47 protein-coding genes (1 of these 47 cut by a window edge) are annotated in these 46,610 nt (G+C 69.5%); 35 read left to right on the forward strand and 12 right to left on the reverse strand.

Going from position 1 to position 46,610, the window contains the following annotated elements:
* From ACIPC1_RS36270 to ACIPC1_RS36285, 4 genes are all read right to left on the reverse strand, one after another.
* Positions 1-751 carry the 5' portion of an ABC transporter permease gene (locus tag ACIPC1_RS36270; RefSeq protein WP_402525072.1) on the reverse strand. It extends 827 nt beyond the left edge of the window, so 751 of the gene's 1,578 nt are visible here — the first part of the coding sequence; it begins with the start codon at positions 749-751; its stop codon lies off the left edge, out of view.
* Complete coding sequence (locus ACIPC1_RS36275) at positions 748-1,626, reverse strand: ABC transporter ATP-binding protein (RefSeq protein ID WP_402525184.1); 879 nt, start codon at positions 1,624-1,626, stop codon at positions 748-750. Before ACIPC1_RS36275 ends, ACIPC1_RS36270 begins: the two co-directional genes overlap by 4 nt.
* Before the next feature lie 97 nt (positions 1,627-1,723).
* Positions 1,724-2,593 (reverse strand): zf-HC2 domain-containing protein, encoded by an 870-nt coding sequence (locus ACIPC1_RS36280; protein ID WP_402525074.1) that lies wholly within the window; start codon positions 2,591-2,593, stop codon positions 1,724-1,726.
* Positions 2,590-3,141: an RNA polymerase sigma factor gene (locus ACIPC1_RS36285; protein ID WP_402525077.1), complete on the reverse strand. Its 552-nt coding sequence runs from the start codon at positions 3,139-3,141 to the stop codon at positions 2,590-2,592. The genes ACIPC1_RS36280 and ACIPC1_RS36285 overlap by 4 nt, the downstream gene beginning before the upstream one ends.
* A 122-nt stretch (positions 3,142-3,263) precedes the next feature.
* Here ACIPC1_RS36285 and ACIPC1_RS36290 point away from each other — a divergent pair, with 122 nt between their 5' ends.
* The 11 genes from ACIPC1_RS36290 (at position 3,264) to pstB (ending at position 15,012) form a co-directional block, all read left to right on the forward strand.
* Entirely contained in the window at positions 3,264-3,653 is a 390-nt protein-coding gene (locus ACIPC1_RS36290; RefSeq protein ID WP_402525187.1) for a GntR family transcriptional regulator, read from the forward strand.
* Complete coding sequence (locus ACIPC1_RS36295; RefSeq protein ID WP_402525080.1) at positions 3,650-4,546, forward strand: ABC transporter ATP-binding protein; 897 nt, start codon at positions 3,650-3,652, stop codon at positions 4,544-4,546. Before ACIPC1_RS36290 ends, ACIPC1_RS36295 begins: the two co-directional genes overlap by 4 nt.
* Positions 4,543-5,541 (forward strand): ABC transporter permease, encoded by a 999-nt coding sequence (locus tag ACIPC1_RS36300; protein ID WP_402525082.1) that lies wholly within the window; start codon positions 4,543-4,545, stop codon positions 5,539-5,541. Before ACIPC1_RS36295 ends, ACIPC1_RS36300 begins: the two co-directional genes overlap by 4 nt.
* A complete protein-coding gene (locus tag ACIPC1_RS36305) occupies positions 5,538-6,545 on the forward strand; it encodes a hypothetical protein (protein WP_402525084.1) in 1,008 nt (335 codons plus the stop codon). Before ACIPC1_RS36300 ends, ACIPC1_RS36305 begins: the two co-directional genes overlap by 4 nt.
* A 303-nt stretch (positions 6,546-6,848) precedes the next feature.
* Positions 6,849-9,080: an RNA degradosome polyphosphate kinase gene (locus ACIPC1_RS36310; RefSeq protein ID WP_384380926.1), complete on the forward strand. Its 2,232-nt coding sequence runs from the start codon at positions 6,849-6,851 to the stop codon at positions 9,078-9,080.
* On the forward strand, positions 9,061-10,125 hold the full coding sequence (locus ACIPC1_RS36315; protein ID WP_402525087.1) for a CHAD domain-containing protein: 1,065 nt from the start codon (positions 9,061-9,063) through the stop codon (positions 10,123-10,125). The genes ACIPC1_RS36310 and ACIPC1_RS36315 overlap by 20 nt, the downstream gene beginning before the upstream one ends.
* 31 nt (positions 10,126-10,156) lie before the next feature.
* Positions 10,157-10,573 carry an NUDIX hydrolase gene (locus tag ACIPC1_RS36320; protein WP_402525089.1) on the forward strand — a complete coding sequence of 139 codons (417 nt, stop codon included), beginning with the start codon at positions 10,157-10,159 and terminating at the stop codon, positions 10,571-10,573.
* A gap of 316 nt (positions 10,574-10,889) precedes the next feature.
* The gene (pstS, locus tag ACIPC1_RS36325; RefSeq protein WP_402525091.1) at positions 10,890-12,011 is read left to right on the forward strand and encodes a phosphate ABC transporter substrate-binding protein PstS; all 1,122 of its coding nucleotides are present in this window, start codon (positions 10,890-10,892) and stop codon (positions 12,009-12,011) included.
* A gap of 109 nt (positions 12,012-12,120) precedes the next feature.
* A complete protein-coding gene (gene pstC, locus ACIPC1_RS36330) occupies positions 12,121-13,128 on the forward strand; it encodes a phosphate ABC transporter permease subunit PstC (protein ID WP_402525093.1) in 1,008 nt (335 codons plus the stop codon).
* The gene (gene pstA, locus ACIPC1_RS36335; RefSeq protein WP_384380941.1) at positions 13,125-14,183 is read left to right on the forward strand and encodes a phosphate ABC transporter permease PstA; all 1,059 of its coding nucleotides are present in this window, start codon (positions 13,125-13,127) and stop codon (positions 14,181-14,183) included. The genes pstC and pstA overlap by 4 nt, the downstream gene beginning before the upstream one ends.
* Positions 14,184-14,235: 52 nt before the next feature.
* Positions 14,236-15,012, forward strand: coding sequence for a phosphate ABC transporter ATP-binding protein PstB (gene pstB / locus ACIPC1_RS36340; protein WP_402525097.1), 777 nt, complete (start codon positions 14,236-14,238; stop codon positions 15,010-15,012).
* A gap of 111 nt (positions 15,013-15,123) precedes the next feature.
* Here pstB and ACIPC1_RS36345 read toward each other — a convergent pair whose 3' ends face one another.
* Entirely contained in the window at positions 15,124-15,303 is a 180-nt protein-coding gene (locus ACIPC1_RS36345) for a hypothetical protein (RefSeq protein WP_402525100.1), read from the reverse strand.
* Positions 15,304-15,438: 135 nt separating this feature from the next.
* On the opposite strand from ACIPC1_RS36345, the gene ACIPC1_RS36350 reads away from it, so the two are divergent.
* Together ACIPC1_RS36350 and ACIPC1_RS36355 are read left to right on the forward strand one after the other, a co-directional pair.
* On the forward strand, positions 15,439-16,284 hold the full coding sequence (locus ACIPC1_RS36350; RefSeq protein WP_402525102.1) for a hypothetical protein: 846 nt from the start codon (positions 15,439-15,441) through the stop codon (positions 16,282-16,284).
* Between the two features lie 124 nt (positions 16,285-16,408).
* Positions 16,409-16,612 (forward strand): hypothetical protein, encoded by a 204-nt coding sequence (locus ACIPC1_RS36355; protein ID WP_402525104.1) that lies wholly within the window; start codon positions 16,409-16,411, stop codon positions 16,610-16,612.
* Between the two features lie 79 nt (positions 16,613-16,691).
* Here ACIPC1_RS36355 and ACIPC1_RS36360 read toward each other — a convergent pair whose 3' ends face one another.
* A complete protein-coding gene (locus tag ACIPC1_RS36360; RefSeq protein ID WP_402525106.1) occupies positions 16,692-17,075 on the reverse strand; it encodes a metal-sensitive transcriptional regulator in 384 nt (127 codons plus the stop codon).
* Positions 17,076-17,365: 290 nt separating this feature from the next.
* Here ACIPC1_RS36360 and ACIPC1_RS36365 point away from each other — a divergent pair, with 290 nt between their 5' ends.
* The 3 genes from ACIPC1_RS36365 (at position 17,366) to ACIPC1_RS36375 (ending at position 21,047) form a co-directional block, all read left to right on the forward strand.
* Positions 17,366-17,986, forward strand: a complete 621-nt coding sequence (locus tag ACIPC1_RS36365) for a DUF47 domain-containing protein (protein ID WP_384380959.1) — start codon at positions 17,366-17,368, stop codon at positions 17,984-17,986.
* A 7-nt stretch (positions 17,987-17,993) separates the two neighbouring features.
* A complete protein-coding gene (locus ACIPC1_RS36370) occupies positions 17,994-18,992 on the forward strand; it encodes an anion permease (RefSeq protein ID WP_402525108.1) in 999 nt (332 codons plus the stop codon).
* A gap of 483 nt (positions 18,993-19,475) precedes the next feature.
* Positions 19,476-21,047, forward strand: a complete 1,572-nt coding sequence (locus ACIPC1_RS36375) for an FAD-binding oxidoreductase (protein ID WP_402525111.1) — start codon at positions 19,476-19,478, stop codon at positions 21,045-21,047.
* A gap of 74 nt (positions 21,048-21,121) precedes the next feature.
* Here the strand turns inward: ACIPC1_RS36375 and ACIPC1_RS36380 are convergent, their stop codons facing one another.
* Both ACIPC1_RS36380 and ACIPC1_RS36385 read right to left on the reverse strand, forming a co-directional pair.
* Positions 21,122-21,823 (reverse strand): phosphatase PAP2 family protein, encoded by a 702-nt coding sequence (locus ACIPC1_RS36380; RefSeq protein ID WP_402525113.1) that lies wholly within the window; start codon positions 21,821-21,823, stop codon positions 21,122-21,124.
* Positions 21,824-22,016: 193 nt separating this feature from the next.
* The gene (locus ACIPC1_RS36385) at positions 22,017-23,024 is read right to left on the reverse strand and encodes an NlpC/P60 family protein (protein ID WP_402525190.1); all 1,008 of its coding nucleotides are present in this window, start codon (positions 23,022-23,024) and stop codon (positions 22,017-22,019) included.
* Positions 23,025-23,422: 398 nt separating this feature from the next.
* Between ACIPC1_RS36385 and ACIPC1_RS36390 the strand changes: the two genes are divergently transcribed.
* From ACIPC1_RS36390 to ACIPC1_RS36415, 6 genes are all read left to right on the forward strand, one after another.
* Entirely contained in the window at positions 23,423-24,421 is a 999-nt protein-coding gene (locus tag ACIPC1_RS36390) for a hypothetical protein (RefSeq protein WP_402525116.1), read from the forward strand.
* Positions 24,418-25,773, forward strand: coding sequence for a cytochrome P450 (locus ACIPC1_RS36395; protein ID WP_402525119.1), 1,356 nt, complete (start codon positions 24,418-24,420; stop codon positions 25,771-25,773). The genes ACIPC1_RS36390 and ACIPC1_RS36395 overlap by 4 nt, the downstream gene beginning before the upstream one ends.
* Before the next feature lie 279 nt (positions 25,774-26,052).
* Positions 26,053-26,799 (forward strand): SAM-dependent methyltransferase, encoded by a 747-nt coding sequence (locus ACIPC1_RS36400; RefSeq protein WP_402525122.1) that lies wholly within the window; start codon positions 26,053-26,055, stop codon positions 26,797-26,799.
* 71 nt (positions 26,800-26,870) lie between these two features.
* On the forward strand, positions 26,871-27,371 hold the full coding sequence (locus ACIPC1_RS36405; RefSeq protein WP_402525125.1) for a hypothetical protein: 501 nt from the start codon (positions 26,871-26,873) through the stop codon (positions 27,369-27,371).
* Positions 27,372-27,403: 32 nt separating this feature from the next.
* Positions 27,404-28,081 (forward strand): ABC transporter ATP-binding protein, encoded by a 678-nt coding sequence (locus ACIPC1_RS36410; protein WP_402525128.1) that lies wholly within the window; start codon positions 27,404-27,406, stop codon positions 28,079-28,081.
* Positions 28,078-29,307, forward strand: a complete 1,230-nt coding sequence (locus tag ACIPC1_RS36415) for an ABC transporter permease (protein ID WP_402525130.1) — start codon at positions 28,078-28,080, stop codon at positions 29,305-29,307. The genes ACIPC1_RS36410 and ACIPC1_RS36415 overlap by 4 nt, the downstream gene beginning before the upstream one ends.
* On the opposite strand, the gene ACIPC1_RS36420 is transcribed toward ACIPC1_RS36415, so the two are convergent.
* On the reverse strand, positions 29,304-29,747 hold the full coding sequence (locus ACIPC1_RS36420) for an ATP-binding protein (RefSeq protein ID WP_402525133.1): 444 nt from the start codon (positions 29,745-29,747) through the stop codon (positions 29,304-29,306). The genes ACIPC1_RS36415 and ACIPC1_RS36420 overlap by 4 nt on opposite strands.
* Before the next feature lie 209 nt (positions 29,748-29,956).
* Between ACIPC1_RS36420 and ACIPC1_RS36425 the strand changes: the two genes are divergently transcribed.
* From ACIPC1_RS36425 to ACIPC1_RS36445, 5 genes are all read left to right on the forward strand, one after another.
* Positions 29,957-30,802, forward strand: coding sequence for a helix-turn-helix domain-containing protein (locus ACIPC1_RS36425; protein WP_402525136.1), 846 nt, complete (start codon positions 29,957-29,959; stop codon positions 30,800-30,802).
* An 11-nt stretch (positions 30,803-30,813) separates the two neighbouring features.
* Positions 30,814-31,008: a DUF397 domain-containing protein gene (locus ACIPC1_RS36430; RefSeq protein ID WP_402525138.1), complete on the forward strand. Its 195-nt coding sequence runs from the start codon at positions 30,814-30,816 to the stop codon at positions 31,006-31,008.
* A complete protein-coding gene (locus ACIPC1_RS36435) occupies positions 31,001-31,246 on the forward strand; it encodes a DUF397 domain-containing protein (protein WP_384380980.1) in 246 nt (81 codons plus the stop codon). The genes ACIPC1_RS36430 and ACIPC1_RS36435 overlap by 8 nt, the downstream gene beginning before the upstream one ends.
* Positions 31,240-32,145, forward strand: coding sequence for a class A beta-lactamase (bla, locus tag ACIPC1_RS36440; RefSeq protein ID WP_402525192.1), 906 nt, complete (start codon positions 31,240-31,242; stop codon positions 32,143-32,145). Before ACIPC1_RS36435 ends, bla begins: the two co-directional genes overlap by 7 nt.
* A 61-nt stretch (positions 32,146-32,206) precedes the next feature.
* Positions 32,207-34,447 (forward strand): MMPL family transporter, encoded by a 2,241-nt coding sequence (locus ACIPC1_RS36445; protein WP_402525142.1) that lies wholly within the window; start codon positions 32,207-32,209, stop codon positions 34,445-34,447.
* A 1-nt stretch (position 34,448) separates the two neighbouring features.
* Here the strand turns inward: ACIPC1_RS36445 and ACIPC1_RS36450 are convergent, their stop codons facing one another.
* Both ACIPC1_RS36450 and ACIPC1_RS36455 read right to left on the reverse strand, forming a co-directional pair.
* A complete protein-coding gene (locus tag ACIPC1_RS36450) occupies positions 34,449-35,093 on the reverse strand; it encodes an SRPBCC family protein (RefSeq protein WP_402525144.1) in 645 nt (214 codons plus the stop codon).
* A 28-nt stretch (positions 35,094-35,121) separates the two neighbouring features.
* Complete coding sequence (locus ACIPC1_RS36455) at positions 35,122-35,499, reverse strand: ArsR/SmtB family transcription factor (RefSeq protein WP_402525146.1); 378 nt, start codon at positions 35,497-35,499, stop codon at positions 35,122-35,124.
* Between the two features lie 330 nt (positions 35,500-35,829).
* Here ACIPC1_RS36455 and ACIPC1_RS36460 point away from each other — a divergent pair, with 330 nt between their 5' ends.
* From ACIPC1_RS36460 to ACIPC1_RS36490, 7 genes are all read left to right on the forward strand, one after another.
* The gene (locus ACIPC1_RS36460; protein WP_402525148.1) at positions 35,830-37,155 is read left to right on the forward strand and encodes a peptidase S8; all 1,326 of its coding nucleotides are present in this window, start codon (positions 35,830-35,832) and stop codon (positions 37,153-37,155) included.
* 467 nt (positions 37,156-37,622) lie between these two features.
* Positions 37,623-37,931, forward strand: coding sequence for a hypothetical protein (locus ACIPC1_RS36465; RefSeq protein WP_266459173.1), 309 nt, complete (start codon positions 37,623-37,625; stop codon positions 37,929-37,931).
* A gap of 176 nt (positions 37,932-38,107) precedes the next feature.
* Positions 38,108-38,962: a hypothetical protein gene (locus tag ACIPC1_RS36470; RefSeq protein ID WP_402525151.1), complete on the forward strand. Its 855-nt coding sequence runs from the start codon at positions 38,108-38,110 to the stop codon at positions 38,960-38,962.
* Positions 38,952-40,262: a hypothetical protein gene (locus tag ACIPC1_RS36475; protein WP_402525153.1), complete on the forward strand. Its 1,311-nt coding sequence runs from the start codon at positions 38,952-38,954 to the stop codon at positions 40,260-40,262. Before ACIPC1_RS36470 ends, ACIPC1_RS36475 begins: the two co-directional genes overlap by 11 nt.
* Positions 40,259-41,818, forward strand: a complete 1,560-nt coding sequence (locus ACIPC1_RS36480; RefSeq protein WP_402525155.1) for an SCO6880 family protein — start codon at positions 40,259-40,261, stop codon at positions 41,816-41,818. The genes ACIPC1_RS36475 and ACIPC1_RS36480 overlap by 4 nt, the downstream gene beginning before the upstream one ends.
* A gap of 31 nt (positions 41,819-41,849) precedes the next feature.
* Complete coding sequence (locus ACIPC1_RS36485) at positions 41,850-43,274, forward strand: ATP-binding protein (RefSeq protein ID WP_384381001.1); 1,425 nt, start codon at positions 41,850-41,852, stop codon at positions 43,272-43,274.
* Between the two features lie 29 nt (positions 43,275-43,303).
* Complete coding sequence (locus ACIPC1_RS36490; protein ID WP_402525158.1) at positions 43,304-44,881, forward strand: type VI secretion protein; 1,578 nt, start codon at positions 43,304-43,306, stop codon at positions 44,879-44,881.
* A 56-nt stretch (positions 44,882-44,937) separates the two neighbouring features.
* Here ACIPC1_RS36490 and ACIPC1_RS36495 read toward each other — a convergent pair whose 3' ends face one another.
* On the reverse strand, positions 44,938-45,516 hold the full coding sequence (locus tag ACIPC1_RS36495) for a GNAT family N-acetyltransferase (protein WP_402525160.1): 579 nt from the start codon (positions 45,514-45,516) through the stop codon (positions 44,938-44,940).
* Between the two features lie 158 nt (positions 45,517-45,674).
* Here ACIPC1_RS36495 and ACIPC1_RS36500 point away from each other — a divergent pair, with 158 nt between their 5' ends.
* On the forward strand, positions 45,675-46,436 hold the full coding sequence (locus ACIPC1_RS36500) for a CDP-alcohol phosphatidyltransferase family protein (RefSeq protein ID WP_402525163.1): 762 nt from the start codon (positions 45,675-45,677) through the stop codon (positions 46,434-46,436).
* Positions 46,437-46,610 lie beyond the last annotated feature (174 nt).

The raw sequence follows: 46,610 nt of genomic DNA on the forward strand, positions 1-46,610 counted from the left end.
CGACGAGCCCCACCAGATACAGCGCGTGCCAGGCGGCCGGGCGGCCGATGAGCTCGGAGGGGAACGGATCGGCGCCCGTCTCGGTGACGACCGGCGACAGCCACTGCTGCCAGCGCGGGCTCTCCGTGCCGGAGGACAGCAGGGCGGGAAGGATGGCCACGCCGACGACGAAGAGCGGGGCGGCGAACGAGGACCGGAACAGGCGCGCGAGCAGCACGCCGAGGACGCCGGACAGGAGCACCGCCAGTGGCCCCACGGCCAGTTCGGCGGGCGAGGGGTGACCGACGGCGCCCGGCTTGTGCCCGGCCCAGACGATCTGGAAGGCCACGACCCCCGCGGTGATCACCGCGTACGGCACGACGGACAGCGCGTGTGCCACCGTACGCCGCCACGGTTCCATCACCAGGACGTCGAAGTGCCGGTCGGTGCCGCGCCGGTGGGAGCGCAGGACGGTCCGGTTGACGACGATGAGCAGCGCGAGGCCGAGGAGCTGCGGGGCGGACTGGGTGGACCGGTCGACGTCCTGGAGGACCGGGAACTCGTCCATGCCCTCTCGGCCGTTGAACAACTCCCAGCCGGTGAAGCCGAGATAGAGCATCAGGAAGGCGAACACCGGTATGTGCAGGAAGAGTTGGTGTGCCTCGAAGCGGGCGAGGGCGATGACGGCCGCCGCCCTGTGCTGCACGGTCCGCGGGGCCGGCTCCACCCCCGTGGGCGCCGCCTCCTTGACCAGTCCGGTCGTGCTGCTCATGCGGCCACCTCCGCGGTCTCGTCGCGATCGCCCGTGTCGCCGTCCAAGGTCAGCAAGTAGCCGTCTTCCAGGGTCGGTTCGAGGAGTTCGGCGTCCTTGGGAGGGTCGCCGACGTTGCGGAAGGAGCCGGTGCCGGTACGCCAGCCGGCTCGCGCGGCCGGGTCGCGTACCGTGCTGCTCCACACCCGGCCCGCCGCACGCGCGGTCAGTTCGGCCGGGGTGCCCTCGAAGCGGACGCGTCCGCGGGCCATGACGATCACGCGGTGGCAGAGCATCGCGACGTCCTCGGTCTGGTGGGTGGACAGCAGAACCGTCCGCCCCTCTCCCGCCTGGGCGATCAACTCCCGGAAGCGCATGCGCTGTTCGGGGTCGAGTCCGACGGTCGGCTCGTCGAGGACGAGGAAACCGGGGTCGCCGACGAGCGCGGCGGCCAGTGCGACCCGCTGCCGCATCCCGCCGGACAGCTTCTTGATGCGCTTGCTCCGTACGTCGGACAGGTCGACGGCGTCGAGCACGCGGCGCACCTCCCGGTGCCGGGCGGTGCGGTCGGTCATCTCCTTCAGGATCGCCACGTAGTCGACGAACTCGAAGGACGAGAAGTCCGCGTGGAACCCGGGGGTCTGCGGCAGGTAACCCAGCTCGCGCCGCAGGTCCAGGCGCCCGGCCGCGGTACCCGGGTCGTGCCCGAGCACCGTGAAGGCACCCCGGTCGGCGGGCACGGCGGTGGCGAGCACCCTCAACAGGGTGGTCTTTCCGGCCCCGTTGGGCCCGAGGAGCCCGGTGACCCCCTCGCCCAGGCGCAGCGAGACGTCGTCGAGGGCGAAGGTTCCGCCGTAGCGGAGGGTCAGCCCGGAGGCGGAGACGGTGGGCGTCATACGTACGGCGCTCCTGTCGGAGAGGCGGTCGGAGAAGTGATGTGCGGAGGGGGCGGTCACGTCGCGCCCCCGCCGGTGAAGTCCGTGAAGGAGCCGGTCATACGGGGCCCCCTCCGGAGAAGGGCACCTGCGCGGGCGCCGAGTCGAACCGGTCCCGTACGAGATAGAGCAGCGCGACCGCGAGTGCGGCGACCGCCCCGGCGACCCCCTGCCCCGCCGCCGTGAACGGCGCGAGCGTGGCGTGCTCGGCGCTCGTCGCCTGGGCCACGAGCAGCAGCGCGACCCACGCGCCGCCGACCAGCGAGGGCGCGAGGACGGGACCGAGGCGGGGTGTCAGGGCGAGCCCCGTGCCGGTGAGGGCGAGCGCGGGCAGCAGCCAGGCCAGCGCGCGCAGCCCGTAGGTGGGCAGGGCGAGGGTGGCGAGCCCGTTCAGACCGAGGCCGACGGTGAGCACGGCGACCGTACGGATGAGGAGCAGCCGGAATCCGTGCGTCGGGGAGACGATGGCCATCTCGTACGTCGGGTCCAGCGTGGGCCCGTACGACAGGGCGACCCCGGCGAGCGGGAGCAGCGGGGCGAGGGCCAGGAACAGCTTGGGGGTGGCCCCGGCCTCCACCGAGTAGCTGGCCGCCACGGTCATCAGGAGCACGGCGGTGACCGCAAGGAGCCAGGAGCGGCGCAGTACGGGCGTGGCCGCAAGGAGCCGTGCCGTGTGGTCGGCGACGCCGAACCGCACGAGCAGGGACTCGACCAACCCCGGGCGCGGCGCGTCCAGTTCGGCGTCGAGCCGCTCCCAGCCCGCGTCCAGCGCAACCGGATCGCCGACGGCCGCCAGCGCCTCGCGGCACCGCGCGCACGAGGCGAGATGCGTGTCGGCGGACCAGAGCCGGGGAGGGGTCAACTCGCCCTGTGTGTAGGCCCGGAGGTCCTCCTCCGGCACATGCCAGGTGATGTCGCTACGGCTCATGCCAGTGCCTCCCGCAACTGCTTGCGCGCACGCAGTGCCCGCGTCTTGACCGTGCCCGGCGGGATGCCGAGCAGGACGGCCGCTTCCCGGGTGGTGAGCCCGTCGATCACCGTGGCCTGGAGCACCGCGCGCAGTTCGGGCGAGAGCCGGGTCAGGGCGCCCGCGAGGTCGCCGTGCTCGACACCGGCCAGGACACGTTCCTCGGCGGAGACCTCGTCCCGGTGCCGGAGGCGGGCCAGCGCCTGCCGCAGCCGCCCGCGCGCACCGTCACCGCGCAGGGTGTCGATGAGCCGCCGCGAGCCGATGCGCCACAGCCAGCCGGCCGCATCTGCGGGGGAACCCTCCTCGCGGTAGCGGGCGGTGCCGCGCCACACCGCGAGGAACGTCTCCTGTACGACGTCGTCGACGACCCCGGCGTCGGCGCACCGGCCGCGCAACCGCGCGGTCAGCCACGGCGCGTACCGCCGGTACAACTCCTCGAAGGCGCGCCGGTCACCGTCCGCCGCGATGGCCCGCAGCAGCTCCCCGTCGCTTCTCGTTTCCCTCACGCCCCCTCATCGGACGAGCCCCCTCGATCGGTTCACGCCCGCCGAAAGATCTCGCACTTGACTTCGTACACCCTCATGCACCACCCTTTCACTACTCAACTAGTGAAAGGGTGGTTGCCGTAGTGGTGGAGTACCGCATCGACCGGCGCAGCGGTGTCGCCACGTACGTCCAGATCGTCCAGCAGACCAAGCAGGCGCTGCGCCTTGGCCTGCTCGTGCCGGGGGACAAACTCCCCACGGCCCGCGAGGTCGTGGAAGCCACCGCGATCAACCCGAACACCGTCCTCAAGGCCTATCGCGAGCTGGAGCGCGAGGGCCTGGTAGAGGCCCGACGCGGCCTCGGCACCTTCGTCACGCGTTCGCTGGGCAGCGCCCCGGCCGACTCACCCCTGAGCGCCGAACTGGACGCGTGGGCAGTTCGCGCCCGCGAGGCCGGGCTCCAGCGCGACGACGTGGCAGCACTCTTCACCGCCGTACTCGATGAACAGTTCACCAAGGGAGACCAGGAATGACGGACACCGCCTTGGAGGCGGCCGGACTCGGCAAGCGGTTCGGGCGACGCGGCGGCTGGGCACTGCGCGAGTGCACGTTCCGGCTCCCCGCCGGACGCGTCTGCGCGGTCGTCGGACCGAACGGCGCGGGCAAGTCGACGCTGCTGGCCCACGCGGCCGGACTGCTCGCCCCCACCGAGGGCTCCCTGACCGTGCTCGGCACGCACCCGGCCGCCGCCCGCGAACGCATCGCGTACGTCGCGCAGGCCAAGCCGCTGTACCCGCAGCTCACCGTCGCCGACACGCTCCGCGTGGGACACGAGCTCAACCCGGCGCGCTGGGACGCCTCGGTCGCCGAGCGGATCGTGGCGAAGGGCGACCTCGACCCGAAGAGCAGGATCCGCGCGCTCTCCGGCGGCCAGCGCACCCGCGTGGCGCTCGCCCTCGCCCTCGGCAAGCGGCCCGAACTGCTGCTCCTGGACGAGCCGATGGCCGACCTGGACCCGCTCGCCCGGCACGAGCTGATGGGCACGCTGATGGCCGAGGCCGCCGAGCACGGCACCACGGTCGTGATGTCCTCGCACGTCGTCTCCGACCTGGAGGGCTCCTGCGACCACCTGCTCCTGATAGGCGGCGGCCGGGTCCGCCTCGCGGGCGACCTGGACGACCTGCTGGCCGCGCACACCCTGCTCACCGGTCCGGTCGGTGACCTCGCCCCGCACACCGTCGTCGAGTCCCGCACCACCGGACGCCAGCTCACCGCGCTCGTCCGACCGAACGGCCCCCTCGCCGACGGCTGGCAGAGCACCCGGCCGTCCCTGGAGGAGCTGGTCCTCGCGCATCTGCGCAGCCCCGAAGCGCCCACGCTCACCCTCGACGCCACCCCCACCGCCACCCAGGAGCCCGTCGCATGAGCGCCCTCACCCCCTTCGCCACGACCCGGGTGATGCTGCGGCTGCACCGCCCCGCCCTGTACGTGTGGGCCGGCGTGCTCGTCGTCGCCGGAGCCCTGCTGCTGTGGCTCTACGGCCCGCTCACGGACGCGGCGGCCTCGGCGTGGCTGGTGTGGAACGGCTGTGGCATGTCCGCCTGCACCTACGACCAGGACGCGATCCTCACCTACAAGTCGCTCGCGCTGTACATGAGCATCGCGGTGAACCTCGTCCCGTTCCTCGTCGCCGCCTGGGCCGGTGCCTCGCTGACCGGCCGGGAGATGGAGAGCGGCACCGCGCAGCTCGCCTGGACCCAGTCGATCTCCCCGGCCCGCTGGCTGACCGCCAAGCTCGCTCTCCCGGCCGCGCTCGTCACCGCCGGCACCAGCGTGCTGGTGCTGCTGCACAACCTGGTGTGGTCCAAGGGCGACGGAAAGATCGACACCGCCAAGCCCTGGACCGACGACCTCACCTTCCACGCCAACGGCCCGACCACGGTCGCCTTCGCCCTGTTCGGCCTGGTCGCGGGCGCCCTCGCCGGGCTGGCGCTGCGCCGTTCCCTGGCCGCGCTCGTCCTGGCCCTGGTGGGGGTGGGGGGCGTCCGCGCCGTCGTCTCCCTGGCGCTGCCCCACCTGTGGCCGTCGGTGACGACCGTCACCGACCTCACGGGCGAGGGCCCCAAGAGCCTGGGCCTCACCGTCGACGAGGGACTCCTCACCTCCACCGGCGCCCATATCGCCAACCCGTACTGCGGCAGCAGCCAGTTCAGCGCGTGCCGCGACCTGTACGAGCACCTCGGCGCCGTCAGTTACTACACCGACTCCCACCCCTTCTCCCACTACTGGCCCCTCCAGCTCGTGGCGACCGCCCTCGTCCTCGCCCTGACCGCACTCGCGGCCCTGGTCGCGTTCCGCCTGCTGAAGCGCCACACGGGCGCCGCCACCGTCACCGCCGTCACCATCAAGGAGCACGCATGACCGCGGCCACCACCGCCACGCGTCCCCTCTCCCGGCGCTCCTCCCCGCTCACCCCGCGCGGCACGGTCTGGACCGCGCTGCGGCTGCACGGCGCCGCGCTGTGGATCTGGGTGGCACTGGTCACGGTGACCGCGGGCGGCCTGTTGTGGGCGTACGGCCCCGGTGCGGACGCCGCGCGCAAAGAGCCGTATCTGCTGGCGCCCTCGTGCGGCACGGACACGCTCTGCGGGGACACGACCGGCAACGCGACGCTCTTCTACGAAGCGGTCGTCCAGCTCGCCGCCTACTCCATCGCCTACCTGCCCTACCTCGTTGCCGCCTGGGCGGGCGCCACCCTCGTCGCCCGCGAGCTGGAGAGCGGCACGGCCGCCCTCGCCTGGACGCAGTCCGTCTCACCCGCGCGCTGGCTGACGGCGCAGCTCGCGGTCCCGGCCGCGCTGATCACCGCCGGCACGACCGTGCTGGTGCTGCTGCACCGCCTGATGTGGACCGACGGCCGGGACATCCACTACCAGGACTGGTACGAGGCGGACGCCTACCGCTCCAACGGCACGGTCGCCGTCGCCGCCGCCCTGTGCGCCCTCGCCGTGGGCGCCCTGGCAGGCATGCTGGTCCGCCGTACGCTGCCCGCGCTGGGCCTGGCAGTCGTCGTCACCGTGGCCGTACAGACCCTCGGCGACCTCTACCGGGTGAGCCTGTGGCCCGCGGTGACCGCCACCGGAACGGCCGCCTCCAACCTGTCGAACAGCCCACAGCAGCTGGAGCACGGCGTGGTCCTCACCTCCGGCGAGCGGATCGGCAACAACCTGGCCTGCGTCGAATACCCGATGGGCCCCGACCTCAAGAAGTGCATGAGCGAGCACGGCATCTCCGACATCTGGGTCACCTACCACCCCTCCTCCCACTTCTGGCCCCTCCAGCTCACGGAAACCGCACTCCTCCTCACCCTCACCGTTCTCGCCGTCTTCCTGACCTTCCGGGTCCTGAAGCGACGTACCGCCTGACAAGCGGCGTACGGGCCGACAAGCCCCGAATGGGTGTGTCTCCCGGCCCCGCGGACTTCCGGGAGACGCCCCTCCATATCCCGCACGTCATGTCGCCGTAACCATTGATTCAGACGACCTTGCGACCCTCGACCAATGAACCCCGCCGTGCCAGAGCCGCCGCCTTCCGAGGAGAGCGAGCCCCTGCCGTCGACGGTGAAAGAGCCCGCGCCCGCACTGCGGAACGGGAACATCCGCCTCGCCGCGCTGCCGCCCGCCCTCTCCGACGCGCCGGTAGTGCCCCCGGCGCGGAAGAATGGGTCCATGAACCAGCCCAGCGCTCAGGCCCCGGTCCAGCACGCACAGCCGTCCGTCGGCTCGATAGCCGCGCACCGCCCGCACACCGTGGCGGCGAACGTCTCCGACCTGGAGCCCGACCTCGACGCCGACCTCGACGAGTACGAGGACCTGGTGGAGGACGGCGTCCAGTTGCCGCAGGGCCGGTTCCTGGACCGTGAGCGCAGCTGGCTCGCGTTCAACGAGCGGGTTCTGGAGCTCGCCGAGGACCCGAACACGCCCCTCCTGGAGCGCGCCAACTTCCTGGCGATCTTCGCCAGCAACCTGGACGAGTTCTTCATGGTCCGGGTGGCCGGCCTGAAGCGCCGTATCGCCACCGGTGTGGCCACCAAGTCCGCCTCGGGTCTCCAGCCCCGCGAGGTCCTGGAGATGATCTGGGCCCGCTCGCGCGAGCTGATGGCCCGGCACGCCGCCTGCTACCAGGAGGACGTGGCTCCCGCGCTCGCGGAGGAGGGCGTCCACCTGGTCCGCTGGAGCGAGCTGACGGAGAAGGAACAGGCCCGCCTGTTCACCCTGTTCCGGCATCAGATCTTCCCGGTCCTCACCCCTCTCGCGGTCGACCCCGCGCACCCCTTCCCGTACATCTCGGGCCTGTCCCTGAACCTGGCCGTCGTCGTACGGAACCCGGTCAGCGGCCACCGCCACTTCGCGCGCGTCAAGGTCCCGCCGCTGCTCTCCCGCTTCCTGGAGGCCGCCCCGAACCGCTTCGTCCCCATCGAGGACGTCATCGCGGCCCACCTGGAGGAACTCTTCCCGGGCATGGAGGTGTTGGAGCACCACACCTTCCGCCTCACCCGGAACGAGGACCTGGAGGTCGAGGAGGACGACGCCGAGAACCTGCTCCAGGCCCTGGAGAAGGAGCTCATGCGGCGCCGCTTCGGACCGCCGGTGCGCCTGGAGGTCGAGGAGTCCATCGACCGGTACGTACTGGACCTGCTGGTGCGGGAGTTGAAGATCTCCGAGGCCGAGGTGTACCCGCTGCCGGGTCCCCTCGACCTCACCGGCCTCTTCGGCATCGGTGGCCTTGACCGGCCCGAGTTGAAGTACCCGAAGTTCATCGCCGGCACCCACCGCGACCTCGCCGAGGTCGAGTCGGCGTCCGCGGCGGACATCTTCGCGGCGCTCCGGGAACGGGACGTCCTGCTGCACCACCCGTACGACTCCTTCTCCACCTCGGTCCAGGCCTTCCTGGAGCAGGCGGCGAGCGACCCGGACGTGCTGGCCATCAAGCAGACCCTGTACCGGACCTCGGGCGACTCGCCGATCGTCGACGCGCTGATAGACGCCGCCGAGTCCGGCAAGCAGGTCCTCGTCCTGGTCGAGATCAAGGCCCGCTTCGACGAGCAGGCCAACATCAAGTGGGCCAGGAAGCTCGAAGAGGCCGGCTGCCATGTCGTGTACGGGCTCGTCGGCCTGAAGACCCACTGCAAGCTGTCGCTGGTGGTCCGCCAGGAAGGCGACTCCCTGCGCCGCTACTGCCACGTGGGCACGGGCAACTACCACCCCAAGACCGCCCGCCTGTACGAGGACCTGGGGCTACTCACCGCCGATCCGCAGGTCGGCGCGGACCTCTCCGACCTCTTCAACCGGCTCTCCGGCTACTCGCGCCGCGAGACCTACCGCCGGCTGCTCGTCGCGCCCAAGTCCCTGCGCGACGGCCTGATCGCGCGGATCAACAAGGAAGTCCAGCACCACGAGGCCGGACGCCCCGCGTTCGTCCGTATCAAGGTCAACTCGATGGTGGACGAGGCGATCATCGACGCGCTGTACCGCGCCTCCCAGGCCGGGGTACCCGTCGACATCTGGGTACGCGGCATCTGTGCGGTCCGCCCCGGCGTCACGGGCCTGTCCGAAAACATACGGGTGCGCTCGATCCTCGGCCGCTTCCTGGAACACTCCCGGGTCTTCGCCTTCGGCAACGGCGGCGAACCCGAGATCTGGCTCGGCAGCGCCGACATGATGCACCGCAATCTCGACCGCCGCATCGAGGCCCTGGTGAGGATCACCGACCCGGCCCACCGGGCAGCCCTCAACCGGCTGTTCGAGACCGGAATGTCCGACACCACCGCTTCCTGGCACCTGGGCCCGGACGGCGAATGGACCCGGCACGCGACCGATGCCGAGGGCCAGCCCCTGCGGAACGTCCAGGAGATGCTCATAGACGCCCGGAGGCGCCGGCGTGGCACAGCAACACCTTGACCCCACCGACCCCACGACCCGCGCCGTGCCCGTATCGGGGGACGCCCTCGCGGGCTATCTGCGGGCCCAGGCGACGGAGTTCCTCCGTTCGCTGCGCCAGCACCGGGAGACCGGCGGCGGGGGTGCCCCCACACGAGCGAGTTCGAGCCTGGCGGAGAACGGCTCGGCCGGGTCCGTCGACGCGGCACGCGCCCTGCGCCGCTCGGCCCGCCGGATCAGCGGCTCGCTGCACACCTTCCGGCCGCTGCTCGACCCGGACTGGTCGGAGCGCATGCGCCCCGAACTGGCCTGGCTGTCGGGCACGTTGGCCCGCGAGCACGCCTACTCGGCGCGCCTGGAGCGGCTGATCGGCGCACTGAACCGGCTGTCCGGCACGGGCTTCCCCACGCAGGCCGGACCGGAGCCGAGCACCACGTCCAAGGGCAGTCTGACCATCGGCGCGGCGAAGGCGGGCGCCCTGCTCGACCGCCAGCTGACCCTGGCCCGCACCCGCGCCCACTCGGCCGCCCTCCAGGCGCTGGGCTCCTCCCGCTTCCACGCCGTCGCGGACAGCGTCGCCGTCCTCGCCAGCGAGGTCCCCCTGACCCCGGCGGCCGCCACCGCCGACCTGCGCCCCTCCGCCGCCGCCGCGGAGAGCCGGCTGCTCGACGCCGTCGGGCCGCTGCCGCTGCTCACCGCGGGCCACCCGTACAACGCGGAAGCTCTCGTGCACGGCCTCTCCGCCGACACCGCGCCCCAGCCGCAGGACGCCCCCTGGCACCAGGTCCGCCTGCTGCTGCGCCTGCACCGCTACGCACGCGAGGTCCTGTACGGCGAGGAGTGCCCCGTCGACGTACGCCTGCTCGGCGCCGGCCAGGCCCTGAACCGGCACCGGGACGCGGCGGAGGCCGCCTCGGCCGCGGCGTCCGCGGCCCGCACCCCGCGCATCGCCCCGGCGACGGCGTACGCGCTCGGCGTGCTCCATGCCGACCAGCGGCACGAGGTGGAGGCGGCGCGGTTCGCGTTCCAGCAGAGCTGGCAGAAGGAAGCGGTACCCACCCCGTAGGGGGAACCCTCATGAAGGGACTGGAGGTCCGATGACCGACGACGACACCGTCCGGGCGGCCGGCTGCGTCCTGTGGCGCCCTTCTCCTGACGCCGGCGAGCTGGAGATCTGCCTGGTCCACCGGCCGAAGTACGACGACTGGTCGCATCCCAAGGGCAAGCTCAAGCACGCCGAGGAACCCCTCGCGGCCGCCCTGCGCGAGGTCGAGGAGGAGACCGGGTTCCGCTGCGTGCCCGGCGCCCGCCTCCCCTCCACCCGCTACTCCGTGGACGGACACCCCAAGCAGGTCAGCTACTGGGCCGCCGAGGCGACGGACGGCGGCTTCACCCCCAACAGCGAGGTCGACCGCATCGCCTGGCTTGCCCCGGACGCGGCCCGCACCCGCCTCACCCAGCCCCGCGACCGCGACCTGCTGGACGCGCTGCTGAGCGCGCTGCACCTTGCCTGACGCCGAAAACGCCCCCACAGATCCGGCTGATTCCCGTCCGGCGTCGCAACAGGTGCGCACCTGATCGGTTACGTAGAGTTTCCTTTCGGGCCCCATAACCCGGGATCTCTCTGTGTCCTCGACGTAAGCGTTCCGTGACCTCACCGCACCGTCCGCAGGGGTTCACCCTCCGTTCACTTTTGGCCTTCGGCGCCTTCACCTGATCTGCCTAATTTCGGCCTTACAAGGTGCGAAGGGCATTCAGGAGCCTTCTCCGCATCACACAGACTTCGCACGCCGCCACCAGACGGCGGCTCCCGGAAGGAACTCCCGAAAAGTGAAGCTTCAGCGCATGAACCGGCAGGCCATCACCCTCGGTGCTCTCGCCGTCTCCGGCGCCCTGGCCCTCACGGCGTGCGGCTCGGACGACACCGGCACCAGCACCGGCGCAAGCGCGTCGTCGGGCTCGACCAGCTCGATCAAGTGTGACGACGCCAAGGGCCAGCTCCTGGCCGACGGCTCCTCCGCGCAGAAGAACGCGATCGACGCCTGGGTCAAGGAGTTCAGCACCGCCTGTGGCGTGCAGATCAACTACAAGGGCGGCGGCTCGGGCGCCGGCGTCACCGCGTTCACGCAGGGCACGGTCGCCTTCGCCGGCTCCGACTCCGCGCTGAAGCCCGAAGAGGTCACGGCCTCCAAGGCGGTCTGCACCGGCGGCCAGGCCATCGACCTCCCGATGGTCGGCGGCCCGATCGCGGTCGGTTACAACGTCCCGGGTGTCGACAAGCTGGTCCTGGACGCGGCCACCATCGCGAAGATCTTCGACAGCAAGATCACCAACTGGAACGACGCCGCGATCAAGGCGCTGAACCCCGACGCCACGCTGCCCGACCTCAAGATCCAGGCGTTCCACCGCTCGGACGAGTCCGGCACCACGGACAACTTCACCAAGTACCTGATCGCCGCGACGCCCGGCAACTGGAAGTACGACGGCGGCAAGGCCTGGCAGGCCAAGGGCGGCCAGTCCGCGAGCGGCTCCAGCGGTGTCGCCGCGCAGGTCAAGCAGACCTCCGGCGCCATCAGCTACATGGAGCTCTCGTACGCCAAGGACGGCATCAACGCCGCCTCCCTGGACACGGGTGCCGCCGCTCCCGTCGAGGCCACCGTCGACAACGCCACCAAGGCGATCGCCGACGCCAAGATCGTCGGCACGGGCTCGGACCTCGCGCTTCAGCTGAACTACACGACCAAGGCCGAGGGCGCGTACCCGATCACCCTGGTCACCTACGAGATCGTCTGCGACAAGGGCAACAAGGCCGACACGCTGCCCGCCACGAAGGCGTTCCTGACGTACATCGCCGGTGAGGACGGCCAGGCGCTCCTCCCCGCCGCCGGCTACGCGCCGATCCCGGCCGACATCATCTCCAAGGTCCGCACCACCATCGCGGGCCTGAGCTAGATCCCGACGGTGCGGTCCGGCCCCGCCACGGGGCCGGACCGCACCGCGTCCGGTGCACCGCCGCCAGGAGCCTCACATCTCGTGCGACTCCGCAGACCGGAGAATCCTGATGGGTATATCGACCAAGAACACCGAAGCTCCTCCCCCGATCCCCGAGCCGTCCGAGACCGAGCAGAAGCGCGCGAGTCGCGGCGCCACCCGACCCGGTGACCGAGTCTTCCTCGGTCTCTCCCGCGGCTCGGGCATTTTCCTGTTGGTGATCATGGCCGCCATCGCGGTCTTCCTCACCTATCGCGCCTCCCTCGCGATCAGCAAGGACGAGGGCAACTTCCTCACCACGTTCGAGTGGAACCCCACCGCCATCCCGCCGGACTTCGGCATCGCCGTCCTGGCCTTCGGCACGGTGGTCTCCTCGATCGTCGCCATGGTCATCGCGGTCCCGATCGCGGTCGCCATCGCGCTGTTCCTCACGCACTACGCCCCGCGCAGGCTCAGCGGCCCCATCTCGTACGTCATCGACCTGCTCGCCGCCGTGCCGTCCATCGTGTACGGCCTGTGGGGCGCCCTCATCCTCGTCCCGCACATGAACGGCCTCTTCGGCTGGCTCAACGACTACCTCGGCTGGACCGGCATCTTCGAGTGGCAGGGCGGCGCCCCGCGCTCGATGCTCACCGTCGGCATCCTGCTCGCGATCATGATCCTGCCGGTCGTCACGAACGTGAGCCGCGAGGTCTTCCGGCAGTCCCCGCAGATGATCGAAGAAGCGGCACTCGCCCTCGGCGCCACCCGCTGGGAGGTCATCCGCATGTCGGTGCTGCCCTTCGGCCGCTCCGGCGTGATCTCCGCCTCGATGCTGGGCCTGGGCCGTGCGCTCGGCGAGACGATGGCCGTCGCCACGGTCCTCTCGCCGACCTTCACCATCCAGGCCAGCCTGCTCGACCCGGGCGGCGGCACCTTCGCCCAGAACATCGCCAGCAAGTTCGGCGAGGCGACGGAACAGGGCCGTGACGCGCTCATCGCCTCCGGTCTGGTCCTCTTCGTCATCACCCTGCTGGTCAACGGCGCGGCCCGCGCGATCATCGCCCGCCGCAAGGAGTACTCGGGGGCCAACGCATGAGCCAGACCCTGAATGTGAAGCGCCCCAGCACCCTTCAGGGCGCACGGCTGCCCAAGTGGAGCCCGTGGGCGATCGCCGCGGGGTCGGTCGCCCTGGGTATCGGTATCAGCGCCGCGGCCGGACTGGACAGCAGTATCCAGTGGGGCCTGATGGCCGCGATCCTCTTCGTCCTCGGGACGTACGGCATCGCCGCGCGCGTCGAGGGCCGGCGGCAGGCCAAGGACCGGGTGGCGACCAGCCTGGTCTGGGTCGCGTTCCTCCTCGCCGTGGTGCCGCTGGTCTCCCTGGTCTGGACGACCCTCTCGCGCGGTGTGAAGGTCCTCGACGTCTACTTCCTGACCCACTCGATGGGAGTCGTCGCCGACACCGAGCCGGGCGGCGGCATCTACGCCGCGATCCTCGGCAGCCTGGAGCAGGTCGGCCTGGCCGCGCTGATGGCCGTGCCGATCGGTGTCCTGACCGCGATCTACCTCGTGGAGTACGGGCGCGGCAACCTCTCCCGGGCCATCACGTTCTTCGTCGACGTCATGACCGGCATCCCGTCGATCGTCGCCGGTCTGTTCATCCTGAGCCTGATGGTGCAGTTCAAGATGCAGCCCTTCGGCTTCGCCGGCTCGCTCGCCCTGGCGATCCTGATGATGCCGATCGTCGTCCGCTCCACCGAGGAGATGCTCAAGCTCGTACCGAACGAGCTGCGTGAGGCCTCCCTCGCGCTGGGTATCCCGAAGTGGCGCACCATCCTGAAGGTGGTTCTGCCCACTTCACTCGGCGGCATCACCACCGGCATCATGTTGTCGATCGCCCGTATCGCGGGCGAGACCGCACCGGTGCTGCTGCTGGTGTTCGGCAACCCCTTCATCAACTCGAACCCGTTCGAGGGGGCGCAGTCCTCGTTGCCGCTGTACATCTACCAGCAGTACGCGAACAGCGCGGGCTCGGGCGCGGCCTACGACCGTGCCTGGGCGGCGTCGCTCACCCTGATCGCCTTCATCATGATCCTCAACCTGGCGGCTCGCGGCATCGCCCGCTGGAAGGCGCCGAAGACAGGTCGCTGACGCGGCCACATCAGCGACTGACGTCTCCCCCTCGAAAGAAGAGTTGAGTGAAATGGCCAAGCGAATCGACGTAAGCGGACTCACCGCTTACTACAGCGCCCACAAGGCGATCGAAGACATCTCCATGACGGTCGAGCCGCGCTCCGTGACGGCCTTCATCGGCCCCTCCGGCTGCGGCAAGTCGACCTTCCTGCGCACCCTCAACCGCATGCACGAGGTCACCGCCGGGGGGCGCGTCGAGGGCAAGGTGCTCCTTGACGACGAGGACCTGTACGGGCACGGCGTCGACCCCGTCGCCGTGCGCCGCACGATCGGCATGGTCTTCCAGCGCCCCAACCCCTTCCCCACCATGTCGATCTTCGACAACGTGGCGGCGGGCCTGAGGCTCAACGGCTCCTACAAGAAGTCCGAGCTCAGCGACATCGTGGAGAAGTCCCTCAAGGGCGCGAACCTCTGGAACGAGGTCAAGGACCGCCTGAACAAGCCCGGCTCGGGCCTGTCCGGCGGTCAGCAGCAGCGTCTGTGCATCGCACGGGCGATCGCGGTGGAGCCGCAGGTGCTCCTCATGGACGAGCCGTGCTCGGCCCTGGACCCGATCTCCACCCTCGCGATCGAGGACCTGATCGGCGAGCTGAAGGAGCGCTTCACGATCGTCATCGTGACGCACAACATGCAGCAGGCCGCCCGCGTCTCCGACCGCACCGCCTTCTTCAACCTGTCGGCGGTCGGCCAGCCCGGCCGGCTCATCGAGATAGACGACACGGAGCGCATCTTCTCCAACCCGTCGGTCCAGGCCACCGAGGACTACATCTCGGGCCGTTTCGGCTGAGCCGACGCCTCCCCTACCCCTCGCGGTGCTGCATGGCGGTGCCACCGCGAGGACGAGAAGGGCCCGCCCCTGGCTTCCAGGGGCGGGCCCGCTCACTTTCTCACCGTGTTCCTACCGCGGGGGATGCCCCGCCGCGTCCGTGCGGGCCAGGCTGCGGGCTCTTCGCGCCGGGCCGCGCCAGCCGCAGGAGCAGCGGGCGAAGCAGAAACGGCCCTGTTCGACCGTCGTCGTGTGGTGTTCCTGGGCCTGTGCGGTCTCTTCCTGCGGTGCCACATTGACAACGTTACCCATCGCGATCAAACGGCACGCAGACGCGTGACAAGCACCCCCACACGTCGTTAAGCGGAACGACGGGGAGTCCGACAGCCCCGGGACGGACCGGCTGGGGGTCAGCAGGCGATGGTTGCGCATGTGGTGGCGCATGTGATGGCGCGAGTGGCGGAGGACGGGCGGTCCGGCCGGTTGGCGGCCGCGGCCGCGGCGACCGGACTCCTGGTCGGTGTCTGTGTCACCGGATGCACCGGCGGCGCCGGAGTCACCGAGGACGCCCGCACCGGTGCCGACCCCGTCGAGGTGGTCCACCGGGCCGCCGCCACCCTGCGGCGGGCGGGCAGCGCGCAGACCCGTACGTCCATGGAGATGGCCACCGGCGGAACGCGGGTCACCATCCGGGGCGAGGGCGTGTACGACTTCGAGCAGCAGCGGGGCCGGCTGAAGGTGCTGCTGCCGCAGGATCCCGCGGGTACCGACGAACACCGGCCCATCACCGAACTCCTCGCCCCGGGCGCCCTGTTCATGAAGAACCGCGGCGCCGGCGTGCCCGCCGACAAGTGGGTCCGCGTCGACACGGCCGGCCTCTCCGACGGGAACCTGGTGACCGGCGGCGCCACCGATCCGTACGCGGCGGCCGAGTTGCTGCGCGGGGCGCGGACGGCGGCGTACGTCGGGAGGACCGAGATCGCCGGGACCCCGGTGCGGCACTACCGCGGTACGGCCGACCTCAATGCCGCCGCCATGAGCGCGTCGGAGGGCAACCGGGACGCACTGAAGGCCGCGGCAAAAGGGTTCGCCACCGCGCAGGTGCCGTTCGACGCCTACCTCGACGACCAGGGACGCCTGCGCAAGGTCCGCCACCGCTTCAGCTTCGTCAACGGCTCACAGAAGGGCACCGTCGCCGTCGCCTCGACGACCTTGCTGTACGACTTCGGGGTCGCCGCCGACGTACAGCTCCCGGAGCCCGCGGACATCTTCGCCGGGAAGATTGCGGAGTAGGCGGCTGCGTCCTGGGCAGGGGCGGGCGTAGCAGGAGTTGAGGGCCGGAAATGGCCCTTCCGTGCCATGCGCGGTGTGTAGGCCGCTACCTACTCTAGGAAGTCGGTGACGGCAGGAAGAGGTGATGTACGTGGCTCCGGTCGGCGGTACTGCAGTTCAGGACCACGTGGCCCTCGCCGAGATCGAGCTGTGCGGAGACCTGATCATCGCGGCCTCGGCCGCTCACGAGGACCGGCTCAGTCTTGAGAGCATCGACGAGGTACTGAAAGTGGCCGAAGCGCGCGCCCATGAGCGTGAGCACCCACAGGCTCGGGCCATGAACCTGTAGCCCGTTCCGGCCAGTCGGACGTGGCCCGGTCCCCGCCACACGGTTCCCTTCCCCACCACCCCGCGTACGGGGATGTACGTCACGTACGCAGCAGTCGCCCGATCGCCTTCGTCGCTTCCTCGACCTTCGCGTCGATCTCGTCGCCGCCCTTGACGGCCGCGTCCGCGACGCAGTGGCGCAGGTGTTCCTCCAGGAGCTGGAGGGCGAAGGACTGGAGGGCCTTCGTGGAGGCGGAGACCTGGGTGAGTATGTCGATGCAGTAGACGTCCTCGTCGACCATCCGCTGCAGACCGCGGATCTGGCCCTCGATCCGGCGCAGGCGCTTGAGGTGCTCGTCCTTCTGATGGTGGTAGCCGTGGATACCCCGGTCGTGGTCGGTCACGAGCTGCTGCGGGGGTTCGCCGGAGAGCGTCGCCCGGGGTTCGCCGGAGGGCGCCGTCGCGCCGGCCTCGGTGGTCGTCATCGCGTCCTCCTGATGATCCTGTCGGCGGTCCCGGAGGGCCCGTGGGACACCTCGGGGGATATTCCGGAGGTCCCTGTCGAGATCCCGTCCGGTTCGCCGCATACATATACCCCTAGTAGGTATATGGTATCGAACTTTGCTGGGTATAGGGCCCTTGCCCGATCCCGGGACCGGACCCTGTGCTGATCACTGTGCCCGATGGGCGACACTGGGAGACGGCCCATTAGCCGTGGCCGGATGATGCGCCTAGCATCACCCTGACCGAAACCGAAGCATCCCGAGGACCCCACGTGCGCTTTCGTCTGACCCCCAGGGAGACGAGCTTCTACGACATGTTCTCCGCATCCGCGGACAACATCGTCACGGGCTCGAAACTCCTCATGGAACTGCTCGGGGCCGACGCCTCCGGCCGGACCGAGATCGCAGAGCGTATGCGGGCCGCGGAACACGCCGGTGACGACGCCACGCACGCGATCTTCCACCAGTTGAACTCCTCGTTCATCACGCCGTTCGACCGTGAGGACATCTACAACCTGGCCTCGTCCCTCGACGACATCATGGACTTCATGGAGGAGGCCGTCGACCTGGTCGTGCTGTATCAGGTCGAGGAGCTCCCCAAGGGTGTGGAGCAGCAGATCGAGGTGCTGGCCAGGGCGGCCGAGCTGACGGCGGAGGCCATGCCGAACCTCCGCACCATGGACAACCTCACCGAGTACTGGATCGAGGTCAACCGCCTGGAGAACCAGGCCGACCAGATCCACCGCAAGCTGCTCGCCCAGCTCTTCAACGGCAAGTACGAGGCCATGGACGTGCTCAAGCTCAAGCAGATCGTGGACGTGCTGGAGGAAGCGGCCGACGCGTTCGAGCACGTGGCGAACACGGTGGAGACCATCGCCGTCAAGGAGTCCTGACCTCTTCATGGACACCTTCGCCCTGATCGTGACCATTGGCGTCGCGCTCGGATTCACGTACACGAACGGCTTCCACGACTCGGCGAACGCGATCGCGACCTCCGTGTCGACGCGGGCACTCACGCCGCGGGCGGCGCTCGCGATGGCCGCGGTGATGAACCTCGCGGGAGCGTTCCTCGGCAGCGGTGTCGCCAAGACGGTCAGCGAGGGCCTGATCCAGACCCCCGAGGGCTCGAAGGGCATGGGGATCCTCTTCGCCGCCCTCATCGGCGCGATCACCTGGAACCTGGTCACCTGGTACTTCGGGCTGCCGTCCTCCTCCTCTCACGCCCTGTTCGGCGGCATGGTGGGCGCGGCGCTCGCCGGCGGAACGACGGTCTACTGGCACGGCGTGCTGGAGAAGGTCGTGATCCCGATGTTCGTCTCCCCGGTCGTCGGCCTGATCGTCGGCTACCTGGTGATGACCGCGATCATGTGGCTGTTCCGCCGCTCCAACCCCCACAAGACCAAGCGTGGATTCCGCATCGCACAGACCGTCTCCGCCGCCGGCATGGCCCTGGGCCACGGCCTCCAGGACGCCCAGAAGACCATGGGCATCGTGGTGATGGCCCTGGTCATCGCCGACGTCCAGGACGCGGGGGATCCGATCCCGGTCTGGGTGAAGATCGTCTGTGCCGTGATGCTGTCCCTCGGCACGTACGCCGGCGGCTGGCGCATCATGCGCACGCTGGGCCGCAAAATCATCGAACTCGACCCTCCCCAGGGCTTCGCCGCGGAGACAACCGGCGCGTCGATCATGTTCGCCTCGGCCTACCTCTTCAAGGCCCCCATCTCCACGACCCACGTCATCACCTCCGCCATCATGGGCGTCGGCGCCACCAAGCGCCTCAAGGCCGTCCGCTGGGGAATCGCCAAGAACATCATCCTGGGCTGGTTCATCACCATGCCGGCAGCGGCCCTGGTAGCGGCCGTGAGCTTCTGGGTTGTGAACCTGGCGTTCCTGTAGGGGCGTTCCCGTTCCTGTAGGGCATTCTTTCGCCCCCTCCGCCCCTACCCGTCCCTTGTTCCCGGGGCTCCGCCCCAGACCCCGCTCCTCAAACGCCGGAGGGGCTGAAAATCTCACCCGAGCCGGAGATTCTCAGCCCATGGGGACGGCACTCTTCAACCCCGGCCGGGCAGGATCTTCCAGCCCGTCCGCCGTTCGAAGACCAGGCACCACCATCCCCATCCCCCACCCACCCATGAGGACGGCACTCTCCAGCCCCGGCCGGGGAGGGCCTTCCAGCCCGTCCGGCGTTTGAGGACGAGGCCGTTCAGGCCGACAGCGGGGGCCTGGGGGCGGCAGCCCCCAGATACGGGACGGGACGGGAAGGGGCGGAGGGGGCGAAAAAACCCACCCCCAGCCCCACCCAACCCGCAGACGCCCCGCAATTGGAACCCCCAACCCTGGGGACTCGTCTCCTCCCACGGAACCAACGGAGAGGCGCACATGCAACGGCGTACGTTCATAGGCGGGGCTGCCGCCACACTCGCGGCGGCAGCCACAACGGCGTGCAAGGGCAACGGCATGGGCAGCGACAGCACCGGCACCGGCACTCCCAGCGCCCCCCTCCGCACAACCGCAACCACCAGCACCAGCACCAGCACCAAGTCCGCCGCAAACTGGACCGCCCTCGCCACCGACCTGGACGGCACCCTGCTCCGCCCGGGCGACGCCACGTGGCCAGCAGCCCACCAGCTCTACAACACCCGCTTCGACACCCTGAAGCCCACCGCGGTCGCGTACGTCGCCACCGCGGACGACATCCGCACCACCATGGCCTACGCCCGCACCCACGCCATCAAGATCTCGATCCGCAACGGCGGCCACTCCTACGGAGGCTGGTCCTCCGGAAACGACCGCCTGGTCATCGACGTATCGAAGCTGAACCAGATCCGCGCGAGCGCCAACGAGGCGGTGGTGGGCGCCGGTTCCAAACTGATCGACGTCTACCGCGCCCTCGCCGCGAAGGGCGTCACGATCCCCGCCGGCTCCTGCCCCACCGTCGGCATCTCCGGCCTGACCCTGGGCGGCGGCCACGGCGTGGTCTCCCGCGCGTACGGCCTGACCTGCGACAGCCTCACGCAGGCAACACTGATCATGGCCGACGGCAAGCAGCTCACCACGAACGCCACCGACCACAAGGACCTCTTCTGGGCCCTGCGCGGCGCCGGGAACGGCAACTTCGGCATCGTCACCGAGCTCCAGTACAAGACCCACCCCGCGCCCCAGGCCGTATCCGCCTACATGTCCTGGCCCTGGTCCAAGGCCGCCGCCGTGGTCAAGGCCTGGCAGGAGTGGGGCCCGGCCCAGCCGGACGAGATCTGGTCCTCGTGCCACCTCGCGAACGTGCCCGGCGGCACCCCCACGATCTCCATCGCGGCGTTCTCCCTCGGCACGTACGGCGAGCTCCAGAACGCCGTGGACCGCCTGGCCGACACGATCGGTGCCTCCGCGACCAGCGTCTCGCTGAAGCGCCGGTCCTACGAGGAATCGATGGAGGTGTACGCGGGCTGCTCGTCCTTCTCCACCGACGCCCAGTGTCACCTGCCGGGCTCGACCCCGGGCCGCTCCTCGCAGGGCGCGCTGGGCCGCGAGACGTACGCGGCACGCTCGGACTTCTTCGACCGTTCCCTGTCCTCGGCCGGTGTCCAGACCCTGTTGAACCAGCTCTCGACGGTCCGGGGCGGCGCGGGCAGCATCGCCCTGACGGCACTCGGCGGCGCGATCAACCGGGTCTCCCCCACCTCCACGGCCTTCGTCCACCGCGGCTCGCGGATGCTCGCCCAGTACATCGTCTCCTGGACGGCCGGCACGTCCGGCACCACCGCCCAGTCCTGGCTGTCCACCGCCCACAAGGCCATGTCCCCGTACGCCTCGGGCGCCGCCTACCAGAACTACGCGGACCCCACCCTCACCAACTGGCGCAAGGCGTACTACGGCGACGCGGCCCCGCGCCTGACCACCCTGAAAAGGCTGTACGACCCGAGCCGCGTCTTCACGTTCCCGCAGGCGATTTGAGCAGAGGGCGCACACGAGGAGCTACACGGTGAGGTGAGCCACGCGGGAATCTGTGCAGGAAGCCACGCGACGAGCTACGCAGCCAGATCCCGGTCCTCGGGCCGCTCCTCCTGAGCCCCCGCGATGACCGCTTCTTCCCCCGTCAGGGCCGCTCCCCGCGCCCGGATCAGCCCTCCGACCAGCGCCGACCCCTCCACGGCCTTGGTCAACGGCGTCAGCAGCAGCATGGCGAGCGGGGACAGCAGCAGGACGACCGCCGTGCCGAGGGCGAAGCCGCCGATCACGTCGGTCGGGTAGTGCACGCCCATGTAGACCCGGCAGAACCCCTCGACCAGCGCGAGCCCTATGCCGACCAGCCCGAACTTCCGGTGGGCGACGAAGAGTCCGACCGCCACCGCCATGGTGAGGGTCGCGTGGTCGCTGACGAAGGAGTAGTCGGTCTTGCCGGACACCAGCACGTCCAGGTCCCGGTGGTCGACGAAGGGTCTGGGACGCGCCACGAAACCCCGTATCGGCACGTTCACCAGCACCGCGATCGCGGCGGCCAGCGGCGCCCAGATCACCGCGGCCACGGTCGGTGCGGCATCCTCGCCGCCCCGCCGACGCACGGCCCACCAGCACCCGACCACCAGCAGGGCCATCGCGATCAACAGCCCGTACTCACCCACGAACTCGACCCCGCGGTCGAACCACCGCGGCGCGTCCTTGGCCAGGCCATTGATGTCGTAGAGCAGGTTGACGTCGGGGTTGGAACCGGATTCGGCGAGTCCAGCCATGGCACTGTGGCCCCTTCGTCGTCTTTCCCGCGCGCGCAGCCTTTCGTGCGGCGCTCTGTCCCACCCCCGTGGTCGTAGATCCGCTCTACGAGAAAAGGAACGCACACTCCCCTGATATACGTTCCACCCTCCACCGAATGATCACTCAGACGTTATCGAAGAGAGACACATCGCCGCAGCTCAGAGGGCAGGTTCAGACCGTCGTGGGCAATGCTTTCGCGCCATCTTCGGTCACCCGGGTGGCTCCGAAGTAGTCGGGGGTGTCGACGGGGTCGAAGCGGATGACGGCACCCGTCCTGGGCGCGTCGATCATGTATCCGCCGCCCACGTAGATGCCCACGTGCCGGATGGCCCGGGAGTCGGTGAGGTCGTCCGAGAAGAACACCAGGTCCCCTGGCATCAGCTCGTCCCGCGAGGGGTGCGGCCCCGCGTTGTACTGGTCGTTGGCGACCCGCGGAAGCGTGACCCCGACACTCTCGTACGCGGCCTTCGTCAACCCTGAGCAGTCGAAGCGTCCGCCCTGGTCAGCGGTACCGTTCCCGCCCCACAGGTAGGGCGTGCCGAGCTTCTCCTGGGCGTACGAGATGGCCACCGCGGCCTGCTTGGAGGGGTCGACCCGGGTCACCGGCGCGGCGAAACTCGCCTGCAACGTGGTGATCGTCTTCACGTAGTTCTGGGTCTCCTTGTACGGCGGCACTCCCCCGTACTTGATGACCGCGTACGCCCCCGCGTTGTAGGCCGCGAGCATGTTGTGCGTGGGGTCCCCCGGCGCGTCCTTCACGTACGAGGCGAGCTCGCAGTCGTACGAAGCGGCAGACGGAATCGCGTCATTCGGATCCCATACGTCGCGGTCGCCGTCCCCGTCGCCGTCGATTCCGTGGGTCGACCAGGTTCCCGGGATGAATTGCGCTATCCCCTGCGCCGCCGCCGGGCTCTGGGCGGTCGGGTTGAACCCGCTCTCCTGGTACAGCTGCGCGGCCAGCAGCGCCGGGTTGATGGCGCTGCACAGATTGCCCCACTTCTGTACGAGCGTCTGGTACGCGGCGGGCACGGCGCCCTTGGCGAGCGTGACCGCTCCTCCGCCGACCCCGCCCGCGAGGTTCCCCGCGACCAGGTAGACGCCGACGACGAGCACCATCACGAAGCTGATCCCGCCCCCGACGGCGGCGATCGCCACGACCCATGCCTTACGCACCGTCAACCGCCCCTCACCGCCCGGGAGTCCGCCGAGGTCAGTGTAGAGGCGGGCACTGTGCGAAGTGATGATCACGCGCAAAGAGAAGCCGCGCCTGCCGGAGCCGGGGGCGGGACGACAGCTCGACCGCGGCGGTCGCATTTCGCCATCAGTCGATTCTTACCTTTCGACTATCAACTTCTAACGGTAGTGATCTCTCACTTAATGAAAGACCCATTGTGGCAATTCGTGACGCCGTGTGATCATCAAGGCGTCGGGATGGCGCTCTCGGGATGCGCCTTCGCAAAGCAGATCCCCCACCCCCCAACCCACGCCGCCGAGTCACCGGCATTTCATACACCCCGACTTGGCATGCCCAACAGCACGTCCTGCCCCCCACTGGCACACGATCTGTGTGGAGAACCATGCAAGGAAAACTGCGGGCCCCCCTCACCCTGCCCCCGCTGAGCTACCCGTTCCCGTCAGAGATCAGCCCGTACGCCAACGAGATCGACGCGCAGGCCATCGGCTGGGCCGGCCAGATGAACATCCTCGACTCCGCGATGACCGCCGAGTACGCAGGACTGCGCGTCGGGCGCTTAGCAGGGCGGACCAGCCCGCGCAGCGAGCCGGTCGGTCTCCAACTGCTCGCGGACTGGCAGTTGTGGCTCTTCGCCTTCGACGACGCCTTCTGCGACGAGTCCGCCACGGGCGAGGATCCCGAACTGCTCGCCCGGACCGTCGTGGACTACCTGCGCATCCTCGAGGACCCCGGCCAAGAGCCCGACGCCGCCGACCCGTTCATGGGAGCACTGGCCGATCTCAGGGACCGCATCCTCGTCCACTCGGCGCCCATGCAGTGGATGCGCTTCGTGCATTCGGTCACCGGCTACTTCCTCGCCCAGTGCTGGGAGGCCGCGAACCGAAGCCGGCAGACCGCTCCGACACTGGTGGAGTACGTCCACATGCGCCGCCACAGCGGCGCCGTCCCCACCTGCATGGCTCTCATCGACGTGGCGGGAGGGTTCGTACTGCCGCAGGAGGACTTCGCGAACCCGCACGTGATGTCGCTGGCCCAGCAGGCCACGAACATCGCCTGCTGGGCCAACGACATCCTCTCCTACCCCAAGGAAGTGGCCCGCAGCCGGAGCGTGCACAGCCTGCCTCCCATCCTCTCCGCGCAGTACGGCATCGACATGCCCGAGGCGCTGCACCGCGCGGGGCAGATGCACGACCACGCGGTGCGCCAGTACCTCGAACAGGAGGCCACCGCCCGGGCCCAGGCCAGCCCGCAACTGCACCGCTATCTCGACGACCTGAGGTTCTGGATGACGGGCAACCTCGACTGGTCCCTGGAGACGCGCCGTTACAACGTCGCCGACTACAACGCCGCCGACGTTCTCGACGAAGTGAGGCCGGCATGACTGCCACCACGGTCGTACCCACCGCCCCGGGGCGGCTCCCCCTGATCGGGCATGCCGTACCCCTACAGCGAAACCCCCTCCAGTTCCTCGCTCGGCTGGGAGAAATCGGCCCCGTCGTCAAACTCCACCTCGGGCCGCTGCCCGTATATGTGGTCACCCGGCCGGAAATCCTGCACGAAATCCTCGTCACCAAGGCCGACAGTTTCGAAAAGGGCCAACTGTTCGACAAGGCCCGGCATTTCCTCGGAGACGGCATCATGACGTCCGGCGGTGAATTCCACCGTCGCCAACGCCGCCTCCTCCAGCCCGCGTTCCACCGGCAGAAGATCAACCACTACTTCACGGCGATGGACGAAAAGGCCCAGGAACTCGCGGAGAGCTGGAAACCCGGACAGCCGGTCGAGCTCATGAGGTGTCTCGACGAGCTCGCGCTGGCCATCGTCACCGCCACTCTGTTCACCACCGACCTCGGCCGGCAGGCGGTCGACGAGATCCAGAAGAGCCTGCCGATCGTGGTGGACGGCGTCACCTGGCGGACTCTCTTCCCGGTCGACGGACTGCATCGGCTTCCCACTCCGGCAAACCGGCGCTTCAACAACGCTCACGAGCGGATCCGTGAGGTCATCGACCAGGTGATCGCCGCGTACCGCACCGACGGAACCGACCACGACGACCTGCTGTCCCTCGTCCTCGCCGCCCGCGACGCCGAAACGGGACAGGGCATGACCGACCTTCAGGTACGCGACGAGCTGGTCACGCTGATGCTCGCCGGTGCCGAGACCGTCGGCAGCTCGATCGGCTCGGTCCTGTACGAACTCGGTCGCCACCCGGACGTACAGGCCCGCGTACACGCCGAACTGGACCAAGTACTCCAGGGTCGCCCGATCACCGCCGAGGATCTCCCGAAACTGGAGTACACCGGCCGCGTGCTGACCGAATCGCTGCGCCTGCACGCCCCGACATGGCTGCTGATGCGACGCACCACGACCGACGTCACGCTGGCCAACACTCGGCTGCCCGCCGGAAGCGAGGTCCTGTTCAGCATCTCGACCCTGCATCGCGATCCCGCCGTCTACGACGAGCCGCTCACCTTCGATCCGGACCGCTGGCTGCGGATCTCGGTCAAGGACCTTCCCCGCGGCGCCTATCTCCCGTTCGGCGAGGGCAACCGCCAGTGCATCGGCAACACGTTCGCATGGATGGAGATGACCGTCGTCCTCGCCGCGATCCTGTCCCGCTGGAACCTGACGCCGGCACCAGGACCGGCCCCCAAACACCTGTACCGCGTGATCTCACGCCTGGACCACGTGACCATGACCCTCACCCCGCGTACGGGGCCGACAGAGGACTGAGGTGAGCGGAGCGGGGGCGGAGACCGGCACGCACATAACCATCGCCCCTCTCCGCCCTCCGCGCTTTCCGGGAGTACGAGAACGGTCAGTGGGTCCGCCGGAGCCGATAACCGATGGACGTCACCGGCCCGACAGTCCTAACCTCGCCCGGTCCAGGCGTTGCTGCTTCCGATGAGGTGCTTTTGATGACGGTCCAGGCAAGCGCGGCCAACTCCCACCGGCCGCCAACCCCAGCCATCACCAGTGCAGCAACCACCTTGGACCGAGGGAACCCCAGAAGTGGATCTTCCACGTAGCTTCACCATCCGCGAGAGCGGCCATCGCATCCACAACCCCTTCACCAGCGAGAAGCTGGCCACCCTGGGCGAGGCGCTCAGCCCGCCGCCGGGGACCCGCATGCTCGATCTCGCCTGCGGCACGGGCGAGATGCTGTGTACCTGGGCGCGCGACCACCAGTTGACCGGCATCGGCGTGGACATCAGCACCGTGTTCATCGCAGGCGCCCGCGCCCGAGCCGTCGAACTGGGCGTCGCCGACCGGGTCGGCTTCACCCACGCAGACGCGTCGGGCCACGTGGCCGACGAGCCGGTCGGCATCGCCGCGTGCCTCGGCGCCACCTGGATCGGCGGCGGCGCGGCCGGCACGGTCGAACTCCTCCGGCGCAGCCTCGCGCCCGGCGGCATGATCCTGATCGGCGAACCGTACTGGCGCCTCGACCCCCCGGACCGGACCACCGTCGAGGCCTGCCACGCCTCCGCCAAGGAGGACTTCCTCCCGCTGCCGGAGCTGCTCGAGCAGTTCGGCGAACTCGGCTGCGACGTGGTCGAGATGGTCCTCGCCGACCAGGACAGCTGGGACCGCTATGCGGCCGCCCAGTGGCTCAACATCCGCCGCTGGCTCGACGAGAACCCCGGCGACGACCTGGCTCCCGAAATGCGCGCGGAACTCACCAGCGCCCCCGCCCGCCACGCCCGCTACCAACGCGAGTACCTGGGCTGGGGCGTCTTCGCCCTGATGAACCGCTGACGCACCCTCACCGAGCCCCGGCGCCCCGGCGCCGGGGCTCACCGCCTGGAGCCGGGCTCACGTCTGGACGAGTGCGTCCGCGACGCGGCACCGCCACGACCAAGGTGGTCACCGTCGACGTCCGCGCGGCCGACACCGCCTGGGCGGTCAAGGGGACGAAGGTGACGGTCGCCCTGCCGGGTGGGAAGACGGTCGCGGGGACGGTCTCCAGGGTGGGTACGGACGCCACCGCGGCTCAGCCCTCCGGCGAGGGCGGCCAAGGCGACGATGCGGCCACCGGCACGGACACCGCCACCGTGCCCGTCACCGTCACCGTCGCCCGCCAGACGGCGCTCGGCAGCCTGGAAGCGACGCCGGTCGACGTCCGCCACACCGTCGAGACCCGCAAGGACGTCCTGACCGTTCCGGTCGCGGCGCTGCTCGCGCTGGCCGAGGGTGGCTACGGGCTGGAGACGGTGGACGGCACCCACACCGCCATCGTCGCGGTACGCACCGGCCTCTTCGCCGACGGCTGGGTCGAGGTGAGCGGATCCGGCATCAGCGCGGGTCAGCGCGTGGGAATACCCGGATGAGCCCGGCAAGCCCGATGACCCCGATGACCCCGATGAGCGGGACGAGAGTGGTCGAGCTGAAGGACGTGTCCAAGTCCTATCCCGGCGGGGTCGTCGCACTCCGGGATGTCGACCTCGCCATCGACTACGGCGAAATGCTGGGCATCGTCGGCCCGTCCGGTTCCGGCAAGTCCACCCTGCTGCACATCGTCGGCACCCTCGACCGGCCCTCCGCCGGCACGGTCCGCATCGCCGGGCACGACATCGCCGTGCTTTCGGACCGAAAGGTGTCGGCACTGCGAGCCCGGCGCATCGGTTTCGTCTTCCAGCAGTTCCATCTCGCCGCCGGAGTGCCCGTACTGGACAACGTGGCCGACGGCCTGCTCTATGCGGGCGTACCGCAGCGCGAGCGCAGACGGGAGGCGGCCGAGGCGCTGGAACGCGTACGGCTCGACCACCGGCTCGACCACCTGCCGCACCAGCTCTCCGGCGGGGAGCGGCAGCGCGTGGCGATCGCCCGCGCGGTCGTCGGGTCGCCGGCGCTGCTGCTCGCCGACGAGCCGACCGGCAACCTCGACTCGTCGGCCGGCGAGGCGGTGATGCGGGTACTGCGAGACCTGCACGCGGCCGGGACGACGGTCGTCGTCATCACTCATGACCGGGAGATCGCGGCGGAACTACCGCGTCAGGTACACGTCCGTGATGGCAGGGCAATGGGCGGCGAATCATGAGTGCAGGCACGGAAGGGCGGACAGAAACGGGTGCGGACCCACGTACGGAACTCGTCCCCGCGCGGCTGGGCGCCACCGATGTGGCCCGCGTCGGCGCGGCGGGACTGCGCGCCCGCCCGCTGCGGGCGGTACTGTCCGCGCTCGGGATCGCCATCGGCATCGCCGCCATGCTGGCCGTCGTCGGTATCTCGACCTCCAGCCGGGCCGACCTGAACCGCACGCTGGACCGGCTCGGCACCAATCTCCTCACCGTCGAACCGGGCAGCACCATGTTCGGTGACGCCGCCCGGCTCCCCGAGGAATCGGTCACGATGGTCGGCCGTATCGGCCCCGTGCACTCGGTCGCCGCCATCGGCCGGGTCACGGCGCACGTCTACCGCAACGACCACATTCCCACCGGGCAGACCGGGAGCATCGCCGTGGTGGCGGTCCAGGCCGGGCTGCCGACGGCGGTCGGCAGCCACATGCGCACAGGGGTATGGCTCAACGAGGCGACCTCGCGCTATCCGGGTGTGGTGCTCGGGGCGGCGGCCGCGCGACGGCTGGACATCCGTGAGCCCGGGACGCGGGTGTGGCTGGGGAACCAGTGGTTCGGCGTCACCGGGATCCTCGAACCGGTCCCGCTGGCGGACGAGTTGGACAGTTCCGCGATGGTCGGCTGGCCCGCCGCCGAACAGTTCCTCTCCTTCGACGGCCACCCCACCGAGCTGTACGTACGATCCGCCGAACCCTCCGTCGAAGCCGTACGCACCGTGCTGGCGGCCACGGTCAACCCCGAGGCGCCGTCCGAGGTCCAGGTCTCCAGGCCGTCGGACGCGCTCGCCGCCCAGCGCGCCGCCGACTCCACACTGGGCGCGCTACTGCTCGGGCTCGGCGCGGTGGCGCTGCTCGTCGGCGGCATCGGGGTGGCCAACACCATGGTGATCTCCGTGCTGGAACGGCGCTCCGAGATAGGTCTGCGCCGCGCGCTCGGCGCCAATCGTGGCCAGATCCGGCTCCAGTTCCTCGCCGAGTCCCTCCTGCTGTCCGCGCTCGGCGGCGCCGGAGGCCTGCTCCTGGGCATCGGTGTGACCACGGCCTACGCGACCACGCAGGACTGGCCCACGGTCGTCCCCCTGTGGGCCATGGCCGGCGGCGCCGGAGCAACCCTGCTGATCGGCGCGGTCGCGGGCCTCTACCCAGCCGTACGGGCGTCACGGCTGTCCCCCACCGAGGCGCTCGCCTAGGACAGGTCCTGGCCCCCGCACTCCGCCCACAGCAGCTTCCCGCCCTTCGAGGCCCCCAGCTCCCGCAGCACGGACACGCCCCACGCGTCCGCGCAGGCCCGTACGAGGTGCAGGCCGCGGCCGTGTTCGGCGTCCTCCGGGGGTACGAGTACGGGGGCGCCCTTCTCCGCGAAGCCCGGCGGGACGGTCGGATCGGTGTCCCAGACCGCGATACGGAGCCGGTCGGGCTCGGCGGCGAACAGCCGCAGGGCGTACGGGCCCCGGGTGTGCAGGTGGGCGTTGGTGAGCAGCTCGGAGGCCAACAGTTCGGCGGTGGGGGTGAGTTCGGATAGGTCGTGTGCGGCGAGGACGGTACGGAGGGTGGCTCGGGCGATGCCCGGGGCACGGGGATCGTGCGGGAGTTGAAGGGTGTAGGCCCAGGACGGGGATACGGTTGCCATCGGAAGTCTCCGATCACGGAGGGGAGTTGGGTGGTGTCGTTACGTTGCCCAGTGACCGCGGTCGCTCCGTCGAGCGGGGTGCTTCTGGGCGAGGCGCCTTGAGAAGAAGGTAGCGCGAAGCTGTAAGTTATTAGACCTAGATGCACGAAGTGCTTCAGTGTTCATGCGTGTGGGTGACACGGCAGTGCCAAGGGAGTCGAAAGTTGGCCATGAGAACCACCCCCACCGGGCGTCAACTGCGGCTGGGGGCCGAACTGCGCAAGCTGCGTGAGCGAGCGGGTCTGACGTCGACGGAAGCCGCACAGCTGCTCGGCATCAAGCAGAACCAGGTCAGCAACATGGAGGCCGGCCGCCACGGCGTGAGCCCCGACCGTCTGCGCACCATCGCCTGTCACTACGACTGCTCCGACAAGCCCCTCGTCGAGGCGCTCACCGCCCTGGCACCCGATCGCAGGCGGGGCTGGTGGGAGGAGTACCGCGAGATCCTGCCGACCGGCATGCTGGACCTCGCCGAGCTCGAACATCACGCCACACGGCTGCGAACCGCCGTGACCGTACACATTCCCGGCCTCTTCCAGACCACGGAATACGCTCGCGAGATCTTCCGACAGGCCGTGCCGGAGCTACCGCCCCCGGACGTCGAACACCGGGTGTCCTTCCGGGTCAAACGGCAGGCCATCCTCTTCCGGGATCCACCGACCCCGCAGCAGGTCATCGTCCACGAGGCCGCCCTGCGCATGAAGTTCGGCGGTCCCCGCGTGACCCGCGACCAGCTCAAGTACCTGCTGGACCTGAATGAGCGGGAGCACATCGCGATTCACGTCATCCCGTTCGACGCCAGCATCTTCCCCGGCTCGGGCCAGTCGATCTACTACGCCGAGGGTCCCGTACCGCAACTCGACACCGTGAACCTCGACCAGTCCCACGGCCCGGTGTTCCTCGACGCCGACGCGCAGCTGAACAAGTACCGCGTACTGCTCGATCGCATGGAGGCCGCGGCCCTCAGCCCCGAGGAGTCGCAAGACTTCATCCACAACATCACCAAGGACCTGTGAAGGAGCCGAGGATGCCCACACTCACCTGGCAGAAGTCGTCCTACTGCCCCGAAGGCAATTCCTGCGTGCACGTCGCCGCAGGCACCGCCGGAACGATCCATCTCACCGAAAGCGGCGACCCCACCGCATCCATACTCACCGCCGCCCCCGCCACCTTCCGCACCCTCCTCCACACCCTCAAGCACAAGGAACCGCTCCGTGGCTGACATCCCCCCGAACCTGGACTGGATCCGCGCCGCCCCGGACGACGCGACCGGCCCGGGCCCCTGGATCGAGCTCGCCTTCGGCGACAACGACTTGGTCTACATCCGTGAAACCAGTGACCCCACGAACATCGTCACTACTACGCAGAAGAAGTGGGACGCGTTCGTACTGGGCGTACAGGCAGGCGAGTTCGACCACTTCGTAGAGGGAGTAGAGGAACTGGAGGAAGAAAAATCCTAGGTACGACAACAACACGCCGCACCCTGCTCACCGCGACGGCCACAACGGCCGCACTCGCGCTCACCGGAGGCCCGGCACAAGCAACCCCCCGTACCCGGAACGCCGCACACACCCGCCTGCGGGAACTGGAAGAGCAACACGGCGCCAGGGTCGGCGCGTTCGCGTACAACCTCCGCACAGGGGCGACCGTGCGGTACCGGGCGTCGGAGCTCTTCCCGATGTGTTCGGTGTTCAAGACGCCGGCGGTCGCGGCGGTGCTGCGGGACCTGGACCGGCACGGGGAGACACTCGCCAGGCGGATCCACTACACGGCCGAGTACGTCGAGGCGGCCGGAGGCGGGGCAGTGACCGTCAAGTCGGAGAACATCGCCTCCGGCCTGACCGTCGAGGAACTGTGCGACGCGGCGATCCGCTTCAGCGACAACGGCGCCGCCAATCTCCTGCTCCAAGAACTCGGCGGCCCCACGGCGGTGACCCGCTTCAGCCGGTCACTCGGGGACCCGAAGACCCGCCTGGACCGCTGGGAGCCGGCCCTCAACTCGGCGGAGCCGGGACGGTTGGAAGACACGACCACCCCGGGCGCCATCGCCCGCACGTACGCGCACCTCGTACTCGGCAACGCGCTGGACGCCGAGGACCGCACCCGTCTGACGGGCTGGCTCCTCGGCAACACGACCGGCGGTGAACGCCTGCGCAAGGGCCTGCCCCAGGACTGGACGGTCGCCGACAAGACGGGCACGGGCCGGCACGGGACGGCCAACGACGTGGGCATCGCCTGGACCCCGGACGGAACCCCCGTCGTCGTGGCCGTGCTGACCACCAAGCCCGATCCGGCCGCCACCGCGGACAACCCGCTGGTCGCGAAGACGGCCACCGTGCTGGCGGATGCCGTGAACTGACGCGGACGGCGACGAGCGGCGGCCCACGCCCAACAGGACACCGTGATCAGCGCGACGTCTAATGGACGTGACGGTATGTCTCCGCTGGGAGCGCTGGGAGCAACCCATGCGACTGCGTCGGCTGGGTGAATGGTGCGCGCGGCACTTCGTGACCGTCATCGTGCTGTGGCTGGCCGCCCTCGTCGCCCTACAGATGCTCAACCGTTCGTTCGGCGGGGAGTACGAGGACAACTTTTCGCTGCCGGGAGTCCAGTCGCAGCAGGGCCTGGACGTCCTGAAGGAGCACGATCCGGCGGCCGGCGGCTACAGCAGCCAGATCGTGCTCCAGGACAAGTCGAAACCGCTGACCGACATGGACTCACCGATGTCGCAGACGGTCGGCGACCTACAGAAGCTGCCGCACGTCCTCGCCGTACAGAACCCGTTGCAGTCCACCTCGGGAGAGTCGGGGCAGTCGGCACCGTCGAACGTCGGCCCCCTCTCCTCCGACGCCAAGACCGCCTACATCACCGTCCGTTTCGACGTGCAGCCCTCCACTCTCGGCGACGGCTATCTCGGTGGCGTGGACAACTCGGTGCAGCCGCTGCGCGCGGCCGGTGTGGACGTCGAGTACGGCGGGCCGCTGGGCGAGTTGGCCAGGCCCGAGGCGGACGACCGGGTCAGCGAGCTGATCGGGTTCGCGGTGGCGATCGTCGTACTCCTTGTCGGGTTCGGGAGTGTGATCGCCGCGGGCATCCCGCTGCTCACCGCGCTGATCAGCGTGATCGGCGGGCTGGCCTGCCTGGGACTGCTGGCGTCCGCGTTCACCTTCGCCACCGTCTCACCCACCCTGGCCACGATGATCGGGCTCGGTGTCGGCATCGACTACGCGCTGTTCCTGATCACCCGGCACCGGCAGAACCTCATGGACGGCGCGGATCCGGTGGCGGCCGCCGGTCGCGCGACCGCCACCAGCGGTCGGGCCGTCCTCGTCTCCGGCTGCACCGTGATCATCGCGCTGGCGGGGCTGTCGGTCTCCGGAGTCTCGTTCATCGGCAAGCTGGGGGTGGCCGCGGCCGTCACCGTGGTCTCCGCGGTCATCGGCGCCCTCACCCTCGTACCGGCACTGCTCGGCCTCATCGGCACGCGCATCGACCGCTACCGCGTACGCCGCCCGGTCGCCGAGACGGACGCCGAGCCCGGCGCCCCCGCGCACGGCACCTGGCACCGGTACGCGCAGCGCGTGGAGCGGCGGCCGTGGTGGTTCCTGGCCGGCGGAGTCGTCGTCGTACTGGTGCTGGCGATCCCCCTGTTGTCCATCCAGCTCGGTCACATCGGGGACGGGGCAGACCCGAAGTCGTTCACGGACCGGCGGGCGTACGACATCATGGCGCAGTCCTTCGGCCCCGGATCGAACGGTCCGCTGACGGTCGTCATCGACCAGACCGACGTGCCCTCCGACCAGCGCTCCGCCCTCGCCTCCCAGGCGCAGAAGGACCTCACGGACGTGGCGGGCGCGGCCACCGTCACCCCGCTCACGCCGACGAAGGACGGAGACGTGCTGGTCGGCACGGTGTACTCGAAGGCGGCCCCGCAGAGCGCCTCGACCACCGACCTCACCAACCGCCTCGTCGACGAGACCCTGCCGCAGGCCGTCTCCGGTACCGCAGCCGACGGCTATGTGACCGGCACGACCGCCGCCCAGGTCGACTTCCGCGACATCGTCGCGAACCGCCTTCCGCTGATCATCGGGGTCGTCGTCGCCCTCGCCTTCCTGATCATCCTTATCGTCTTCCGCGGCCTGCTGGTGGCCCTGAAGGCCGCCGTCCTCAACGTGCTCTCGATCGCCGCGTCGTACGGCGTCGTCGTCGCCGTCTTCCAATGGGGCTGGGGCGGGCCCGCGTTGGGCGTCGAGGGCAAGGTGCCGATCGAGAGCTATGTGCCGATGATGATGTTCGCGATCATCTTCGGGCTGAGCATGGACTACGAGATCTTCCTGCTCTCCCGCGTCCATGAGGCCTGGCTGCGCACCGGCGACGCGAAGGCGAGCGTGGCGCACGCCCTGGAGATCACCGCCCGGGTGATCACCTGCGCCGCCCTGATCATGGTGAGCGTCTTCGCCGCGTTCGTGGTCAGCGACAACGTGGTGGTCAAGATGCTCGGACTCGGGCTGGCCGTCAGCGTGTTGATCGACGCGACCGTCGTACGACTGCTGCTGGTGCCGGCGGTCATGACGCTGCTGGGCCGGCACGCCTGGTGGACACCCCACTGGCTCGACCGCCTCCTGCCGCATCTGGACACGGAGGGGGAGAAGGCGGCCTGAGCTACTCGGACTCGGGCTCCGCCCCGGTGTACGCCGCCGTGGTCCGGTCCGCCGCCTCGCGCGCCCCGGCCGCTTCCGTCCCTGCCGCCACGCTCGCCTCGTACCAGCCCTCGCTGCTCAGCGTCACGAACCGCCGCCCCTCCTCGGACGCCGTCCAGGCCGCGAACTCCTGCGGGTCGACGGCGTTCCCGGACGCCAGGTGCAGGGTGAGACCGGTGAGCCCCAGGTCCCAGCCGACGCCGACCGCGCCGGGCCCGAACTCCGCCCAGCGCTCGTCGTCGACGTGCGCGATGTGCTGGAGCTCGAAGCGGGTGCCGCCCTCCTCGGCGGGCGTCAGCCGCAGCTCGATCCAGCTGACCTCGCCGCCGTACTCCCAGGTCGCGTGGAAGCTCGACGGCGGTTCGCAGCGCTCGATGGTGCCGCCCGCGTTGCCCTCCAGCTGGTACTTGCCGCCGACGCGGAGGTCGCCGGAGACCGGCAGGAACCAGCGTGGGATCCGTTCGGCGTTGGTGCAGGCGTCCCAGACGTCCTCGACCGTCGAGTCGTACGTCCGGCTCACCGTGACCACCCGCACCTCGCCCGCCTCGAAATCACGGGTGCCGACCTGGCGCCGTACGGCATTGATCTGATGGGTGACGTCGATCATTGCGGTCCTCCTCGGACTCCTCGGACGATCATTGTGGTCCCCCCGGATCCGCCTGCTCACCGTCGCCGGACTCGCTGCCGAGCCGGCGCTCACGCTTGCCCCGGGCCAACTCCGTGGCCAGGGCGTCCAGATGGGGCGTCCAGAAGCGGCGGAACCGCTCCAGCCAGGCGTCGACGTCCCGCAGCGGCTCCGCGTTCACCGCGTACAACCGCCGGGCTCCCTCCGGCCGTACTGTCGCAAAACCGCTCTCCCGCAGCACCTTCAGGTGTTGCGAGACCCCGGGCTGCGAGATCCCGAACTCCACCGCGATGACCTCACACACCGCCCCGGAGCTCATCTCGCCATCGGCGAGCAGCTCCAGGATGCGGCGGCGTACAGGATCACCTAGGACGTCGAATGCATGCACGGCCTCACTATATCACCCATGGCTTATATAAGTGGTGAGTGAGGGGATGTGATCGGTGCGATAGCCATGCATCACCGCTGCGCCACCGATGACTTTCCTGTGAGCCGAGTCAAGCCACCGTCAGCTTCCGGCCATCGGGGCGCCATTGAGCGGTAAGCCGACAGCCTTGGTTCAGTAAGGCGGAAGTCAGGATTCCAGATGCCTCTTGTTGTCACGTACTCAACAAGGGATGGTCATCCGCGGGCCGATCAAGCCCACCGCCGGGGACACCGGACCGGCGGCACACCACTCCCGCACCGCCCCTGTCAACCAGTCTCAGGAGGCTGTCCGTTGCTTACCGAATCCCCCAAAAGACCTGCGATACGTCACAGTTGGCGCCGCCTGGGTGCCGCAGCCCTCGGCACCGCGGCCCTCGTCCTCGCCGGCTTCGGCACCGCCGCCCCGGCGGGTGCCGCCCAGGCCGTCGCGACCAAGTCCCCCTCCCCCGCGGTGACGTGGACCCGCGCCTGCGCCACGCCCACCAAGGGCCAGATGGCCTGTAAGGCCCTCCGCGTCACCGGCGGCACGACCGCGTTCCAGAAGGAGCAGCAGGCCCAGGCCCGCACGGACGCCGTCACACCCGATGCCGCCGACGCCTCGACCCCCTCCGGCTACGGGCCCGGCGACCTCCAGAGCGCGTACGGCCTGACCTCGGCCGCCGCCTCCAACGGCTCGGGCGAGACCATCGCGATCGTCGACGCGTACAACGACCCGAACGCCGAGGCGGACCTCGCCAAGTACCGGACGTACTACGGGCTCTCGGCCTGCACCACCGCCAACGGCTGCTTCAAGAAGGTCAGCCAGACGGGCTCCACGACCTCCCTGCCCACCAGTGACGCGGGCTGGTCCGAGGAGATCTCCCTCGACCTGGACATGGCCAGCGCGGTCTGCCCGAACTGCAGCATCCTGCTCGTCGAGGCCACCTCCGCCTCCATGGCCAACCTCGGCAAGTCGGTGAACGAGGCCGTCACCCTGGGCGCGAAGTACGTCTCCAACAGCTACGGCGGCTCCGAGTCCTCCTCCGACTCCACCTACGACACCTCGTACTTCAAGCACACGGGCGTCGCCATCACCGTCAGCGCGGGCGACTCCGGCTACGGCGCCGAGTACCCGGCGGCCTCCCAGTACGTGACCGCCGTCGGCGGCACCGCCCTCTCCGCTAGCTCCACCAGCCGCGGCTGGAGCGAGAGCGTGTGGGAGACCAGCAGCACCGAGGGCACCGGCTCCGGCTGCTCCGCGTACGACGCCAAGCCGACCTGGCAGACCGACACGGGCTGCACGAAGCGTGCGATCGCCGACGTCTCGGCCGTCGCCGACCCGGCAACCGGCGTCTCGGTCTACGACTCCTACGGCATCACGGCCGGCTATTACACCTTCGGCGGCACCAGCGCCTCCGCCCCGATCATCGCGGGCGTCTACGCCCTCGCCGGCACCCCCTCCACCGGCTCCTACCCGGCGAAGTTCCCCTACACGGCGGCCGGCACCTCGGCCCTCAACGACGTGACCAGCGGCACCAACGGCAGCTGCGGCTCCAGCTACCTCTGCACCGCCACGTCGGGCTACGACGGCCCGACCGGCTATGGCACCCCGGAGGGAGTCGCAGCCTTCACGGGCTGACCTCCGGGGCAACAGGAGCCGCCGATGGAGGAACGTGGGGTTCATCGGCGGCACAAGTGAACGGGTCGCGGCTACCAGCCGCGGCCCGTTTCCGCGTCCCGCAACAACGCGGGATAGCCTTCACGCTGACGGTCACTCGGCCACACCCCGCGGACGCGCGACCGTCCGCAGTTCATGAGTAGGGGTTAACGACGGAACCACACCACAGGTTCCGCACCAACTTCATTGCCCGGCGTAACGAGCCGTGATACACAGAGTGACCATGCGATCCTTCGCATACCGTCCCACACACCCCGTAAGGGATCCCGCGTGGGCCATCCACGAGGGAACGGCAAGGGATTCGTACGAAACTCGCCAATCAATGACGCCAAGTCGACATCCGACAGCGCCATCGTCGGCGAGAATGGGCCCGACCTCTGCGCACAGGGCAGAGGGTGCAGAACTACCCACTAGGGGCGGTGACTTACATGCTTTTCGCAGCCGAAAAGGGCGACATCACCACAATTATCGGCGGGATCGCTCCGGACTGGGGTCCCTTCGGCAGCCTGGGCAACGAAGCCAAGACGATGGTCCAGGTGGTGATGGCGGTCGCCATCATGCTCTGCCTCGGGATCGCGATCTGGGGCGCGGCCAAGCAGCGCATCGGCGCGACGGCCCTCCGGGACACCTTCAGCGCCGAACAGGGCAAAGGCCTCATCATCGCGGGTCTCACCGGAGTCTTCATCATCGGATCCCTCGGCACGCTGTTCACCATCGTGTACGGCATGGCCGTCTAGGGCGGGCCGGGCACGCCCGGATCCTCTTCTCTCCCTCCGACCCACCCGTCCGTCGTGCCCACCGGCTGAGGTTGCGTTTCCCTGATGTCGAGTCACCACACCGCGCCCGCGCGGGAACCAGCACGGCTACCGTCGTACTACGCGGTTCAGCGAGAGGTTGAGGGGGCGTACGCGGCATGAGTCTCGGTGACGAACCCGGATACGGCGACGGATCTCGCGGCGAGGACGGCGGTTACGGCGGCTCCGGCCAGACCCGGACCAGACTCCCCGGCGATGGAACCGGCGACGTGTACGGCGGTGCCCGCCGCGGGCGGTCCTCCTCGCGAAGCCTGATCACCGTCGTCGGCGTCGTGGTCCTCCTGATCGCCGCGATCGCCTTCGCGAACCGTGGAGACGACGGCTCTTCCGCCGGCGGAAGCAGCGGCAACAACGCGGAGACCTCGCCTACGGCGGCTTCGGGGGAACGGCCGGTGGGGTCGAAGGAGTCGGGGATTCCTTTGGGGTTTGCGCACAGTACGGTCGGAGCGGAGAGCGCGGCCACCAACTACGGCGTGGCGCTGGGCTCGACCGGCATGTTCGACACTGTGCAACGGCAGGCGATCGTCGACGCCGTGTACACGCCCGACGTCGCCGCCGCGCGGCAACCGCAGCTCGACACGGCCTACTCCAGCGAGGAGTTCCTGACCAAGATCGGGCTGAACAAGGACGGGGCCGCGCCGGCGGGCCAGACCTTCGTCTCACGGATCATCCCGGTGGGCACCAAAGTCACGGAGTCCACCGCCGACAGCGCCACGGTCGAGCTCTGGTACACCTCGCTCTTCGGCCTCTCCGGCGACGGCTCCACGAACCCCGTGGCCGAGAGCTGGTACACGACGACGTACAAGATGGCGTGGACCGACGGAGACTGGAAGGTCACCGACTTCACGCAGAAGGACGGGCCGGTGCCGGTCGGCCGGGACCAGCAGGCCTCCACCGCCGACGACATGACCAAGGCTGTCGAGGAGTTCGGAGGGTTCACGTATGCCCGCTAACAAGGCCCGCCGTGCCCTCTCACTCGCCGCCACTGTGGCCGCGGTGCAATCGGCCGCCGTCCTCCTGGCCACCAAGGCGCTCGCCGCCCCCACCCCCACTCCCAGCAATGACCCCTGCGAACTCATCCGCGGCCCCGCCAAGGACTACTGCGAAGGCGGCAGCGGCACCACCGGAGGCGGAGGCGGCACCACCCCCCTGCCCTCCACCCTCGACCCCCTCTCCTCCCTCGCCCAGGGCTGCGCCGACGCCGCATCCTGGACCATCGACCACCTCAGCGCGGCCGTCAAGGACACCGCGACCGTCGACTTCACGAACCAGGCGTTCCGCCAGCAGTACGCGGTGGTGTTCGCGGCGTCGACGATCCTGACGCTGGTCCTGTGGCTGCTGGCCGTGTCGAAGAGGGCGGTGCGAGGCGTCCCCCTCACCACCGCGCTCGGGGAAGCGGTCGGGTTCCTGTGGCTGACGGTGCTGGCATCGGCGTTCACCCCGCTGATCCTCTACACGGTCGTGTCGGCGACGGACGGCGTCACGGAGGTCCTGGCGTCGACCACGGGCAACCAGACGGACACGTTCTTCGGGAACTTCTCCGAGGCGCTGGCCAAAGGCCAGGACATCGGCGGCGGCCCGATCATGCTGATCATCGTGTCGATGGTGTCGATCCTGGCGGCCGGAGTGCTGTATCTGGAGCTGGTCATCAGGGCCGCCCTCCTCTACGTGGGCGCCCTGCTCGGCGTCGTCGTGTACGCGGGCCTCGTCGACAAGAACCTGTGGGGCCACGTCCGCCGCTGGGCGGGCATCATGATCGCGGTCATCCTGGTCAAACCGGTGATCGTGATCGTGCTGGGCCTGGCCGGTGCACTGTCCACCTCGGACGGCCCGGACGCGTTCTCCGCCGTCGTCTCAGGCCTCGCCATCATCCTGCTCGCGATCTTCGCCAGCGCGATGATCTACCGCTTCGTACCGGGCTTCGGCGACGAGATCGCCAACTCCCGCAACAACCGCATCATGCAGGGCGCCGAGAGCAAGGCCGCCGCCGTCATGAGCTCCCCGGCCACCCTGGTCGCCCAGGGCATCAAGACCCACAGCACCCGTGCCGACAACGGCGGCGGTGGAGGTGGCGGAGGCGGCAACAGCCAGCCGCGCCCCGCCAACCCCGTCTCCGGCGGCGTGGCCGCACACAGCACCCGTACGTCGAACGGGGGCGGCGGATCCGTCCCCCCTGCCGCGCCCGCACCCCGTACGAACCCGACGAGTACCCCGCACGCCCGCAACAACCGCACGGGAGGTGAAGGGCGTTGACGACCGAGTCCCACGTGTCCCACGTGATCACGCCCCGCCGTACATATCTGATCGGCCGCGCCCGGCCGAACGCGATCGTCGGCCGGAACCGTGAGTCCGGCGAGATCGTGCTGATCATCGCGGGCGCGTTCCTTGGCATGATGTGCGGCTTGCTCGTCCCGGTGCTGTCCCTGCGGATCGTGCTGCTGATGGGCTTCCCACTGGTGGCCATCGCGGCGGTGTACGTCCCCTACAAGCGCCGCACGTTCTACAAGTGGTTCGAGATCAACCGCAGTTACAAGCGGAGCCTGCGCCAGGGAACGGCGTACCGCAGCAGTGTCATGGAGGCCGGTACGCGCATCGAGGGGCGCGAGGTCGAGGTCGGGCCGCCGCCCGGCATCGGGCGGATCAACTGGCTCGCGGCACCCTTCGGCCCGGACGAGATCGCCGTACTCCTGCACGCCGACCGCCGCACGGTCACCGCCGCGATCGAGATCGAGGGCCCGGGCGTCGGCCTGCGCGACTCCGAGGACCAGGAAGCCCTGGTCGACCGCTTCGGCACCCTCCTCAAGCACGTGGCGAACGGCGACGGCTTCGTCACCCGCATCCAGATGCTCGCCCGCACGCTCCCCGCCGACCCGGACGCACACGCCAAGGACGTCTCCGTACGCGGCGACGAACGCGCCCCCGGCTGGCTGCAGCAGTCGTACGACCAGCTCCAGTCCATGGTGTCCACGAGCAGCGAGCAGCACCGCGCCTACCTCGTCGCGTGCATGCACTTCAACCGCGAACTGGCCGCCGAGGCACACGCGATGGCCCGCGCGGCGCGCCCGCAGGGCGGCCGGAAGCTGGACCGCGACGCGGGCCTGGCCGTCGTCATGGCACGCGAGCTGACCGACATCTGCTCCCGCCTCCAGGAAGCCGACATCCGCGTACGACAGCCGCTGGGCCAGGGCCGGCTCTCCTCCCTCGTCCACTCCATGTACGACCCGGACCACCCCATCGACCACATCCAGGCGATGACGAAGCGCAACGCCTGGCCCGCCGAGCTCGACGCCATGGAACCCACCTACCTCCAGGCGAAGACCCGCGAGTCCTCCACCCGTGCGCCCTGGTGCCACTCCACGGCCTGGGTGAAGGAGTGGCCGATGACACCGGTCGGCGTCAACTTCCTTGCCCCGCTGCTCGTCCACACCCCGGACGTGATCCGGACCGTGGCCGTCACGATGGACCTCGAACCCACCGAGATCGCCATCGAGCGGATGCTGACCGAGAAGACGAACGACGACGCCGAGGCCAGCCGCGCCGCCAAGATGAACCGCACCGTCGACCCGCGTGACGTCGCCGCCCACGGGCGTATGGACCAGCGTGGCGAGGACCTCGCGAGCGGCGCGGCGGGCGTGAACCTCGTCGGCTACATCACGGTCAGCTCCCGCTCGCCCGAGGCCCTCGCCCGCGACAAGCGGACGATCCGCGCCTCGGCCGGCAAGTCGTATCTGAAGCTGGAGTGGTGCGACCGCGAGCACCACCGCGCCTTCGTCAACACGCTGCCGTTCGCCACCGGAATCCGCAGGTAGGGGCTGATGTTCTGATGGGGCTGATGCTCTGATGCGGGATCCGCTGTCCACGGCGACCGACGCCTTCACGTCCTTCCTCTTCGGCAAGATCGAGACGACCCGGCTCCCTGTCCGCACGTCCACCGGCCAGGCCCAGGCCGTCTATCTGCCGACCGCCGCCCCGGGCCTCGGCGACTCGGGCGTCATCATCGGCCGCGAGGTGTACTCCGGGAAGGGGTACATCTACGACCCTTTCCAGCTGTACGGGCAGCAGCTCCCGGCGCCGCACTGGCTGGTCCTCGGAGAGTCCGGCAACGGCAAGTCGGCGCTGGAGAAGACGTACGTACTAAGGCAGTTGCGCTTCCGCGACCGCCAGGTCGTCGTCCTCGACGCGCAGGGCGAGGACGGCGTCGGCGAGTGGAACCTCATCGCCGAGGAGCTGGGAATAACCCCCATCCGGCTGGACCCCACCGCCGCCCTGGACATGGGGATCCGGCTCAACCCGCTCGACCCGGCGATCACGACGACCGGCCAGCTCGCGCTGCTCCGGACCATCATCGAGGTCGCGCTGGGCCACGGCCTCGACGAACGCTCCGGCTTCGCCCTCAAGGTCGCGCACGCCTACGTGAACGAGACGATCGTCGAACGCCAGCCTGTCCTGATGGACATCGTGGAGCAACTGCGCCACCCCGAACCGGAGTCGGCCGAGGCGATGAACGTCGCCATAGACGACGTACGGGCGTGGGGCCTGGACGTGGCCCTGGTCATCGACCGACTGGTCGACGGTGACCTGCGGGGCATGTTCGACGGCCCGACGACGGTGGGTATCGATTTGGACGCGCCCTTGATCGTCTTCGATCTCTCCCACATCGACCGGAACTCCATCGCCATGCCGATCCTGATGGCGATCGTGGGCGTCTGGCTGGAGCACACCTGGATCCGCCCCGACCGGAAGAAGCGCATCTTCCTGGTCGAGGAGGCCTGGCACATCATCAACAGCCCCTTCGTGGCCCAGCTCTTCCAGCGCCTGCTGAAGTTCGGGCGCCGCCTGGGTCTGTCCTTCGTCGCGGTCGTCCACCACCTGTCCGACGTCGTGGACGGGGCGGCGGCGAAGGAGGCCGCCGCGATCCTCAAGATGGCCTCGACACGAACGATCTACGCCCAGAAGGCGGACGAGGCCAGGGCTACGGGGCGGGTACTGGGCCTCCCCAGGTGGGCAGTGGAGATCATCCCCACCCTCACCCCCGGCATCGCGGTCTGGGACGTCAACGGCAACGTCCAGGTGGTCAAACACCTGATCACCGAGACCGAACGCCCCCTCGTCTTCACCGACCGCGCCATGACCCAGACCTCCGCCGAACTCATCGCCGACGACGCGCTGCACGCCGCGGAACTGGAGGCGGAGGAGCGCGCGGCAGCCTTCATGGAACAGCACCTCAGCGATCTCGACGGTTCATCCGAGTCCACGGTGGCGTGAGAACGGCGGCATGAGGACGGTGACGTGAGATGAGACGGGAAGAGCGCGGGCACGGGCACGGCGAGGAACGGGGCGTGCCCGACGGGTTGTTGGTCGGCGTGCTGGCCTTCCTGCTCGGCATGACGCTGATGGTGTGGACGTCCGCGGGTTTCGCGGGACTGTTCTCCCAGGGAGCATGGCCGGACGCCATCACCTTCGCCCGTACGCCACTTGCCATGCGTCACCTCATCGGGCAGCCGCACGACCTGACGGGGGCGTGGCCGGACACGCCTGCCGATCAGTTGTCGGGGTGGGGGCTGTTCTGGGGACTCTTCATCGGTCAGCTGATGCTGCTGGTGGTGATCACGGTGTTCGTGATCGGAACCGTGGCGAGGTGGCGGGCGGGGAGGGTGAGACGCGGGGCGAAGGCGGCGGTGCCGACGGCGCCCTTTGCGGCGGAGGGCGATTGGGCGGGTGAGCGGGAAACCCTTCGCGCCGAAGGCGCGGAATCCACAACGCACCGGCGCCCGCCAACGCAGGAGCAACCATTGCGGGCGACGGCTCCCTTGAGAACAGGGGGTGAACGGGCGGGCGGGCAGGAAGCCCCCGCGGAAACCACAAAGCAACCGCAACCGCAACCACAGCCACAACCGCAACCGCAACCGCAACCGCAACCGCTGGAGCAGGCCGAGCGGGCGGCCGGGTGGGAAACCGTCCGACTGGGCCCCGCCCACGCCCGCCACCCCCAAGCCGTCCAGGCAATCCAGGACGCCGAGGGCCCCGCCATGGTGGTCACCTCGAACCCCAGAACGTGGTCGGACACGAAGGACGCCAGAGCCAAGCTCGGCCCAGTCCTCCTCTACGACCCCGCGCACCTGTGCGACACCCCGGCCCGCCTCCACTGGTCCCCCTCCACCGGCTGCGAGGACAAGGCCACCGCCGCAGCAAGAGCCACCGCCCTACTCACCCCCGTACGCCCCACCGCCAAGGTGGACCAGCCCATGGCAGACGTAGCGGAAACGCTCCTGCGCAGCTACCTGCACGCCGCCGCCGTGGAGGGCAAACCGTTCCGCCATGTCCACCGCTGGTCACAGGGCATGCAGGTACAAGACGCGGTACGAGCCCTGCGTACCAACCCCAAAGCCGCATCCGGCGCCGCAGGCGAACTGGAGGCGGCTCTCACCTCGCACGCCGAACGCCGAGACATCGCGCAGGAGTTGACGGCCCGCGCCCTCTCCGCCTTCTCGACGGTCAACGTCCGCGAATCCTGCACCCCAAACCGAACTGACACCCTCACTCTGGATTCTTTCGTGAACGAAGGGGGCACGCTCTATGTGGTCGGTGAACCCATCGAGGACCCCAGGGCGAATCCCGGCGCGATGCCGCTCCTGACGGCCCTCGCCTCAAGCGTGGTCGAGCGCGGCCGGGGCATGGCCGAACGGTCATCTTCCGGTCGCCTCGACCCACCATTCACCCTCGTCCTGGACGACGTGGCGGCCGTGGCCCCGCTCCCCCAGCTCCCCGAGCTCCTGTCCTCCGGAGCGACCCGGGGCCTCCCGACCCTGGCCCTCCTCCGCTCCCAGGAGCAGGCCAGGTCCCGCTGGCCGCAGTACGACCTCCCGCTCTAGGACCTGTCCCCACCACCAGGACCTGCTGTCCTGGTCAGTAGGACCTGTCGCGGCCGCTAGGACCTCGCCTGGCCACGCCTCTCCGCCGGCCGAGCGATCACGAACTCCAGATCCCGATCTCCCGGACGCCCCGGCGTCGGCACGATCACCCCGCTCGGCAGGAACCCGGCCTTGCGATAGAACGCCTCGGCGCGCCCGTTCTTCTCGTGCACGAACAGCCTTACGCGCTCAAGCCCGCTCCCCCAAGCCCACTCCAGGGCGGCGTCGAAGAGCGCCCCGGTCACCCCGGCCCCACTCCCCCGGTGCTCGGGTTTCACATACACCGCCACCAGATGCCCCTGACGCCGCTCGACCAAGCCCCCGAAGACATCCCGCTCCCCGGCCTCCTCGACCAGCACCGCCACGGACCCGTCCCACACCCCGCCCTGCCCGACGGCCACGAACTGCCGCCGCTCGGCCGTCCCCTCGGCGGCCCGCGCCGCCCGCTCCCGCCAGAACACATCGGGCCTGGCCGCGGCCTCCTCGTACGTCTCCAGGAACGCGAGATGAGCGACGGGGTCCCGCAGTGAGGTGAGCCGCAGCTCCTTCACCTCGGCCCACTCATCGGAACGTATGGAACGAATCACGTGGTTCATGAAAGCCACGGTATTACCTGCCTACGACAGCGCCCACCGGATATCCACCCTGCCGACACCTGTCGTCAGGGCCCCCGTCATGATCGTCCTCATAGGACGTCAGACTGACGTGGAAGCCCACGAGCACCCGCCCCCAACTCCCCATGGAGAAGCGCCGCATGCCCAAGGTCCAACTCGACGAACTCCGCAACGTGATCCACCCTCCGGGCAAGCTGGACAGCAGGGCGGAACACTGGGCCGGCCGCCTCTACATGCGCGCCCTGTCCCTCCGGGTGACCCGCCTGATGCTCGGCACCCCCGTCTCGCCGAACCAGATCACGGTGGTGATGGTGTTCGCGGGAGTTCTCTCCGGGGTGGCCCTGCTCCTGCCGGGTCTGGGCGGCGCCGTACTCTCCGTCCTCTTCATGCAGCTCTACCTCCTGCTCGACTGCGTGGACGGCGAAGTGGCCCGCTGGCGCAAGCAGTTCAGCCCCCTCGGCGTCTACCTGGACCGCCTCGGCGCCTACCTCGCCGACGCCGCGGTCATGGTCGGTATGGGGCTGCGCGCCGCTGAACTCGGCCTGGACCCCTACCTGGTGGCCGGCCTGGCAGCAGCCATCGGCGTCCTGCTCCTCAAGTCGTCCTCCGACCTGGTCCACGTGGCCCGCTCGGACAGCGGCCTGCAAAAGGCCACCGACCAGTCCGTGGTCCCCCGCTCCACCGGCCTGGCCCGAGTACGCCGCCTGGCCGCCTCCGTCCAACTCCACCGTCTGTGCAACGGCATCGAGGCCACCATCCTGCTCCTCGTGACCGCGATCGTGGACAGCGCACTCGGCGACCTGACAGCAACGAAGATCGCGACCGTGGCCATCACGGCGATCGTGTGGCTGCTCGTCCCCGCCCACATCGTCTCGATCGTGTCCTCGTCCCGCCTGAAGTAATTACTGTCGGAACGGGAGCCAGTGCCGGGGTATGCCCCCCATACCCCGGCACCAATAGAACAGAGATAGCCAGAGGACCTTCAAGCACACAAAGCCTCTGAACGCAGAAAACCCCCGTACCGTTTCCCGGTACGGGGGTTTTCTCCAAAAATAGTTCGGCGGCGTCCTACTCTC

The organism is Streptomyces sp. NPDC087263 (genome assembly GCF_044744645.1).
GTDB lineage: Bacteria > Actinomycetota > Actinomycetes > Streptomycetales > Streptomycetaceae > Streptomyces.

Coding starts and splice junctions, on each gene's coding strand:
- ACIPC1_RS36275 (WP_402525184.1), bottom strand. CDS start 1,626: ATGACGCCCACCGTCTCCGCCTCCGGGCTGACCCTCCGCTACGGCGGA.
- ACIPC1_RS36280 (WP_402525074.1), bottom strand. CDS start 2,593: ATGAGCCGTAGCGACATCACCTGGCATGTGCCGGAGGAGGACCTCCGG.
- ACIPC1_RS36295 (WP_402525080.1), top strand. CDS start 3,650: ATGACGGACACCGCCTTGGAGGCGGCCGGACTCGGCAAGCGGTTCGGG.
- ACIPC1_RS36300 (WP_402525082.1), top strand. CDS start 4,543: ATGAGCGCCCTCACCCCCTTCGCCACGACCCGGGTGATGCTGCGGCTG.
- ACIPC1_RS36305 (WP_402525084.1), top strand. CDS start 5,538: ATGACCGCGGCCACCACCGCCACGCGTCCCCTCTCCCGGCGCTCCTCC.
- ACIPC1_RS36310 (WP_384380926.1), top strand. CDS start 6,849: ATGAACCAGCCCAGCGCTCAGGCCCCGGTCCAGCACGCACAGCCGTCC.
- ACIPC1_RS36320 (WP_402525089.1), top strand. CDS start 10,157: ATGACCGACGACGACACCGTCCGGGCGGCCGGCTGCGTCCTGTGGCGC.
- pstC (WP_402525093.1), top strand. CDS start 12,121: ATGGGTATATCGACCAAGAACACCGAAGCTCCTCCCCCGATCCCCGAG.
- pstA (WP_384380941.1), top strand. CDS start 13,125: ATGAGCCAGACCCTGAATGTGAAGCGCCCCAGCACCCTTCAGGGCGCA.
- pstB (WP_402525097.1), top strand. CDS start 14,236: ATGGCCAAGCGAATCGACGTAAGCGGACTCACCGCTTACTACAGCGCC.
- ACIPC1_RS36345 (WP_402525100.1), bottom strand. CDS start 15,303: ATGGGTAACGTTGTCAATGTGGCACCGCAGGAAGAGACCGCACAGGCC.
- ACIPC1_RS36350 (WP_402525102.1), top strand. CDS start 15,439: ATGGCGCGAGTGGCGGAGGACGGGCGGTCCGGCCGGTTGGCGGCCGCG.
- ACIPC1_RS36355 (WP_402525104.1), top strand. CDS start 16,409: ATGTACGTGGCTCCGGTCGGCGGTACTGCAGTTCAGGACCACGTGGCC.
- ACIPC1_RS36360 (WP_402525106.1), bottom strand. CDS start 17,075: ATGACGACCACCGAGGCCGGCGCGACGGCGCCCTCCGGCGAACCCCGG.
- ACIPC1_RS36370 (WP_402525108.1), top strand. CDS start 17,994: ATGGACACCTTCGCCCTGATCGTGACCATTGGCGTCGCGCTCGGATTC.
- ACIPC1_RS36375 (WP_402525111.1), top strand. CDS start 19,476: ATGCAACGGCGTACGTTCATAGGCGGGGCTGCCGCCACACTCGCGGCG.
- ACIPC1_RS36380 (WP_402525113.1), bottom strand. CDS start 21,823: ATGGCTGGACTCGCCGAATCCGGTTCCAACCCCGACGTCAACCTGCTC.
- ACIPC1_RS36390 (WP_402525116.1), top strand. CDS start 23,423: ATGCAAGGAAAACTGCGGGCCCCCCTCACCCTGCCCCCGCTGAGCTAC.
- ACIPC1_RS36395 (WP_402525119.1), top strand. CDS start 24,418: ATGACTGCCACCACGGTCGTACCCACCGCCCCGGGGCGGCTCCCCCTG.
- ACIPC1_RS36410 (WP_402525128.1), top strand. CDS start 27,404: ATGAGCGGGACGAGAGTGGTCGAGCTGAAGGACGTGTCCAAGTCCTAT.
- ACIPC1_RS36415 (WP_402525130.1), top strand. CDS start 28,078: ATGAGTGCAGGCACGGAAGGGCGGACAGAAACGGGTGCGGACCCACGT.
- ACIPC1_RS36420 (WP_402525133.1), bottom strand. CDS start 29,747: ATGGCAACCGTATCCCCGTCCTGGGCCTACACCCTTCAACTCCCGCAC.
- ACIPC1_RS36425 (WP_402525136.1), top strand. CDS start 29,957: ATGAGAACCACCCCCACCGGGCGTCAACTGCGGCTGGGGGCCGAACTG.
- ACIPC1_RS36430 (WP_402525138.1), top strand. CDS start 30,814: ATGCCCACACTCACCTGGCAGAAGTCGTCCTACTGCCCCGAAGGCAAT.
- ACIPC1_RS36445 (WP_402525142.1), top strand. CDS start 32,207: ATGGACGTGACGGTATGTCTCCGCTGGGAGCGCTGGGAGCAACCCATG.
- ACIPC1_RS36450 (WP_402525144.1), bottom strand. CDS start 35,093: ATGATCGACGTCACCCATCAGATCAATGCCGTACGGCGCCAGGTCGGC.
- ACIPC1_RS36465 (WP_266459173.1), top strand. CDS start 37,623: ATGCTTTTCGCAGCCGAAAAGGGCGACATCACCACAATTATCGGCGGG.
- ACIPC1_RS36470 (WP_402525151.1), top strand. CDS start 38,108: ATGAGTCTCGGTGACGAACCCGGATACGGCGACGGATCTCGCGGCGAG.
- ACIPC1_RS36475 (WP_402525153.1), top strand. CDS start 38,952: ATGCCCGCTAACAAGGCCCGCCGTGCCCTCTCACTCGCCGCCACTGTG.
- ACIPC1_RS36485 (WP_384381001.1), top strand. CDS start 41,850: ATGCGGGATCCGCTGTCCACGGCGACCGACGCCTTCACGTCCTTCCTC.
- ACIPC1_RS36490 (WP_402525158.1), top strand. CDS start 43,304: ATGAGACGGGAAGAGCGCGGGCACGGGCACGGCGAGGAACGGGGCGTG.
- ACIPC1_RS36495 (WP_402525160.1), bottom strand. CDS start 45,516: ATGAACCACGTGATTCGTTCCATACGTTCCGATGAGTGGGCCGAGGTG.
- ACIPC1_RS36500 (WP_402525163.1), top strand. CDS start 45,675: ATGCCCAAGGTCCAACTCGACGAACTCCGCAACGTGATCCACCCTCCG.